The 55,318-nt window shown below is 72.2% G+C and carries 56 protein-coding genes and 1 riboswitch (1 of these 57 cut by a window edge); of the genes, 28 read left to right on the top strand and 28 right to left on the bottom strand.

The features are described 5' to 3' along the window. Window positions 1-41: 41 nt before the first annotated feature. Window positions 42-1,694, top strand: a complete 1,653-nt coding sequence (gene cdgB / locus ACZ42A_RS12555) for a diguanylate cyclase CdgB (protein ID WP_468527156.1) — start codon at window positions 42-44, stop codon at window positions 1,692-1,694. Window positions 1,695-1,813: 119 nt separating this feature from the next. After that, complete coding sequence (locus ACZ42A_RS12550; protein ID WP_468527155.1) at window positions 1,814-2,752, top strand: carbohydrate-binding protein; 939 nt, start codon at window positions 1,814-1,816, stop codon at window positions 2,750-2,752. 19 nt (window positions 2,753-2,771) lie between these two features. Here ACZ42A_RS12550 and ACZ42A_RS12545 read toward each other — a convergent pair whose 3' ends face one another. The 3 genes from ACZ42A_RS12545 to ACZ42A_RS12535 form a co-directional block, all read right to left on the bottom strand. Then, complete coding sequence (locus ACZ42A_RS12545) at window positions 2,772-3,701, bottom strand: 1-phosphofructokinase family hexose kinase (protein WP_468527154.1); 930 nt, start codon at window positions 3,699-3,701, stop codon at window positions 2,772-2,774. A 164-nt stretch (window positions 3,702-3,865) separates the two neighbouring features. Next, a complete protein-coding gene (gene nagA, locus ACZ42A_RS12540; protein ID WP_468527153.1) occupies window positions 3,866-4,999 on the bottom strand; it encodes an N-acetylglucosamine-6-phosphate deacetylase in 1,134 nt (377 codons plus the stop codon). A gap of 56 nt (window positions 5,000-5,055) precedes the next feature. Next, complete coding sequence (locus ACZ42A_RS12535) at window positions 5,056-6,000, bottom strand: ROK family protein (RefSeq protein WP_468527152.1); 945 nt, start codon at window positions 5,998-6,000, stop codon at window positions 5,056-5,058. Between the two features lie 172 nt (window positions 6,001-6,172). Between ACZ42A_RS12535 and ACZ42A_RS12530 the strand changes: the two genes are divergently transcribed. Genes ACZ42A_RS12530 through otsB form a run of 3 tightly spaced genes read left to right on the top strand, consistent with a single transcriptional unit; the run spans window position 6,173 to window position 8,574 of the window. After that, on the top strand, window positions 6,173-7,414 hold the full coding sequence (locus ACZ42A_RS12530; protein ID WP_468527151.1) for an ABC transporter substrate-binding protein: 1,242 nt from the start codon (window positions 6,173-6,175) through the stop codon (window positions 7,412-7,414). Between the two features lie 33 nt (window positions 7,415-7,447). Continuing rightward, window positions 7,448-7,681, top strand: a complete 234-nt coding sequence (locus ACZ42A_RS12525; protein ID WP_468527150.1) for a DUF3263 domain-containing protein — start codon at window positions 7,448-7,450, stop codon at window positions 7,679-7,681. A 47-nt stretch (window positions 7,682-7,728) separates the two neighbouring features. After that, window positions 7,729-8,574 (top strand): trehalose-phosphatase, encoded by an 846-nt coding sequence (otsB, locus tag ACZ42A_RS12520; RefSeq protein ID WP_468527149.1) that lies wholly within the window; start codon window positions 7,729-7,731, stop codon window positions 8,572-8,574. Here otsB and ACZ42A_RS12515 read toward each other — a convergent pair. Both ACZ42A_RS12515 and ACZ42A_RS12510 read right to left on the bottom strand, forming a co-directional pair. Beyond that, window positions 8,562-9,974, bottom strand: a complete 1,413-nt coding sequence (locus ACZ42A_RS12515; protein WP_468527148.1) for an alpha,alpha-trehalose-phosphate synthase (UDP-forming) — start codon at window positions 9,972-9,974, stop codon at window positions 8,562-8,564. The two genes, otsB and ACZ42A_RS12515, sit on opposite strands and share 13 nt — an antisense overlap. 99 nt (window positions 9,975-10,073) lie before the next feature. Next, window positions 10,074-11,018, bottom strand: a complete 945-nt coding sequence (locus tag ACZ42A_RS12510; RefSeq protein WP_468527147.1) for a glucosyl-3-phosphoglycerate synthase — start codon at window positions 11,016-11,018, stop codon at window positions 10,074-10,076. A 167-nt stretch (window positions 11,019-11,185) separates the two neighbouring features. Then, window positions 11,186-11,341, top strand: a riboswitch (SAM riboswitch). An 18-nt stretch (window positions 11,342-11,359) separates the two neighbouring features. On the opposite strand from ACZ42A_RS12510, the gene thrC reads away from it, so the two are divergent. The 5 genes from thrC (at window position 11,360) to ACZ42A_RS12485 (ending at window position 16,855) form a co-directional block, all read left to right on the top strand. Then, window positions 11,360-12,649, top strand: coding sequence for a threonine synthase (gene thrC / locus ACZ42A_RS12505; RefSeq protein ID WP_468527146.1), 1,290 nt, complete (start codon window positions 11,360-11,362; stop codon window positions 12,647-12,649). Between the two features lie 83 nt (window positions 12,650-12,732). Beyond that, a complete protein-coding gene (locus ACZ42A_RS12500) occupies window positions 12,733-13,011 on the top strand; it encodes a MoaD/ThiS family protein (protein ID WP_365513242.1) in 279 nt (92 codons plus the stop codon). A 408-nt stretch (window positions 13,012-13,419) separates the two neighbouring features. After that, the gene (locus ACZ42A_RS12495; protein ID WP_004986573.1) at window positions 13,420-13,623 is read left to right on the top strand and encodes a cold-shock protein; all 204 of its coding nucleotides are present in this window, start codon (window positions 13,420-13,422) and stop codon (window positions 13,621-13,623) included. Window positions 13,624-13,925: 302 nt separating this feature from the next. Continuing rightward, entirely contained in the window at window positions 13,926-15,548 is a 1,623-nt protein-coding gene (groL, locus tag ACZ42A_RS12490; RefSeq protein ID WP_073941641.1) for a chaperonin GroEL, read from the top strand. A 176-nt stretch (window positions 15,549-15,724) separates the two neighbouring features. Then, on the top strand, window positions 15,725-16,855 hold the full coding sequence (locus ACZ42A_RS12485) for an NADH:flavin oxidoreductase (RefSeq protein WP_468527145.1): 1,131 nt from the start codon (window positions 15,725-15,727) through the stop codon (window positions 16,853-16,855). 21 nt (window positions 16,856-16,876) lie between these two features. On the opposite strand, the gene ACZ42A_RS12480 is transcribed toward ACZ42A_RS12485, so the two are convergent. The 9 genes from ACZ42A_RS12480 to ACZ42A_RS12440 all read right to left on the bottom strand — a co-directional run bounded on the left by ACZ42A_RS12480 (window position 16,877) and on the right by ACZ42A_RS12440 (window position 23,447). Continuing rightward, window positions 16,877-17,437, bottom strand: a complete 561-nt coding sequence (locus tag ACZ42A_RS12480; protein ID WP_468527144.1) for a hypothetical protein — start codon at window positions 17,435-17,437, stop codon at window positions 16,877-16,879. Beyond that, window positions 17,434-19,488 (bottom strand): DUF6571 family protein, encoded by a 2,055-nt coding sequence (locus ACZ42A_RS12475; RefSeq protein ID WP_468527143.1) that lies wholly within the window; start codon window positions 19,486-19,488, stop codon window positions 17,434-17,436. The genes ACZ42A_RS12480 and ACZ42A_RS12475 overlap by 4 nt, the downstream gene beginning before the upstream one ends. After that, window positions 19,485-19,961: a hypothetical protein gene (locus ACZ42A_RS12470; protein WP_468527142.1), complete on the bottom strand. Its 477-nt coding sequence runs from the start codon at window positions 19,959-19,961 to the stop codon at window positions 19,485-19,487. Before ACZ42A_RS12470 ends, ACZ42A_RS12475 begins: the two co-directional genes overlap by 4 nt. A 332-nt stretch (window positions 19,962-20,293) precedes the next feature. Beyond that, on the bottom strand, window positions 20,294-20,863 hold the full coding sequence (locus tag ACZ42A_RS12465; RefSeq protein WP_468527141.1) for a hypothetical protein: 570 nt from the start codon (window positions 20,861-20,863) through the stop codon (window positions 20,294-20,296). A gap of 31 nt (window positions 20,864-20,894) precedes the next feature. Further along, complete coding sequence (locus ACZ42A_RS12460; RefSeq protein WP_468527140.1) at window positions 20,895-21,041, bottom strand: type II toxin-antitoxin system RelE family toxin; 147 nt, start codon at window positions 21,039-21,041, stop codon at window positions 20,895-20,897. Continuing rightward, a complete protein-coding gene (locus ACZ42A_RS12455; protein WP_468527139.1) occupies window positions 21,038-21,313 on the bottom strand; it encodes a type II toxin-antitoxin system Phd/YefM family antitoxin in 276 nt (91 codons plus the stop codon). The genes ACZ42A_RS12460 and ACZ42A_RS12455 overlap by 4 nt, the downstream gene beginning before the upstream one ends. 38 nt (window positions 21,314-21,351) lie before the next feature. Continuing rightward, window positions 21,352-21,915 carry a hypothetical protein gene (locus ACZ42A_RS12450; protein ID WP_468527138.1) on the bottom strand — a complete coding sequence of 188 codons (564 nt, stop codon included), beginning with the start codon at window positions 21,913-21,915 and terminating at the stop codon, window positions 21,352-21,354. A 502-nt stretch (window positions 21,916-22,417) separates the two neighbouring features. Continuing rightward, on the bottom strand, window positions 22,418-22,624 hold the full coding sequence (locus ACZ42A_RS12445) for a DUF397 domain-containing protein (protein ID WP_468527137.1): 207 nt from the start codon (window positions 22,622-22,624) through the stop codon (window positions 22,418-22,420). Next, window positions 22,608-23,447 (bottom strand): helix-turn-helix domain-containing protein, encoded by an 840-nt coding sequence (locus tag ACZ42A_RS12440; protein ID WP_468527136.1) that lies wholly within the window; start codon window positions 23,445-23,447, stop codon window positions 22,608-22,610. The genes ACZ42A_RS12445 and ACZ42A_RS12440 overlap by 17 nt, the downstream gene beginning before the upstream one ends. A gap of 112 nt (window positions 23,448-23,559) precedes the next feature. Here ACZ42A_RS12440 and ACZ42A_RS12435 point away from each other — a divergent pair, with 112 nt between their 5' ends. From ACZ42A_RS12435 to ACZ42A_RS12420, 4 genes are all read left to right on the top strand, one after another. Continuing rightward, window positions 23,560-23,817, top strand: a complete 258-nt coding sequence (locus ACZ42A_RS12435) for a hypothetical protein (RefSeq protein WP_468527135.1) — start codon at window positions 23,560-23,562, stop codon at window positions 23,815-23,817. Window positions 23,818-23,901: 84 nt separating this feature from the next. After that, complete coding sequence (locus tag ACZ42A_RS12430; RefSeq protein WP_468527134.1) at window positions 23,902-24,435, top strand: DUF6624 domain-containing protein; 534 nt, start codon at window positions 23,902-23,904, stop codon at window positions 24,433-24,435. Window positions 24,436-24,536: 101 nt separating this feature from the next. Next, window positions 24,537-25,595: an alkene reductase gene (locus tag ACZ42A_RS12425; protein ID WP_468527133.1), complete on the top strand. Its 1,059-nt coding sequence runs from the start codon at window positions 24,537-24,539 to the stop codon at window positions 25,593-25,595. Between the two features lie 68 nt (window positions 25,596-25,663). Then, on the top strand, window positions 25,664-26,176 hold the full coding sequence (locus ACZ42A_RS12420) for a MarR family winged helix-turn-helix transcriptional regulator (protein WP_468527132.1): 513 nt from the start codon (window positions 25,664-25,666) through the stop codon (window positions 26,174-26,176). Window positions 26,177-26,191: 15 nt separating this feature from the next. Here ACZ42A_RS12420 and murQ read toward each other — a convergent pair whose 3' ends face one another. Beyond that, window positions 26,192-27,148, bottom strand: coding sequence for an N-acetylmuramic acid 6-phosphate etherase (gene murQ, locus ACZ42A_RS12415; RefSeq protein ID WP_468527131.1), 957 nt, complete (start codon window positions 27,146-27,148; stop codon window positions 26,192-26,194). Window positions 27,149-27,220: 72 nt separating this feature from the next. After that, on the bottom strand, window positions 27,221-28,126 hold the full coding sequence (locus ACZ42A_RS12410; RefSeq protein ID WP_468527130.1) for a MurR/RpiR family transcriptional regulator: 906 nt from the start codon (window positions 28,124-28,126) through the stop codon (window positions 27,221-27,223). Window positions 28,127-28,181: 55 nt separating this feature from the next. Here ACZ42A_RS12410 and ACZ42A_RS12405 point away from each other — a divergent pair, with 55 nt between their 5' ends. After that, on the top strand, window positions 28,182-28,565 hold the full coding sequence (locus ACZ42A_RS12405; protein WP_468527129.1) for a hypothetical protein: 384 nt from the start codon (window positions 28,182-28,184) through the stop codon (window positions 28,563-28,565). Next, on the top strand, window positions 28,562-28,849 hold the full coding sequence (locus ACZ42A_RS12400; protein ID WP_468527128.1) for a DUF4031 domain-containing protein: 288 nt from the start codon (window positions 28,562-28,564) through the stop codon (window positions 28,847-28,849). The genes ACZ42A_RS12405 and ACZ42A_RS12400 overlap by 4 nt, the downstream gene beginning before the upstream one ends. Window positions 28,850-28,853: 4 nt before the next feature. On the opposite strand, the gene ACZ42A_RS12395 is transcribed toward ACZ42A_RS12400, so the two are convergent. Continuing rightward, window positions 28,854-29,939: a GNAT family N-acetyltransferase gene (locus ACZ42A_RS12395; RefSeq protein WP_468527127.1), complete on the bottom strand. Its 1,086-nt coding sequence runs from the start codon at window positions 29,937-29,939 to the stop codon at window positions 28,854-28,856. A gap of 28 nt (window positions 29,940-29,967) precedes the next feature. Next, on the bottom strand, window positions 29,968-30,618 hold the full coding sequence (locus ACZ42A_RS12390; RefSeq protein ID WP_468527126.1) for an HD domain-containing protein: 651 nt from the start codon (window positions 30,616-30,618) through the stop codon (window positions 29,968-29,970). A 279-nt stretch (window positions 30,619-30,897) separates the two neighbouring features. On the opposite strand from ACZ42A_RS12390, the gene ACZ42A_RS12385 reads away from it, so the two are divergent. Together ACZ42A_RS12385 and ACZ42A_RS12380 are read left to right on the top strand one after the other, a co-directional pair. Then, window positions 30,898-31,572: a maleylpyruvate isomerase family mycothiol-dependent enzyme gene (locus tag ACZ42A_RS12385; protein WP_468527125.1), complete on the top strand. Its 675-nt coding sequence runs from the start codon at window positions 30,898-30,900 to the stop codon at window positions 31,570-31,572. 74 nt (window positions 31,573-31,646) lie between these two features. Further along, a complete protein-coding gene (locus ACZ42A_RS12380) occupies window positions 31,647-32,345 on the top strand; it encodes a copper homeostasis protein CutC (protein WP_468527124.1) in 699 nt (232 codons plus the stop codon). On the opposite strand, the gene ACZ42A_RS12375 is transcribed toward ACZ42A_RS12380, so the two are convergent. After that, window positions 32,342-34,306, bottom strand: a complete 1,965-nt coding sequence (locus tag ACZ42A_RS12375; RefSeq protein ID WP_468527294.1) for a HelD family protein — start codon at window positions 34,304-34,306, stop codon at window positions 32,342-32,344. The genes ACZ42A_RS12380 and ACZ42A_RS12375 overlap by 4 nt on opposite strands. A 353-nt stretch (window positions 34,307-34,659) precedes the next feature. Here ACZ42A_RS12375 and ACZ42A_RS12370 point away from each other — a divergent pair, with 353 nt between their 5' ends. Further along, window positions 34,660-34,848 carry a hypothetical protein gene (locus tag ACZ42A_RS12370; protein WP_468527123.1) on the top strand — a complete coding sequence of 63 codons (189 nt, stop codon included), beginning with the start codon at window positions 34,660-34,662 and terminating at the stop codon, window positions 34,846-34,848. Window positions 34,849-34,865: 17 nt separating this feature from the next. Beyond that, window positions 34,866-36,008, top strand: a complete 1,143-nt coding sequence (locus tag ACZ42A_RS12365; RefSeq protein WP_468527122.1) for a glycosyltransferase 87 family protein — start codon at window positions 34,866-34,868, stop codon at window positions 36,006-36,008. Here the strand turns inward: ACZ42A_RS12365 and ACZ42A_RS12360 are convergent. Beyond that, window positions 35,960-37,603, bottom strand: coding sequence for a DNA repair helicase XPB (locus ACZ42A_RS12360; RefSeq protein ID WP_468527121.1), 1,644 nt, complete (start codon window positions 37,601-37,603; stop codon window positions 35,960-35,962). The genes ACZ42A_RS12365 and ACZ42A_RS12360 overlap by 49 nt on opposite strands. 177 nt (window positions 37,604-37,780) lie before the next feature. Here ACZ42A_RS12360 and istB point away from each other — a divergent pair, with 177 nt between their 5' ends. Further along, window positions 37,781-39,025: an IS21-like element helper ATPase IstB gene (gene istB, locus ACZ42A_RS12355; protein ID WP_468527120.1), complete on the top strand. Its 1,245-nt coding sequence runs from the start codon at window positions 37,781-37,783 to the stop codon at window positions 39,023-39,025. On the opposite strand, the gene ACZ42A_RS12350 is transcribed toward istB, so the two are convergent. From ACZ42A_RS12350 to ACZ42A_RS12340, 3 genes are all read right to left on the bottom strand, one after another. Further along, window positions 38,994-39,239, bottom strand: a complete 246-nt coding sequence (locus ACZ42A_RS12350; RefSeq protein WP_468527119.1) for a hypothetical protein — start codon at window positions 39,237-39,239, stop codon at window positions 38,994-38,996. The genes istB and ACZ42A_RS12350 overlap by 32 nt on opposite strands. A 99-nt stretch (window positions 39,240-39,338) precedes the next feature. After that, complete coding sequence (locus ACZ42A_RS12345) at window positions 39,339-39,467, bottom strand: hypothetical protein (RefSeq protein ID WP_468527118.1); 129 nt, start codon at window positions 39,465-39,467, stop codon at window positions 39,339-39,341. A gap of 199 nt (window positions 39,468-39,666) precedes the next feature. Then, complete coding sequence (locus tag ACZ42A_RS12340) at window positions 39,667-42,228, bottom strand: helicase-associated domain-containing protein (RefSeq protein ID WP_468527117.1); 2,562 nt, start codon at window positions 42,226-42,228, stop codon at window positions 39,667-39,669. Window positions 42,229-42,430: 202 nt separating this feature from the next. On the opposite strand from ACZ42A_RS12340, the gene ACZ42A_RS12335 reads away from it, so the two are divergent. From ACZ42A_RS12335 to ACZ42A_RS12325, 3 genes are all read left to right on the top strand, one after another. Beyond that, window positions 42,431-44,032 (top strand): substrate-binding domain-containing protein, encoded by a 1,602-nt coding sequence (locus ACZ42A_RS12335; protein WP_468527116.1) that lies wholly within the window; start codon window positions 42,431-42,433, stop codon window positions 44,030-44,032. A 97-nt stretch (window positions 44,033-44,129) separates the two neighbouring features. Then, a complete protein-coding gene (locus tag ACZ42A_RS12330) occupies window positions 44,130-45,146 on the top strand; it encodes a hypothetical protein (RefSeq protein WP_468527115.1) in 1,017 nt (338 codons plus the stop codon). A gap of 144 nt (window positions 45,147-45,290) precedes the next feature. Then, a complete protein-coding gene (locus ACZ42A_RS12325; RefSeq protein ID WP_468527114.1) occupies window positions 45,291-45,950 on the top strand; it encodes an HAD family hydrolase in 660 nt (219 codons plus the stop codon). Here the strand turns inward: ACZ42A_RS12325 and ACZ42A_RS12320 are convergent. After that, window positions 45,914-46,177 (bottom strand): hypothetical protein, encoded by a 264-nt coding sequence (locus ACZ42A_RS12320; protein WP_468527113.1) that lies wholly within the window; start codon window positions 46,175-46,177, stop codon window positions 45,914-45,916. The genes ACZ42A_RS12325 and ACZ42A_RS12320 overlap by 37 nt on opposite strands. Before the next feature lie 164 nt (window positions 46,178-46,341). Here ACZ42A_RS12320 and ACZ42A_RS12315 point away from each other — a divergent pair, with 164 nt between their 5' ends. After that, window positions 46,342-46,725, top strand: coding sequence for a cold-shock protein (locus ACZ42A_RS12315; RefSeq protein ID WP_468527112.1), 384 nt, complete (start codon window positions 46,342-46,344; stop codon window positions 46,723-46,725). 7 nt (window positions 46,726-46,732) lie between these two features. Here the strand turns inward: ACZ42A_RS12315 and ACZ42A_RS12310 are convergent, their stop codons facing one another. The 4 genes from ACZ42A_RS12310 to ACZ42A_RS12295 are packed head-to-tail and all read right to left on the bottom strand — an operon-like array spanning window position 46,733 to window position 50,269. Then, window positions 46,733-47,581 carry a 1,4-dihydroxy-6-naphthoate synthase gene (locus tag ACZ42A_RS12310; RefSeq protein WP_468527293.1) on the bottom strand — a complete coding sequence of 283 codons (849 nt, stop codon included), beginning with the start codon at window positions 47,579-47,581 and terminating at the stop codon, window positions 46,733-46,735. Further along, window positions 47,571-48,338: a futalosine hydrolase gene (locus tag ACZ42A_RS12305; RefSeq protein ID WP_468527111.1), complete on the bottom strand. Its 768-nt coding sequence runs from the start codon at window positions 48,336-48,338 to the stop codon at window positions 47,571-47,573. The genes ACZ42A_RS12310 and ACZ42A_RS12305 overlap by 11 nt, the downstream gene beginning before the upstream one ends. After that, window positions 48,308-48,784 carry a DUF2771 domain-containing protein gene (locus ACZ42A_RS12300; protein WP_468527110.1) on the bottom strand — a complete coding sequence of 159 codons (477 nt, stop codon included), beginning with the start codon at window positions 48,782-48,784 and terminating at the stop codon, window positions 48,308-48,310. Before ACZ42A_RS12300 ends, ACZ42A_RS12305 begins: the two co-directional genes overlap by 31 nt. A 60-nt stretch (window positions 48,785-48,844) precedes the next feature. Then, window positions 48,845-50,269: an MFS transporter gene (locus ACZ42A_RS12295; RefSeq protein WP_468527109.1), complete on the bottom strand. Its 1,425-nt coding sequence runs from the start codon at window positions 50,267-50,269 to the stop codon at window positions 48,845-48,847. 306 nt (window positions 50,270-50,575) lie between these two features. On the opposite strand from ACZ42A_RS12295, the gene ACZ42A_RS12290 reads away from it, so the two are divergent. From ACZ42A_RS12290 to ACZ42A_RS12280, 3 genes are all read left to right on the top strand, one after another. After that, entirely contained in the window at window positions 50,576-51,502 is a 927-nt protein-coding gene (locus ACZ42A_RS12290) for a DUF3027 domain-containing protein (RefSeq protein WP_468527108.1), read from the top strand. A gap of 382 nt (window positions 51,503-51,884) precedes the next feature. Further along, window positions 51,885-55,013: a sacsin N-terminal ATP-binding-like domain-containing protein gene (locus tag ACZ42A_RS12285; RefSeq protein WP_468527107.1), complete on the top strand. Its 3,129-nt coding sequence runs from the start codon at window positions 51,885-51,887 to the stop codon at window positions 55,011-55,013. Between the two features lie 202 nt (window positions 55,014-55,215). Then, window positions 55,216-55,318 carry the beginning of a DUF5707 domain-containing protein gene (locus ACZ42A_RS12280; protein ID WP_468527106.1) on the top strand. 677 nt of this gene lie beyond the right edge of the window, so the window shows 103 of its 780 coding nt (coding positions 1-103); its start codon is at window positions 55,216-55,218; its stop codon lies beyond the right edge, outside the window.

Below are 55,318 nucleotides of genomic sequence, written 5' to 3'. Positions count from 1 at the left end.
GAACCCTTGATTCGCTGCGAGGTCTCGGGGGGAGGGCGAGCATGGAGACCGAGTCGGAGCCGTATGTCCGTCTTGCGTCCCTGCGACAGCTGCACCAGGTCATGGCGGACATGAACACCGCCCGCAGCCTGGCCGACACACTGCAGACCGTCGCGGACGGCGTCGTCACCGCCCTCGGGTACGAGCTGGCGTGCGTGAACCTCGTCCGGCCCGACGGCGACCTGGTCGTCGCCGCCTTCTCCGGGAACCCCGCCGCCGAGGCGCTGATCACCGGCCGGGTCGGCTCCCGCACCTCCTGGGAACGCCGCCTGAACATGGGCGAACAGTGGGGCGACCTGGTCTTCATACCGCACACCGAGGGCTGGGTCCTCGACGACGACGACGTCCCGCAGTGGTACACCGAGGGCCCCGCCCCCCGCTTCGAGGACGAGTGGCACCCCTCCGACCGGCTCTTCGCGCCGATGTACGCCCCCGGCGCCCAGGGCGGCCCCGCCTCCGGTGAACTCATCGGCGTTCTCTCCGTGGACCGCCCGCGCAACGGCCGGCGGCCCGGCGCCTGGGGCCGCGAGGCCCTCCAGATGTACGCCTTCCAGGCCGCCATCGCGATCAGCAACGCCCGCCTCAGGGCCAACATGCAGCGCGCCCTCGTCCGGCTCGAACGCGAACAGCAGGCCCTGCGCGCCAGCGAGGAAAGCTTCCGCCAGGCCTTCGAGTACGCCCCTTCCGGCATGGCCATCGCCGAGATGGGCGGCGACCAGCACGGCCGCATCCTGCGCACCAACGACGCCCTGTGCCGCCTCCTCGGCCGCCCCGCCTCCGCGATGCGCCGCTACGCCTTCTCCGACCTCGTCCACCCCGAGGACATAGGCACCCTCCTGAGGACCTCCGCCGAGGGCGGACGCGCGGAACTCCGGCTCGGCCGCCGGGACGGCAGCTACGTCTGGGTCAGCTTGCGCAACTCCGTCGTCGCCGACGCCGCCGACGGCCCCCGCTTCCTGCTCACCCACGTCGAGGACATCGAGGAACGCAAGCGCCGCGAGCTCCAGCTCGCCCACCGCGCCTCCCACGACTCGCTGACCGGACTGCCCAACTCCGCCGAGCTGCGCTCCCGGCTCTCCGCCCGCCTCTGCCAGCGCCCGCAGTCCGGGCCGTACGACTCCCACGACGCGGCCTACGGCCACCCCGGCCACGAGCCCGGCCACGCCTTCGACTTCCCGCCCGGCGACAGCTACGAGATCGACGTCTACGACCACCACGTCCACACGATCGCCCCCGTGGGCGACCACGACGACGGCACCAAGGGCCTCGCGGTGCTCTTCTGCGACCTCGACGGCTTCAAGTCGATCAACGACCGGTTCGGGCACAACGCGGGCGACGCCGTCCTCATCGAGGTGGCCCGCCGGCTCAGCAACGGTGTCCGGGACGGTGACACCGTGGCCCGGCTCGGCGGCGACGAGTTCGTGATCCTCGCGGACGGGCTCGGCCGCGCCGACGCCCAGGACCTCGCCGTCCGGCTGCGCAACGAGATCATCCAGCCGATCCGGGCCGAGGGCCGGGCGGTCCGGGTGGGCGCCAGCTTCGGCATCGGCTGGGCACACTGCGGGATGACCGCGGACGAAGTGCTCAAGTCCGCCGACGAGCGTATGTACGTCGAGAAACGATCTCGTCCCAAACAGCACCGCCGTGCCGGATGAACCGCAGGTCAGCGCGGTGCTGCGATCCGGGTCACCCGTTTGGGTGCGTCAGAGCGGGTAGGCTCGCCCTCTCACCACCGCATCGCACCCGTTCCGCACCTGCTTGAGGAGTACGAGGGATGACGCCCGGCAACAACGGCGCGAGCACGCCCGAGGACGACGACCCGTTCGGTTACCTCTACGCCGACGGTCAGGCCAACGGCGCCCAGCCGCCGTCCGGCGGTTACGGCTACCCGAACTCGGTCAGCAGGGTGCGCACGGTCGGTGACCGCCCGCGCGGGCAGCAGCACGCCACCTACGGGCAGGGCGTCCCGCCGCAGCAGGGCGCGTACGGCAGGCCCAGCGCGCACTACGCCGCCCCCGAGAACTATCCCGGCGGCGCGCCGACCACCCAGCAGCCGCTGCCCGGCCAGGGCAGCGGCGGCCGGGGCCGCGGGCCCAACACCAAGGGGCTGCTGATCGGCGCGATCGCGGTCGTCGCGGCCGTCGTCATCGGCATCGGCATCGCCATGGTCAGCAGCGACTCGAAGGACGACGACTCCGCGGGCGGTGACGCCTCGCCGACCCCGACCGCGACGCAGAGCGCCGAGCCGAGCCCGTCGGGCAGCAGCAGCGCGGCGAGCGAGGAGGAGCTGCCGGCCATCGACGCCAAGACGCTGCTCCTCGGCGGCGGCGCCCACACCGCCTCCGACATCAAGGGCGCCAAGGCGGACGGCGGCTTCTACGTGACCGGCTTCAACGCCGTCGGCGCCTCCGTCACCTGGAAGGTCGACGGCATCCCGGAGACCGGCAAGTACACCCTGTACGTCGGCTACGGCGTGCCCGGCAAGGACGCCACCGCCACCCTCAGCGTCAACGGCACCCCCGCGTCGACGCCCGTCGACATGAAGAACTGGGCCAACGCCCCCGAGGGCGCCTACGACAAGGGCTGGACGAAGACGTACAACTACGTCCAGCTCAACAAGGGCACCAACACCATCAAGATCTCCTGCGAGCAGGGCAACCAGTGCGACGCCAACCTCGACCAGCTGTGGCTGGTCAAGGGCTGGGTGAAGTAGCCGCCCCGCGCGGGGCGGTTCACGCCGCGGTGGCCTCCGCGGTCACCGCGACCCGCCCCAGCAGCTCCTCGTAGGCCCGCCGGTCGAACTCCCCGGCCACCGGGGAGAGGACCGTCGCCGCCGACAGCGCGCTCGCCCGGGCCAGCCGGTCCGGCCAGGACAGGTGCTCCACCAGCCCCGACAGCAACCCCGCGACCGCCGAGTCCCCGGCGCCCGTGGGGTTGCCGTGTATCCGGGCGGGCGGGGCGGCGCGCCAGCGGCCCTCCGGGGTCACCGCGAGCAGCCCGTCCCGGCCCAGCGAGGCCACCACGGCACGCGCCCCGCGCCGGCGCGTGTCCTGGGTGGCGCGCAGCGGCTCGTGGGCGCCGGTCAGCTCGGCCAGCTCGTCGGCGTTCGGCTTGACGATGTCGGGGCGGGCGGCGACCGCGCGGCGCAGCGGCTCGCCGCTGGTGTCGAGCAGTACCGGGACGCCGGCCGCGCGGGCGGTGCGGACGAGTCCCGCGTAGGCGCCCACCGGGACGCCCGGCGGGAGGCTGCCGCACAGGGCCACCGCGTCGGCGTCGGCGAGCAGATCGACGTAGGCCTCCTGGAAGGCGGACCACTCGGCCGGGGTGATCAGCGGGCCGGGCTCGTTGAGCTGGGTGGTGTCGCCGGTCCGCTCGTCGACGACGGCGACGGTGCGCCGGGTGGCGCCGCCGATCGGGACGAGTGCGTCGATCACGCCGGGTGTGGCGGCGAGACGGTCCTGCACGCCGCGTCCGGTGCCGCCGCCCGCGAAGCCGGTGACGGTCACCTCGTGGCCGAGGGCCGCGAGGACCCGGGCCACGTTGACGCCCTTGCCGCCGGGGCGTTCGGTGACGTCGGTGACCCGGTGGGTGGTGTGGGGCCGCAGGGACCGGACGCGATACGTGATGTCGAGAGCGGTGTTCAGCGTGACCGTGAGGATCACCTGGGCCGACCTCCCCCGAGTGAAATGCGCTTGCCGAGACGTTCTCCGGAGTCCCGAGACGTTCCTCGTGGTCCCGAGACCTCTCCGGAGGGTCGATCATGCCAAAGAGACGGCGGCCGGCCCAGCCCTGGAACCGGCCGCCGTCTCGTCGACTCGGGGACGGATCACCCCAGTTGGGGATCCACCACCCATTCACCCCGGCGCATCACGCCCTTCACCTCGAAGGCGGCGTCCAGCAGCACCAGGTCGGCGTCCTTGCCGGGCTCCAGGGAGCCGATGCGGTCGGACAGGCCGAGCAGCCGGGCCGGGTTGGCGGACAGGGCCGCCACCGCGTCCTCGACGGACAGCCGGTCGATCGTCACCGCCCGCTTGAAGGCGCGGTCCAGGGTGAGGGTGGAGCCCGCGATCGAGCCGCCCTCCACCAGGCGGGCCACGCCGTCCGCGACCTCGACCTCCAGCGGGCCGAGCATGTAGCGGCCGTCGCCGAAGCCGGCCGCGTCCATCGCGTCGGTGATGAACGCGACCCGGTCCGCGCCCGCGTGATGGAACGCCAGCTCCAGGGCGGCCGGGTGCAGATGGACGCCGTCGTTGATCAGCTCGACGGTGACCCGCTCGTCCTCCAGGAGCGCCGCGATCGGGCCGGGGGCGCGGTGGCCGAGGGCGGGCATCGCGTTGAAGAGATGCGTGGCGACGGTGGCGCCCGCGTCGATGGCCTCGACGGTCTGCTCGTACGTCGCGTCGGTGTGGCCGATCGCCGCGATCACGCCGTGCTCGGCGAGGAGGCGTACGGAGTCGATGCCGCCGGGCAGTTCGGTGGCGAGGGTGACCATCTTGGCGTGGCCGCGGGCCGCGTCGATCAGCTTGCGGACCTCCGCCGGGTCCGGGTCGCGCAGCAGCGCCTCGGAGTGGGCGCCCTTGCGGCAGGGGGAGATGAACGGGCCCTCGAAGTGGATGCCGGCGATGTCGCCCTGCTCGGCGAGTTCGCTGAGCAGCCCGGCGCGCTGGGCGAGGAAGTGCATGTCGCCGGTGACGGTGGAGGCGACGAGGGTGGTGGTGCCGTGGGTGCGGTGGGTGTGGATGCCGGTGAGTACGTCGTCGACGGTGCCTGAAGTGAACGAGGCTCCGCCGCCGCCGTGGTTGTGGATGTCGACGAAGCCGGGGACCAGCCAGTGGCCGGATACGTCGATGACGTGGGCGTTCTCGTGTGCGCTCGCGATGATCCGGTTGCCCTCGACGACCACCTCACCTGCGTCGACAACTCCCGTCGGGAGTACTACGCGGGCTCCCTTGAGGACCATCTGCGGGCCGGTGGGGGCTTGTCGCGCAGTTCCCCGCGCCCCTGGGTGGGCTGCCATCAGGGCGTTACCTCCGTACGGTCGGTGTTGTCTAGGAGATCCCAGGCCAGCAGTCCAGCGCCCAGACATCCGGCGGTGTCCCCCAGTGCGGCGGGGACGAGCGACGGCAGCTTCTGGAAGGTGACCCGCCGCCGGACGGCGTCCCGCAGCGGTGTGAACAAGGTTTCCCCCGCCTCGGCGAGCCCGCCACCGATGACGATCGTGCGCGGGTCCAGCAGGGTGAGGGCGGTGACCAGGCCGTCGGCGAGGGCCTCCACGGCCTCCTGCCAGATCCGGACGGCGTTCGGGTCGCCGGACATGACGGCCTTGGCGCAGTCCGCCGCGTCCGCGTCCGGGTCGCCGGCCGCCTCCGCCCAGGCCTGGCTGACCGCCGAGGCCGAGGCGTAGCGCTCCAGGCAGCCCCGCTGGCCGCAGGGGCAGGGGGTGCCGCCGGGGCGTACGACGATGTGGCCGATCTCGCCCGCGAAGCCGTGCGCGCCCGCCTCCACCCGGCCGTCGATGCCGATGGCGCCCGCGATGCCGGTGCCCAGGGGGACGAAGAGGAAACGGTCGGCGCCCTGGCCCGCGCCGATCCGGCCCTCGGCGAGGCCGCCGGTGCGGACGTCGTGGCCGAGGGCGACGGGGAGGCCGGCGAGCCGGTCGCCGAGCAGGGCGCGCAGGGGGACGTCGCGCCAGCCGAGGTTGGCGGCGTAGGTGGCGATGCCGTGCCGCTCGTCGACGATGCCGGGGACGGCGACTCCGGCGGCGGAGGCCGGTTCGCCGAGGTGTTTCTCGCCGTACGCGTACAGGTCGGCGGCGAAGCCGAGGATCGTCTCCACGACCGCCTCGGGTCCGCGCTCGCGGCCGGTGGCCCGGCGTGCCTGGTGCAGCAGGTCGCCGTCCGCCCCGACCAGGGCGGCCTTCATCCCGGTGCCGCCCACATCGAGGGCGATGACGTGTCTCACGGGGGACAGTGTGGCCCGAGGACCCGGAAGAGGTCTAGTCCACTTACGTGGTGTAGACCTTGTTTTCCACGGAAGGTGTAGACCTCCTTCCGGAATTCGGACAACAGGACAACGCGAGTCGACAGGGGTTGGGGAAGCAGTGCAGCGGCGCAAGGCAGGAATGGTCGCGGTGATGTCCGCACTGGGCATGACGGCGGTCCTCGGCGGCTGCGGCCTCACCGGAGGCTCCGACGACGTGACCCTGCGGCTGGTCGCCGCGGACTACGGCGACAGCGCGGCCAACAGCTCCGAGAAGTACTGGGCGAAGCTGGTCGAGGAGTACGAGGCCGAGCACCCCGGGGTGAAGATCGAGGTCAGCGTCTACTCCTGGAACGACGTCGACGCCAAGGTCAAGGAGATGGTCGACGCCGGCAAGGCGCCCGACATGGCGCAGATCGGCGCCTACGCCGACTACGCGGACGCCGGGCTGCTCTACCCGGCCGACGAACTGCTCTCCATACCGGTCCAGGCCGACTTCGCCGCCCAGCTCGCCGCGGCCGGCCAGATCGACGGCACGCAGTACGGCATGCCGTTCGCGGCCTCCACCCGCCTGCTCTTCTACAACAAGACCCTCTTCGCCAAGGCCGGCCTCACCCCGCCCACCACCTGGGACGAGCTGGCCGCCGACGCCGAGGCGCTCAAGGCGAAGGGCGTGAAGTACCCGTACGCGCTGCCGCTCGGCCCGGAGGAGGCGCAGGCCGAGACCATGCAGTGGCTGCTCAGCGGAGGCGGCGGCTACACCGACACCTCCGGCGGCTACGGCATCGACTCCCCGGAGAACGTCGAGACCTTCACCTGGCTGCGCGACGAACTCGTCGGCAAGGACCTGACCGGACCGGTCGCCCCCGGCAGGCTCAATCGCGCGGACGCCTTCGCCGCGTTCGCGAACGGGCAGGTCGGCATGCTCAACGGCCACCCCTCGCTGATGAAGATCGCCGAGAAGAAGGGCGTGAAGTTCGGCATGGTGCCGATGCCCGGCGCCGACGGCGAGTCCCCGGCGACCATGGGCGTCGCCGACTGGATGATGGCGTTCGAGCAGAACGGGCACAAGGAGCAGGTCGGCGAGTTCCTCGACTTCGTCTACGCCGAGAAGAACGTGCTCGACTTCTCCCGCGAGTACGACCTGCTGCCCGTCACCAACTCCGCGTCCGAGGTCATGAGCGCCGCCGCCGAGGACAAGGACCTCCAGCCCTTCCTGGAGGAGCTGCCGCTCGCCGAGCTGTACCCGGTGGGCAAGACGTCCTGGGCGCAGGTCAGCGCCGAGGTGAAGAAGCAGATCGGCAAGGCGGTCGCGCCCGGCGGCAGCCCGTCGGCCGTGCTCGGCGCACTGGAGAACACCGCCCTGACCGCGGAGAGCGCGGCGGCCGCCGAGTAGGCGCTGTCAGTGGCGGCGGTTAGCGTTCCGGGTATGGAGCGTGAGCCGCTGAACCGACGGGAACAGGACATCCTCGCGCTGGAGCGCCGGGGCTTTCCGGGCCCCGGCGCGAAGGAGCGCGCGATCCGGGAGGAGCTGGGCCTCGCCCCGGTCCGCTACTACCAGCTCCTGAACGCCCTGCTCGACGACCGGCGAGCACTGGAGCACGACCCGGTGACGGTGAACCGGCTGCGCCGGGTGCGGGAGCGCAGACGCGCGCAGCGGTGAGGCCGGGTTCACGGTTCGGTATGGCCCCGGGCGGATAGGTTCGCCGTATGGGCAGCCCTGACACGCACTCGACGGACCTTCCCGAGCCGGTGACCGCGCAGGGGCGCGACGGTCTGCGCGCCCTGCTCGCCCGGCCGGGCGACGCGGTGATCGCGCTCGACTTCGACGGCACCCTCGCCCCGATCGTCGCCGACCCGGAGCGGGCCCGCGCCCACCCCGAAGCGGTGCCCGCGCTGACCGCGCTCGCCCCGAAGGTGGCCGCCGTCGCGGTGATCACCGGACGCCCGGCCGAGGTCGCCGTGCGCTTCGGCGGCTTCGCGGACGCCCCGGGCCTGGAGCACCTCGTCGTCCTCGGCCACTACGGCGCCGAACGCTGGGACGCCGTCAGCGGCCGGATCACCGCGCCCGACCCGCACCCGGGTGTCGCCGAGGTCCGCGCCGCGCTGCCGCGGGTCCTCACGGGAGTCGACGGTGCCCGGATCGAGGACAAGGGCTTCGCGGTCGCCGTGCACACCCGCCGCGCCGCCGACCCGCAGGCCGCGTTCGAGGCGCTGCGCGCCCCGCTCACCGAGCTGGCCGGCCGCCACGGCCTGGTCGTCGAGCCCGGCCGCATGGTCCTGGAACTGCGCCCGCCCGGCATGGACAAGGGCGTGGCGCTGGAGCGGTACGTCCGGGAGACCGGCGCCGGCGCGGTCCTCTACGCCGGCGACGACCTCGGCGACCTCCCCGCCTACGCCGCCGTCGAGAAGCTCCGCACCGACGGCACCCCGGGTCTCCTCGTCTGCAGCGGCAGCGACGAGGTGACGGAGCTGCGGGAGCGGGCGGACGTGGTGGTCGACGGACCGGAAGGGGTCGTGGGGCTGCTGCGGGCGCTGGCGGCTCAGCTGCCCTGACCGGTTCCGTCCTGACCGGTCAGCGCGGTCAGCTGGTCCAGGAACCACTGGGCCGGCGGCAGCGCGGTGGCCGCCGCGGCGAGGCGCTTGGTCCGCTCCGCCCGCTCGTCGAGGGGCATGGTGAGCGCCCGGTGCAGGGCGTCGGCCGTGGCCCCGATGTCGTACGGGTTCACCCCGACCGCGTCCTCGCCCAGCTCCTCGTAGGCGCCCGCCTCCCGGGACAGCACCAGCGCGCAGCCCTGGTCCGACACCACCGGCACCTCCTTGGCGACCAGGTTCATGCCGTCCCGGATGGGGTTGACCAGGGCCACGTCGGCCAGCCGGTAGGCGGCCAGGGAGCGCGCGAAGTCGTCCTCGACGTGCATCAGGACGGGGGTCCAGCCCGGGGTGCCGTACTGCTCGTTGATCTCCCGGGCCAGCCGCCGCACCTCGGCCGTGTAGTCGCGGTAGACGGCGAGATCCTGGCGGGAGGGGTAGGCGAAGGCGACGTGCACGACCCGTTCGCGCCACTCGGGGCGGTCGGCGAGGAGCTGCCGGTAGGCCAGCAGGCCGCGGACGATGTTCTTCGACAGCTCGGTGCGGTCCACCCGCACGATCGCCTTCCGGCCCGCGCCGATCTCCGCCCGCAGCCCGGTGATCCGCTCCTCGACGTCCGCCTCGCGCGAGCGGCCGCGCAGGAAGTCCGCGTCCGCGCCGAGCCCGTGCACCCCGATCCGGGTGGAGCCGAGCCCGCCCGCGAACGCCTCGCAGCACGCGGTGAACGCGTCCGCCCAGCGGTGGGTGAGGAAGCCGAGCCGGTCCGCGCCGAGCATGCCGCGCAGGACGGCCTGCGCGATGTCGTCGGGCAGCATCCGGAAGTACTCCGGGGGCGCCCACGGGGTGTGGGAGAAGTGGCCGATCCGCAGGTCGGGACGGAGTGCGCGGAGCATGCCGGGGACCAGCACCAGGTGGTAGTCCTGCACGACCACCGCCGCGCCCTCGGCCGCCTCGGCCGCCAGCGCCTCGGCGAACGCCCGGTTGTACGTCTCGTACGACGCCCACTGCCGGCGGAACTCCGCGTCGAACACCGGCTCCAGCGGCGTCTGGTACAGCATGTGGTGGACGAACCACAGCACCGAGTTCGCGATGCCGTTGTAGGCGTCCGCGTGCACGTCGGCCGGGATGTCCAGCATCCGCACGCCGCTCTCACCGACCCCGCGGCGCACCGCCTCGCGGTCGCCGTCGCCGAGCGCCGAGCACACCCACAGCGCGCCCGCGTCCGGCCCGATCGCCGACAGACCCGACACCAGTCCGCCGCCGCCCCGCTTGGCGTGCAGCGAGCCGTCGTCGCGGACCTGGTAGGAGACCGGGCCACGGTTGGAGGCCACCAGTACCTGTGCAGCACCTGACGTCGAAGCCATGGTCCTCAACCTAGCCCGCCCCCCAACCGCTCAAACGTACGGTTCGGCCGTATACGGCCCGTGGCGCGTGTTACGTCAGGTGCCGCCGCAGGTCAGCGTTCAGGCGACCTTGCGGGCCGCGTACTCCGCGATCTCCACCATCGGCGGACGCTCCTCCGTGTCCACCGAGTACGTCCGCGGCTCGAAACCGTCCTCCACCCGCTCGAACTGGGTGAGCGACGGCCGGATCAGATGCCCGCGGGCCAGCCGCAGCTGGGCCGTGCGGTAGATCGCGGCGGACATCCGGCCCAGGGCCTGCCCGTCCTGGTGGCGGTGCTTGCGCACCCCGACGTCGACCTGGGCGAGGGCGTCGAGGCCGACCAGGTGCAGCGCGTCGACCAGCATGCCCAGCTCCACGCCGTACCCGACGGGGAACGGCAGCTGCTCCAGCAGGGACCGGCGGGCCGCGTACTCGCCGCCGAGCGGCTGGACGAACCCGGCCAGCTGCGGCCAGTGCATGTTCAGCAGCGGGCGGGCCATCAGCTCGGTGACCCGGCCGCCCTGCCCGGCCGCGGCGCCCAGCGGACGGTCGTACATCGCCTTGACGAGGTCCACGTCCGGGTCGGTCAGCAGCGGGCCGACGATCCCGGAGACGAAGTCGGACGAGAAGTCCTTCAGGTCCGCGTCGACGAAGCAGACGATGTCACCGCTCGTCACGAGCAGGGACCGCCACAGCACCTCACCCTTTCCGGGGACGGCGGGGATGCGCGGCAGGATCTCGTCGCGGTGCACCACCCGGGCGCCCGCGGCGGCGGCCACCTCGGAGGTGCGGTCGGTGGAGCCCGAGTCGACGACGACGATCTCGTCGACCAGCGGGACCTGCCGCACCAGATCGTGGCGGATGGCGGCGACGATGTCGCCGACCGTCTCCTCCTCGTTGAGCGCGGGCAGCACGACACTGACCGTCTGGCCCGTGGCGCGTTTGGCGGCCAGGATCTTGTGGAGCGGGCGATCGGTCACGGACCAGGAGCGGGTGCTCAGCCAGCGCTCGACTTCTTCCAGCACAGTGCGCGGCTCCTCTGCGTTCTCTCGGCGAGTGGTGATCGGTCTGCGTTGTGATCCATCTCGCGGTTCGGACGACTATCTCAACTGTCCTGGCCTTCGGTTACAGTCTTGAACAACGCTGATGACCATCGCATGTCGGGGGTCGCTCGCGTTTTACAACCGCATACAGCTCATCCAGAGGGGCAGAGGGACACGGCCCGATGAAGCCCCGGCAACCCTCCAGCCGGTCTCGTAGATCACCGCTGATCATTTCGCGAGGCTCCCCGGCTAGGGAAGGTGCCAAATCCGTCTCACGGCGAAGTGCGTCGTGAGGAAGATGAGGAGAAAGGGCCTCGCCTCACATGGCTGTGCAGACTGTTGCAAGCACCACTGATTCCGCTTCCATTGTGGACCTCGGCCCCGCCGCGGCGCTCTCCTGTCGCGAGTGCGGCCACCGCGTCCCGCTCGGCCCGGTCTTCGCCTGCGAAGAGTGTTTCGGCCCGCTGGAGATCGCCTACGACTTCTCGGCGTACGACGCCGAGGAACTGCGTAAGCGCATCGAGGCGGGCCCCGCGAACATCTGGCGTTACGCGCCGCTGCTCCCCGTCCCGGCCGACGTGGCCGACAAGCCGAACCTGAACCCCGGCTGGACCAAGCTCGTCAAGGCCGACAACCTGGCGCGCGAACTCGGCGTCACCGGCGGCCTGTACGTGAAGGACGACTCCGGCAACCCGACCCACTCTTTCAAGGACCGCGTGGTCGCCCAGGCCCTGGAGGCCGCCCGCGCCTTCGGCTTCACCACCCTCTCCTGCTCCTCCACCGGCAACCTGGCGGGCGCGGTGGGTGCCGCCGCCGCCCGCGCCGGCTTCCGCTCCTGCGTGTTCATCCCGCACGACCTGGAGCAGGGCAAGGTCGTCATGGCCGCGGTCTACGGCGGCGAGCTGGTCGGCATCGAGGGCAACTACGACGATGTGAACCGCTTCTGCTCCGAGCTGATCGGCGACCCGGCGGGCGAGGGCTGGGGCTTCGTCAACGTCAACCTGCGGCCGTACTACGCGGAGGGCTCCAAGACCCTGGCGTACGAGATCTGCGAGCAGCTCGGCTGGCGGCTGCCGGACCAGATCGTCGTGCCCATCGCCTCCGGTTCCCAGCTCACGAAGATCGACAAGGGTCTCCAGGAGCTGATCAAGCTCGGGCTCGTCGAGGACAAGCCGTACAAGATCTTCGGCGCGCAGGCGGAGGGTTGCTCGCCGGTGTCGGCGGCGTTCAAGGCCGGCCACGATGTCGTCCGCCCGCAGAAGCCGAACACCATCGCCAAGTCGCTGGCGATCGGGAACCCGGCGGATGGTCCCTACGTGCTCGACATTGCGCGGCGCACGGGAGGTGCGGTGGAGGACGTCACGGACGAGCAGGTGGTCGACGCGATCAAGCTGCTCGCCCGGACCGAGGGGATCTTTGCGGAGACCGCCGGCGGGGTGACCGTCGGCGTCACGCGGAAGCTCATCGAGAACGGTGTCCTCGACCCCGCCAAGACCACCGTCGTCCTCAACACCGGCGACGGCCTCAAGACCCTCGACGCGGTGGCCGGTACGGGGCTGACGGCGACCATTCGGCCCAGCCTGGATTCGTTCCGTGAGGCCGGGCTCGTCTAGATCGTTGTTCGCTGCGGGCCGGTGGGGGCTGGTCGCGCAGTTCCCCGCGCCCCTTAGTCCCTCACCCTGACCGGAGGTTTCACGTGAGCGTCACTGTCCGCATCCCCACCATCCTGCGCACCTACACCGGTGGCCAGGCCGAGGTCGCCGCCGAAGGTGCCACCCTCGCCGAGGTCATCGCCGACCTGGAGAAGAACCACACCGGCATCGCCGCCCGGGTTCTGGACGACCAGGGCAAGCTGCGGCGGTTCGTCAACGTGTACGTCAACGACGACGACGTCCGGTTCGAGCAGGGGCTGGAGACGGCCACGCCGGACGGCGCGGGCGTGTCGATCATTCCGGCGGTGGCCGGCGGCTGCTGAGCCACACCTGTCACAGACCGTTCGTCGAATTGCCCCCTCCGTGAGAGAAGCGGAGGGGGCAATTCCATGTGATTGAGCGCGGTACAGTTGGGGAACCCGCTCCTCTTTCCGCGGAGAATCCGTGCTGAAGCTGCGTCGAGAAGCAGCCAAAATCAGCGGTGTTTTTGCGCCTTTCGCTCCTTTTGCCTGGCCCGAATTGCCCGGAAATCAGGTGAATTCTCCGTAAACAAGCGATCGATGCTGCCCGGATTTCTCGTCCGATTGACCTGTTGCAGACGGCAGTTGGACAGATACATTCAGCCGCGGTCGACGCGTTCCGGCGCACGCCCCCAACGACTGGGGGGTGAGGTCTGACCCGGATCCGCGAAGTGTGGATCTGTGCAAGGGCCAGTAATAGGGGAGTTAGGCATGGCTCAGGGCACCGTCAAGTGGTTCAACGCGGAGAAGGGGTACGGCTTCATCGCGGTCGACGGTGGTGCGGACGTCTTCGTCCACTACAGCGCGATCCAGATGGACGGGTACCGCACCCTGGAAGAGGGCCAGCGGGTCGAGTTCGAGATCTCGCAGGGCCAGAAGGGCCCGCAGGCCGACATGGTTCGCGTCACCGCCTGAACGTTCCATTGCGAAGGGCTCGCACCGCACGCCGGTGCGAGCCCTTCGGCGTGTCCGCCCGCCGTAGTCCTCTGTTCGCCCACCGCTGACTACCTGCCGGTCTCCGAGAGCCGCTTGCACTCGATGGGGGCGAGTGCTAATCATTGGCGTTAGCACTCTGAAGGTGAGAGTGACAAAGATGGACCGGGTCGGTGAGGCCGCAGGCCAGGTGGGGCAAGGAACCACGAGGCAGGCGAGCCGTCCGTCGCGGGCGCGGGCGCGGTCCGAAGTAATCACCCCCAGTCCTGGGAGGACCACTTCACATGGCCAAGATCATCGCGTTCGACGAGGAGGCGCGGCGCGGCCTCGAGCGCGGCATGAACCAGCTCGCGGACGCCGTCAAGGTGACCCTCGGCCCCAAGGGCCGTAACGTCGTCCTCGAGAAGAAGTGGGGCGCCCCCACGATCACCAACGACGGTGTCTCCATCGCCAAGGAGATCGAGCTCGAGGACCCGTACGAGAAGATCGGCGCCGAGCTGGTCAAGGAAGTCGCCAAGAAGACGGACGACGTCGCCGGTGACGGTACGACCACGGCCACCGTCCTCGCCCAGGCGCTGGTCCGCGAGGGTCTGCGCAACGTGGCCGCCGGTGCCAACCCGATGGCCCTGAAGCGCGGTATCGAGAAGGCCGTCGAGGCCGTCTCCGGCGCGCTGCTCGACCAGGCCAAGGAGGTCGAGACCAAGGAGCAGATCGCCTCCACGGCCTCCATCTCCGCCGCCGACACCCAGATCGGCGAGCTGATCGCCGAGGCCATGGACAAGGTCGGCAAGGAAGGCGTCATCACCGTCGAGGAGTCGCAGACCTTCGGTCTGGAGCTCGAGCTCACCGAGGGCATGCGCTTCGACAAGGGCTACATCTCCGCCTACTTCGCCACCGACATGGAGCGCATGGAGGCGGTGCTCGAGGACCCGTACATCCTCATCGCCAACTCCAAGGTCTCCAACGTCAAGGACCTGCTCCCGCTCCTGGAGAAGGTCATGCAGTCGGGCAAGCCGCTGCTGATCATCGCCGAGGACGTCGAGGGCGAGGCCCTGTCGACCCTGGTCGTCAACAAGATCCGCGGCACCTTCAAGTCCGTCGCCGTCAAGGCCCCGGGCTTCGGCGACCGCCGCAAGGCCATGCTCGGCGACATCGCCATCCTCACGGGCGGCGAGGTCATCTCCGAGGAGGTCGGCCTCAAGCTGGAGAACGCGACCCTGGACCTCCTGGGCCGCGCCCGCAAGGTCGTCATCACCAAGGACGAGACCACCATCGTCGACGGTGCCGGCTCCGCCGACCAGGTCGCGGGCCGTGTGAACCAGATCCGCGCCGAGATCGAGAACAGCGACTCGGACTACGACCGCGAGAAGCTCCAGGAGCGTCTGGCGAAGCTGGCCGGCGGCGTGGCCGTCATCAAGGCCGGTGCCGCCACCGAGGTGGAGCTCAAGGAGCGCAAGCACCGCATCGAGGACGCCGTCCGCAACGCGAAGGCGGCCGTCGAGGAGGGCATCGTCGCCGGTGGTGGCGTGGCCCTGCTGCAGGCCTCCCAGGTCTTCGAGAAGCTGGAGCTCGAGGGTGACGAGGCGACCGGCGCCCAGGCCGTGAAGCTCGCGCTCGAGGCCCCGCTGAAGCAGATCGCCGTCAACGCCGGCCTCGAGGGCGGCGTCGTGGTGGAGAAGGTGCGCAACCTGACCCCGGGCCACGGCCTGAACGCCGCGACCGGCGAGTACGTCGACCTGGTCAAGGAAGGCATCATCGACCCGGCCAAGGTGACGCGCTCCGCGCTGCAGAACGCCGCGTCGATCGCCGCGCTGTTCCTCACCACCGAGGCCGTCATCGCCGACAAGCCGGAGAAGGCCGCTGCCCCGGCCGGCGGCGGCATGCCGGGCGGTGACATGGACTTCTGATCGACCTGACGGTTGATCCGGTCCTTTTCCGAGGGCGGTGTCCCTGCCGAGAGGCGGGGGCGCCGCCCTCGGGCGTGTCCGGAGTCACAGACTCCGGGCGGAATGACGGCCAGGGCGGCCCAGTTGGTGTTCGTTGCATACGCACATACCGCCTGGTACCGCTAGGAGCCCCCCGAGTGACCGTCACCGCAGACTCCCCCTCCGCCCGTGCCGCGCAGATCCTCTCCCGCCCCGTCTCGATCAACGGCCTCACCGTCCGCAACCGGATCGCGATGGCGCCGATGACCCGTCAGTTCTCGCCGGGCGGCGTTCCCGGCGCGGACGTCGCCTCGTACTACGCCCGCCGCGCCGCCGCGGGCGTCGGCCTGATCGTCACCGAGGGCACCTACGTCGGCCACGACTCGGCCGGTGAGAGCGACCGTGTGCCGCGCTTCCACGGCGAGGAGCAGCTGGCCGGCTGGGCGAAGGTCGCCGAGGAGGTCCACGCGGCGGGCGGGAAGATCGTTCCGCAGCTGTGGCACATCGGCATGGTCCGCAAGGCCGGCCGGCCCCCGTTCCCCGAGGCCCCCGCCGTCGGCCCGTCCGGCCTGGGCCTCGACGGCTCGGAGGGCGCCGGCCAGGAGATGACCCAGCGGGACATCGACGACGTCATCGGCGCCTTCGCCGAGGCCGCCGCGGCGGCGGAGCGCATCGGCTTCGACGGCGTGGAGCTGCACGGCGCCCACGGCTATCTCCTCGACCAGTTCCTGTGGGCGGGCACCAACCGCCGTACCGACGTCTACGGGGGCGACCCCGTGGCCCGGGCCAGGTTCGCGGCCGAGATCGTCGCGGCGGTCCGCGAGACCGTTTCCCCGGACTTCCCGGTCCTCTTCCGCTACTCCCAGTGGAAGCAGGGCGCCTACGACGCCCGGCTCGCCGAGACCCCGGAGGAGCTGGAGGCCATCCTGACCCCGCTCGCCGCGGCCGGTGTGGACGCCTTCCACGCCTCCACCCGCCGCTACTGGCTGCCCGAGTTCGAGGGCTCCGACCTCAACCTGGCCGGCTGGACGAAGAAGCTCACCGGCAAGCAGACCATCACCGTCGGCTCGGTCGGCCTCGACGGCGACTTCATCCACGCCTTCGCGGGCCAGGGTGCCCCGGTCGGCAGCCTGGACAACCTCCTGGACCGCCTGGAGCGCGACGAGTTCGACCTGGTCGCCGTCGGCCGCGCGCTGCTCCAGGACCCGGAGTGGGCGGAGAAGGTGCTGGCGGGCCGGTTCGACGAGCTGAAGCCGTACGACGCCGCCGCGCTGAAGACGCTCAGCTGACGCCGGGACCCGGCCGGGGGTTCAGGGCGCGCAGCCCTGAGCCTTTTCCGCCGCCGGGAACCAGGACTTGAGGAACGCCAGGAGGGCATCCCGGCGTTCCTCGGTCTCCGAGGGGACCGGCTCCTCGCCCTCCAGCTGGACGAGCCCCACGAAGTCCCGGGGTTCTCCCTCGGCTGTGCACTCCACCGTGGCCTTGGCCCCCGCGTCCGCCACCGCGGCCGCGTCCCCGACCCCCTCGACGAGGGACGGGTCGCCGAGCCGCCGCAGGCCCCGGTCCTCCAGGGACACCGCGTCCCTGCCGGTACCCCGGTCCGTGACGTCTCCCGCCAGGTAGAGCACGAGCGCGTCGTCCACGCTCACCCGGCAGGACACGCTGCCCCGGCCCTTGTCGGTGCGGCTCTCGGTGAGCTTCTCGCCGTCGGGCAGCAGCGGCGCGAGCGCGTCGGCGTCCACGGGGACGCCGCACACCCGGTCGGGCACGGCGTAGTCCCCGGACCCGCCGCAGCCGACCGCCGCGGCGGCCAGCGCCACGGCCGCCGCGAGCGCACGCGTGCCGCGGCGCCGGGCTCGTCGCGCCGTCACTTGCCCACCAGCTTCTGCGCTCGGTCGTTCCCTCTGAACGCGGCGTCGTTGATCTCCTCGGTGATCGTGTAGCGGTTGCCGCCGTCCAGGTTGTTCTGGTTGGCGGCGATCCACTCGTCCGCCAGTGCCTGGAGCTGGCCCTCGCGCGCGGTGAAGGTGTCGCCCTTGATCCGCTGGTTCTCCTCGTTGATGCGCTGCTGCTCGTCCTGCTTCCAGGCCTCCACGACGACGCCGACACCCTTGTCGACGACAGGCCCGGCCACGGGGATGTAGCTCACCGCGGCGCCCACACCGCTCTCGACGAACTTCGCGGCCCAGGTCGGGTCCTCCTTGTCGACCTCCAGCGCCTGGTACCGCGCCTCCTCCAGGAAGCCCATCGTGCCGCCGGCCCGCATCAGGGTCTCGCGCGGGTCGCCGGGCTTGTCGTGGTGGAAGTCCCGGATGATCTCGTGGGTCAGGCCCTCGTTGAGCATGTTGTAGCAGCTCTGGTCGCGGGAGATCTGCTTGGTGACCTCCAGCAGCTGCCTGCGGTCCAGCTGGCGCGGGTCCTTGTTGTCGTCCGCCTGCGAACTCATCGTGTGGTGGACGGAGTCGCCGTGGTTGACCAGGACCTTGGCCATGTCATCGCGGAGGTGGGTCGGGAAGTCGTCCTTGGTCTCGGCCAGGATCGCCAGGGACCGGTCGAGGACGGCGCGGTGGCCGTCGTTGTGCTCGACGAAGCGGGCGCCGGGGTCGTTCGGGTTCATGCCCGTGGCGGCGGCGACGAGCGCCCGCCCGGCCGCCTCCTGGGCCTCGATGGGGCCGTCCTTGAACGGGCTGTCGTCGAAGTACGGCCGGTCCTTGAGCACCCAGCGGGCGTTGTCCTGCGGCTGGTCGTCGCGGAAGAACTCCGTCGCCGCGTCGGGGTTGTTGGACAGGGCGGTCAGGAGGCCGGACATCGGGTCCATGCCGCGCTCGTCACCGATGAAGTTCGTCGGGAACGTCGGCTCCATCTGCCAGTAGCGGTCCGGGATCTTCATCTCCTTCTCCATCGCCACGAGCTTGTCGCCGTAGCGGTTGAGGAAGGTGTCGTCGTAGTTCCCGGTCCGCATCAGATTGCTCATGATCTGGAAGCCGTAGACGTCGCCGCCGCGCTGCTGGAAGCGCTGCTCGCCCATCTGGATCATCTGGTCGGTCCAGTTCCGCATGGCGGGCGAGTCGGACTGGGTGGCGCCGGCCAGCGTCATGCCGAGGTTGCGCTGGAGGTCGTCGAGCTGTTCGCGGCGGGCCCGCTGGAGGCCGCTGGCGTCGGTGCCGTCGGACATGTCCGCCCAGAAGTCCAGGGTGCCGCGCGGGCCCAGGGTCGTCGCGAACTTCTCCTGGAACAGCGGGTCGCTCTGGTGGGCCGCCAGGATGCGGTTGACCTCGTCGAACTCCTCGGGCGACATGTCGTCGCCCTTCTTCATCAGGTCCGCGACGCGCTGCGCGTCCTTGAGGGACTGCGCCGCCGCGTCCCGGTCCTTGAACGAGGCGTCGGAGAATCCCAGCTCGGACTGGGCGACGATTGTCTTGAGGATCTCCGCGGCGGTGTTGTCGCTGGTGGTGGCGTCGCTGAGGATCTTCTGCACCTCGTCGCGCAGCGCGGTCACGTCCGCCGGCGTGTGCTCGGGCGGCTTGTGGCCCTGGGCCGCGCGGTCCGGGTGGACGTTCATGGTGACCGTGAAGGAGCCGTTGCCGGTGTCCATGACGGTCAGGTTCTTCTTGAGGCCGTTGTCGATGGCCGTCTTCAGCTTGTCGCGGTAGCCGACGAGTTCGTCGTGGGTGTCCTGGAGGATGTTCCGGATCGTCTTGGCCTGGTTGTACGCGTCGGAGAACTCGCCGGCCGTCTTGGTGATGAACTGCCGCGACACCTGCGAGTTCACGCCGCTCCAGTTCGCCTTGTCGGCGAAGCCCTTGAGGCCCTCCGAGGCTTCCCGCTGGAGGGTCTCCAGGTTGGTGACGAGGGTGTTCCAGTCGGCGATGGCCGTGGAGAGCTTGCCGAACTCGCCGAAGCGCAGAGCGTTGAGGTTCATCGGTTCTCCGGGTTGTTCGGGTTCTCGTCGAAGCCCTTGTCGAGCTGCGCGATCGAGCTGACCATTCCGACGACGTGGTACTCGTCGCCCTGGTGCACCTTGCCCGAGAACTCCATGTGGTTGGAGATGTGCGCACACGCCTCGATCAGCGACCTGAGCTGCTTCTCCCACTGCTGTTCGACGCGTTCGAGGGCGTCGCCGAGTGCGTAGCCCTGGGTCTTGAGGTCGGCCGCGGCGCTCCCGGTGCTCGCGTCCGCGACCTTGCCCTGGGTGCTCAGCTTGTCGAACAGTGTGAACGCCCGGTCGCCGATCGCCGCCAGATCGTCCTGACCCACCTTCAGGTCACCGTGCGAGGCCTTGCTGTTGCCGCCGCTGCCGCTGCCCCCGTCGGGCGGGAGCTGGTTGAGCTGCATCCCGGTGGACTGCCGCTGCGCCGCCTCGGCCTTGAGCTGATCCCACTCTTCCCACGCCATGGCCCCCGTCGCTCCTCGCTCGGTTCGTCCAGTCCGTCAGGCTCGGTCCGCTAGTCGTACCTTCGCTCACAGGAACGCTCGGGGACGACGGGTCGGATGCGGGCGCGGCCGCATCTCCACACGGTTTTTTCAAATCTGTGAGGGAGCTGTCCCGGATCGCGTTGCTTAAGGCACCGGTGTCTGCGGCGGTCTCCCGGGCTCGCGGCCCGAAGGTGACCCTGATGATCGGCACGCTGATCGTGGCGGCGTTCATTCCGCGGCAGCGGGTGGCGGATGCTCCGCAGGCGTCGGCGGCGGAGCCCGAGATGAGCGGAGCGAAGGCGTAGCCGCCGCTACAGGTTGCCCATCGGTTCGATGTCGACCCGCACCGGGGTGCCCCAGACCCGCAGCACCTCGTAGTCGGTGAACTCGTGCACGAGCCGGTACGCCATCGCCGGCCGCGACCCACGCCGCTGAGCGGCCAGATACAGCTCCGCCTCCCGCCGATCACGCCGCGGGGTCCCGCACAACTGCCACTCCTGTCCGTTCCACAGCTCCGGCAGCCACCGCTGCTGGGGCTGCGGCCGGTCACCGCGCGTGCCGTAGCGCGAGGGCGCGGTGGGGGTGGGCGCCGGGGCTGGGCCGGGACTGTTGAACTCGGCGCGGCGGGCGGCCCGGCGCCGGGTCTCGCAGAGCAGGCAGAGGTCGGGGGCGGCCTCGTCAACGGGCCCGTTCGGATGCTCGGCGCACCGGGTAGTGGGCGCGGCGGTGGTGACGCTCTCCTCCAGCAGGTCCAGCGCCCGCCGCAGGTCCGCCTTCACCTCGTGCAGCCTGGCGTCCGGGGTGTCGGCGGTGAGCGCCTCCCCGTGCTCCCCGAGGAGACGGAGGGCACGGCCTAGGGCGGTGAGCTGGGCGTGGTTCATGGGGTGGCTCCGGTTCTTGCTGGGCCTCGTTTCAGCTGCTGCGACCGACCTTGATCACGTAAATGGTGACGGTGTCGTCGTCGGGCCGATACAGCACGCGCCAGCTTCCGACGCGCAGCCGGTAGTAACCGGAGGCGCCCAGGGCGCGGGCTTCCTGAGGGCAGGCCGCGTACGTCACGAAGCGGCCTCCCGCCGGTCTTCTTCCTCCAGCTGGGCCATGAAGTCGTCGTGGGACATCGACGGGCCACCCGGGGCCGCCTCTCGGGCTCGGGCTTCGGCGATGTCGGCCTCGTCACGGAGCCGCTGAAGCTCCTCCAGCTCGCTTATGGGGATGAGCGCGGCGGCGGGCTTCCCGTACTCCGTGATCAGGATGTGCTCGTGGCCGTGTCGGACCCTGCCGACCAGTTGACCGAGCTGGTTGCGGGCTTCCACGAGCGGATACGCGTCCATGCGGAAACTGTACACACCTGCGTGTGTGTACTGCCCTGTCACGCGGGTGCCTTCTCTCGTCGTCGGGACATCGCGGCGCGGATCTCCGCCGCGCGGGCCTGGACGGTGCGGGCGGGGAGCGGTGCCCTGGAGCGGTCAGGGGCGCGTTCGCCTCGGCACGCGCTGCACCGGCCTCCTGGCAACGCCTCCGGGCGCCCCGGCAGGCCGCAGGTCGCGCACTCCAGGACACGCAGCGGCGGACGTGGGGCGGGCGGCGGAGGGAGCTTCGCGGTCAGGCGGGTGCGGAGCAGGGCGGCCGGGTGGTGGACCGCGCTCGGCAGGCCGGTGGTCAGGGCATGCCGTACGACCTCCTCGTCCGCGCCCCGCGCGAACCACTCCATGACCAGCGGAGCGAGCTGCGCGCAGTCGGTCTCGGAGAGGGAGAGGGCGGGCGTGGCACGTCCCAGGGCCGCGAGGAGGATGTGGGCGCGGGAGCGGGTGGGACGGGTTCTCGGCTCCGGTACGTCTCCTCGCGTGTACGCCGCCCACCACGCGTCGTCGCGGGCCGTACGGGAGAACCACGATCGGGTGATCCAGCGGGAGCAGCCCGAGTCCGAGGTCACGGTCTCGCGCCCCCGCCGCAAGTGGCCCGCCTCCTGAAGCCTGTTGAGCGCCGTACGGAGCGCGCACTGCCCGTACGGCAGGTGCTTGGCCAGTGTCTTGACGGAGATGTCGGCGCCGTCGGGGAGGCGGTCGATGTACGCGGCGATGGCGGCTTCGCGGGGCGGGAGGTGCGCGAAGTCGTGGTTCGTACGCGGGAGTTGTTCTGGGGCGGAGCGCTTGCCGTATCCGGGGTTGGACGTCGGGTGCGCGGGCAGAGGGGCAGCACTAGAGTGGGCGTCAGCCACGTGATCGGTCCTTGCGATCTCGTTGGTCAGGCCCCCGCAGGTGTTGGCGCACCGGGCGGGGGCTGTTGCTTGCTGCGGGGAACGCTAGACCCTCGTCACGGTGCGTGGCAAGCCGAATGCGTCACGTCAACTCGCAGGGTGGGAGGGTGGGTTGAGGCCCACCGACCATTCCTTGAAAAGACGGCTCGGAGCGCGGGACTTGAGCTTCGGGGTCCCGTCAGTCCTGCTTGAGCCCGCTCACGAACGCCCTCCAGGCCGACGCTCGGAACACGAGCTTCGGGCCGGTGGGGTTCTTGGAGTCGCGGACGGGGACGACGGTGGGGAAGTCGTGGGTGGCTTCCAGGCAGTCGCCGCCGCTGCCGCCGCTGTAGCTGGACTTGCGCCAGGTGGCGGTGTCCAGGTCGTACTCAGGGATGGTCCTCATGGGCGTAATCCTGCGCCATCCCTTCGAGCAGAGCCAGGGACTTCTCAGGTGAGAGCGCGCACGCCGCGAGAAGGTCGAAGGTGTGCCGCTGGTGGCGGACGGTGGCGGGATCGTCTTCCAGGCGGCCGGTGCCGATGCCCTCGAAGTAGACCAGCGGCGGTGCCTCCTTGAACTCCATCAACTTGATCGCGCCCTCCATCGCTGAATGAGCGCCGGCCGCGAACGGCAGCACCTGCACGATGACTCGATTGCGACGCACGAGGGCCGCGATGTGGCTCAGGCTCTCCGCCATCACCTCCGGCCCGCCGGTCACGCGGCGCAGCGCAGCCTCGTCAAGCACCGTCCACAACATCGGTTCTGTTGGATCGTCGAGGATGCGCACCCGTTCCATGCGCGCCGCCACCAGCGCGTCGATCACATCCTGCGGTGCCGTCGGCTGGTAGGCGCGGCAGACGGCCCGCGTGTACGCGGCAGTCTGGAGCAGCCCAGGGATCAGCAGAGGCGCGTACTGCCTGATCTCGGTGGCCGTGGCCTCGGCCTCCGCAGCCTCCGCGAAGTGCTCCGGATACTTCGACTTGGCAAGCGCCGCACAGTTCCGCTGGAAGAAATCGTCCGTCCCCAGAACCTCATCCAGCATCCGCGCCAACTCCGGCTGCATCCTCCGCGTCCCCGCCTCCAGCTGCCCGATGAACGACCCGCTCACGAACAGCCGCTGCCCCAGCTCCTCCTGGCTGAGCCCCGCCTTCTCCCGCGCGTGGCGCAACTCCGCGCCCAGCAGTGCGCGGGGGGATGACGACGGGTCGAGGTCCTTCGGTCCCGGCATGGCAACTCCCTGTCGTACACCTCGGATTGTTGGGGCGCCCCGTCTGGCCAGGTTAGAGACGCTCGCGCCACGCTGTGTGGCGAATCGGAAACTCAGCGTGGAGGTACGGAGCGTGCGGACAACCGAAGAGATCGTGGAATCGCTGCGGGCGGCGCTGGAGGGCGTGGGGGTGGTGCTGCCGTCGTTGTGCGTCGATCCGGTGACCGCCGCGAGTGACGAGCCGTTCGCCCTGGTCGACCTGGGGCGCTGCAACGTGCGGACCGCCGAGCATCTGACGGAGGTGCTGCGGATGGTGCCGTCGGGCGACGCGCTGCGGGCCCGGGTGCGGAAGGTGAACCGGGAGCGGCAGCGGCTTCGGCAGGAGGGGTAGATCCAGTATCCCGGTGATCGACAGCGCCTGTCACCATCCGGCGGAATGATCTTTTTGCGCGCTATGCGGATTTAGGGTCGGGGCATGAGTCAGGACAGCCACGACAGTCGAGACATCCACTCCGCACTCGCCGCCGAACTTCTCCGTATGGCGCAGGCCGATCACCGCGCCGCCGCCCAGGCCAACTCCGGCGACCCCGCCGAGCAGTTGCGGTGGCGGCGGATCACCGCGGAGCACGGGGACCGGCTGAACGAGATCATGGACGAGGTGGGGTGGCCCGCGGCTGATCTCGTCGGGGAGGAGGCCGCGCAAGCCGCGTGGCTGATCGCTCAGCATGCCGATCGGCAGCTCGATGTGCAGCGGCGGGCCCTGCGGCTGCTGGAGTCGGCGGTCGGTGACGGGCGGGCGCAGGCGCGGGAGTTGGCGTTCCTGGCGGATCGCACGCTCGTCAACGAGGGGCGGGAGCAGATCTACGGCACGCAGATCGCCGGTGTGCGGGAGGACGGTTCGCCGGTGCCGTGGCCGTGTGCCGAGCCCGACCGGGTGGACGAGCTGCGCGCCGGGGTCGGGATCGAGCCCTTCGACGCGTACGTCGCCCGGTTCCGGCCCGCCTCCTGAGCGCCCGCGCGTACGCCACGCCACCTCGTTTATGTTGCCAGCCACGTAATTCCGGCGTAGGTTTATGTGGTCGGCAACCTATTGCGAGGAGCTGGACAATCATGGACAAGCTGTTCACCCCCGTCACCGTCGGACGCCTCAAGCTGGAGCACCGTCTGGCGATGGCCCCCATGACCCGCGACCGGGCCGGGTTCGACGGGACGCCCACGGACCTGATGGCCACGTACTACACGCAGCGCGCCTCCCTGGGCCTGCTGATCACGGAGGGCACCCAGCCGTCGGAGGACGGGCAGGGGTATCTGCTCACACCCGGTCTCCATGCCCCCGCCCACGTGGCCGGCTGGCGCAAGGTCGCCGACGCCGTGCACGAGGCGGGCGGGCATCTGTTCATCCAGCTCATGCACGTCGGGCGGATGTCGCACCCGGACAACACCCCGCACCACCGCCGCCCGGTCGCCCCCTCGGAGATCGCGCCCGGGGAGCAGATGTTCACCGCCACCGGTATGCAGGACATCCCCGTGCCCCGCGCGCTGACCACGGAGGAGGTCCGCGCCACCGTGGACGACTTCCGCCGGGCCGCCGCCCTGGCCGTCGAGGCCGGTGCCGACGGGGTGGAGATCCACGGGGCCAACGGTTACCTGGTGCACCAGTTCATCGCCGAGAACGGCAACCAGCGCACCGACGAGTACGGCGGTTCGATCGAGAACCGCGCCCGGTTCGCCATCGAGGTCGCCGCCGCCGTGGCCGCGGAGATCGGCGCCGACCGCACCGGCATCCGGCTGTCCCCGGGCCTCCCCGTCGGCGGCCTGGTCGAGGGCGAGAGCGGGCCGGGCCTCTACCGCCACCTCGTCGGCGAACTCGCCAAGCTGGACCTGGCCTATCTCCACCTGCTCCACATCGGCGACGAGGAGCTGCTGCGCGACATCCGGGCCGCCTGGCCCACCGCGCTGCTGGTCAACCGGCCCGGGCGGCCGCGCGAGACGCTCGCCGCCGATGTCGAGGCCGGTCTGGCGGACGTCGTGACGGTCGGTGCCTGGGCGCTGGCCAACCCCGACCTCGTCGAGCGCGTCCGCACCGGCGCTCCCCTCAACGAGCCCGACCGCGCGACCTACTACGGTGGGGACGAGAAGGGTTACACCGACTACCCGACCCTGTCCTGACACCCAGGTGTCCGGGCACCTGGCACCGGCCAGGGACCTGGACACCGAGACCGAGCATCGAGACCGACATGACGGACCCGGCAGCGGCCGCAGCGGCCACCCCACCGGAGACGAACATCCTGGCGGGGGCCATGGAGCGGTTCCCCGTGAGCTTCGCGGTGTTCACCCTGGCCCGCAAGCACCGCGCGCTCGCCGCGGAGCTGCTGCGGGAGCACGGCCTCTACCCGGGGCAGGAGCTGATGCTGATGCAGCTCTGGGAGAAGGACGGCCAGTCGCAGAACAGCCTCGGACGGCTGCTCGGCCTGGATCACTCCACCGTCGCCAAGTCCGTCCGCCGGCTGGAGGACGCCGGTCTGGTCACCCGGGCCCGCTCCCCGCAGGACCGGCGCAGCACCGTCGTGACGCTCACGCGGGCCGGGCGGGAGCTGGAGGAGGGCGTCATGGACGTCTGGGCCCGGCTGGAGTCCCTCGCCACCGGTGAGTTGTCCGAGGCGGACAGCGAGCACTTCGTGGCCCTCGCGCGGCGTATCAGCGACCGGATCGACGCGGACGAGCCGGGTTGTCCGGAGGACGGCTGCTAGGGCCTGTCTTCCGGATCATCCCGGCGTCCCCGTCCCCGTCCCCGTCGCCGCCGCCAGCGCCGCCCGCAGCCGGCCCCGGTTCTCCGCCAGCAGGCGGGCCGCCGTCCGGCCGTCGACGCCCGCCAGGATGCTCAGGATCGCGTCCTTCACCTCGCCGTCCGAGTCGGCGAGGGCCCGGTCGATCTCCTCGTCGCCCGCTCCGGTGGCGAGGGCGACGATGCGGCGGGAGCGGGCGCGCAGCTTGTCGTTGGAGGCGCGGACGTCGACCATGAGGTTTCCGTAGGTCTTGCCCAGGCGGATCATCGTGATCGTCGAGAGCATGTTGAGGACGAGTTTCTGGGCCGTGCCCGCCTTCAGCCGGGTGGAGCCGGTGATCAACTCCGGGCCGACCACGATCTCGATGCCGTGGTCCGCGGCGGCGGCGAGCGCGCTGTCCGGGTTGCAGGCGAGCCCGATGGTCAGTGCTCCGAGCTTGCGGGCGTGTTCGACCGCGCCGATGGCGTACGGGGTGCGGCCGGAGGCGGAGATGCCGACCACCGTGTCGTCCGGCCCGAGGTCCAGCGCGTCCAGGTCCGTACGGGCCAGGTCCGCCGAGTCCTCGGCGCCCTCCACCGAGGTCACCATCGCCTGCGGGCCGCCCGCGATCAGGCCGACGACCTGGGCGGGGTCGGTGTTGAAGGTGGGCGGGCACTCGGAGGCGTCCAGGACGCCAAGGCGCCCGGCGGTCCCGGCACCGGCGTAGATCAGCCGGCCGCCGTCGGCCATGCGGGCGGCGACGGCGTCGATCGCGGCGGCGATCCGCGGCAGCTGCCGGGCGACCGCGCCGGGCACGCCGGCGTCCTCCGCGTTCATCAGCGTGGCGATCTCCAGCGTGGACAGCCGGTCGATCTCGGCGAGTTCGGGCCGGAAGGCCTCGGTGGTCAGGGTCTCCAACTGGGCTTGCAGGGTGCGCGGGTCGGGGGTGGAGGTCATGGGGGGCGGCTCTCTTCGGTACGGACGGCGTCAGTCGGTACGGATCGTGCGGTGTCATCCGCAGTCACCGGTTCATCTGCGGTGGCGGTGCGCCAGCGCCTCGTACGACGCCGACAGGGCCGGTGCCGCCGTCTCGTACGTCCGCTGCGCCACGCCGACGAACAGACAGTCCACGACGAGCAGCTGGCTGGTGCGGGACGACATCGCCGCCGGGCGCAGTTCCGTCTCCCGGGCGATGGACGTGGTCAGCACGTGGTCGGCGTACTGCGTCACGGGGGAGTCCGGCCGTCCGGTGATCGCGACGGTGGTCGCGCCGCGGTCGAAGGCGACGCGCAGCGGCTCGATGACGTCGCCCGTCGACCCGGAGTGGGTGATCGCGAGCGCGACGTCGCCCGGCCGCAGCTGGACCGCGTTGGTGACGGCGAGGTGCGGGTCGCTGTGGGCGTGGGCTATCAGCCCTATGCGCAGCAGCTTCTGGGTGAGGTCCTGGGCGACGAGACCGGACGCCCCGACGCCGTACACGTCGACGCGGCGGGCTGCGGCGAGGGCGCTCACGGCGGCGCCCAGCTGCGCGGTGTCCAGTCCGGCGGCGGTGTCGGCGAGGGTCTGCTGCTCGTCGTACGCCAGCTTCGCCACCACGTCCGCGATCGGGTCGTCCACCGCGATGTCGGTGGTGATGGCGGGCGCGCGGCCGGACTGCTGCTGGGCGGCGAGGCCGGCCAGGGCGAGGCGCAGGTCGCGGTAGCCGGGGTAGCCGAGGAGCCGGGCGGTGCGGACGACGGTGGCCTCGCTGGTGCCGGTGAGTTCGGCGAGGCCGGTGACCGTGAGCGCGGCGCAGCCGGCGGGGTCGCTCGCGACGGCCTCGGCGACGCGCTGCATGGAGCGGGTCATGGAGGGGGCGAGGGCGCGCACCTTGGCGGCGAGGGCGCCGGGTGCGGGCGGAGGGCCGCCGAAAGTTTCCTTCACATCCCTGGTCACCCCTGAAAGATATTTTCGGCTCCGACTCTTGGTCAAGAGTGCGCACAATAGGGTCATGGACCCCATCAGCCCCCTGGAGCAGGCACTGCACGCTGCGCGTGCCCTCGTGCTGGCCGATCTCGTCGCGGGCGAGGTCGCCGAAGCGGACGTCGTCTCGCTGGTGGAGGAGTCCGTCGCGCAGCGGCGCTGGTGGGTGGAGCAGTGGCCGGACGGTGCGGACTTCGTGGCCGGGCTGGTCGCCCAGGACGTGCAGGACGCGCTCCTCGACCGGTACGGCCGCTGGCCGCTGTGCCCGGTGTGCGGCTCGGGCGATCCGCACGCGCTGGACGTCGAGCCGGAGCTGGGCCCCGACCCGCACTGGGTGTGCCACAAGGCGGGCGTGAAGGTGGCGTCGATCGGCTCGCTGGGCTCGGCGACGGGCGGGATGTCGTCCTCGTGACGGTGTACATCGACCCGCCGACCTGGCCGGGTCACGGCAGGCTGTGGTCCCACCTGGTCAGCGACGTCTCGTACGACGAGCTGCACACCTTCGCCGCCCGTCTGGGCGTACCCCGGCGGGCCTTCGAACGCGACCACTACGACATCCCGGCGCACCGCTACGCCGACGTGGTGCGCGCCGGAGCCGTGGAGGTCACCAGCCGCGAGGTGGTGCGGCTGCTGCACGGCGCCGGACTGCGCCGCCGCAAGCGGCACTCACCGGCGGGTCACGCCGGCGACGCGTAGGCGATCACGCCCGCAGTTCGTAGGCGATCAGCTCCCCCTCCGCCTCCACCTGCCGGAACCCGGCCCGCGCGACGACCCGTTGCGACGGTACGTTCGCCCGCTCGACGGTGGCGAAGAGCGACCGTACGTCCGTCCTGGCCAGCGCCCACTCGGCGAGCGCGCGCAGCGCCTCGGTGGCGTAGCCGTGGCCGCGGGCGGAGGGCGCGAGGTCGTAGCCGATCTCCGCGCGGCCGTCCTCGTCCGGCGTGCCGTGGAAGCCCATGCCGCCGACCGCGCGGGAGTCCTCCTGCCGGACCAGCACGAAGAGCCCGAACTCGGGCCGGTGCACCCCGGTCTCGTACGCCTTCAGGGTCATCGCGGCGGCGTCGCGCGTGCCCTCGTACGGCCCGCCCTCGACCCAGTCGAACCCGCCGTCGCCGCCCGCGGCGAGGTCGGCGGCGGCTGCCGGGGTGACGCCCTCCAGGGTGAGGCGTCCGGCGGGGATGACGAGGTTGTTGCTCCACATCCAGTCGGTGACCGGGTCGCGGCCGGGCAGATCACCGCGGCCGGTGGCCCACAGCAGGGTCGGCCAGGGGGCGGGCCCGGGGCGGACCTCCGGGAAGATCCGGGTGAGGGCGAACTCGGCGAGCTCGGCGGGCGGTTCGTACGCCAGTCCCAGCCCTTCGGCGATGTCATGCGTGTGCAGCAGGGTCTCCGCGACGCCCATCGCGGCGAAGCCGTCGCGGTTCGCGCTGCGGAAGGGGAACGGGTGGAAGGCGCGGTCGCGGGGCGGGGTGGTGCGCAGGGTGGCCGTGAGCAGGGTGCCCACGGTCTCCACGATGTCGATCAGCCCGGAAGGGTCCGTGCCGTCCGCGACCGCGAGGTGAAACGGCGCGCGGGCGTCCATGTGCCGTCCCCGGCCGGCCAGTTGGGACGAGTAGATGAGCAGCGCACGCGCCAGATGCTCGGCCGCCTCCCGGCAACTCCACTCCAGGCGGCCCGCCTTGGTGCCGTCCCAGTCCTGCCCCGCCCCCGTCCGCAGCACCCGTGCCGCGTCCGCCACCGCTCGCTCGACGGCCTCGGCCGCCCGTTGCCCGCCCACGTCAGTCATGCCCGGCAGGCTAGGGCAGCGGGCGGGGTCAGGACGACAGGATTTCCAGCTCGGCCGTGAGGTTGTAGCGGGCGGTCGCCTCCCACCGTTCGGCCCCGTACGGGGTGTGGAACAGCCGGGGCAGGGCGAGCAGGTCGCGCAGGATCGCGGCGCGGCCCGCGCGGAAGGCGTCGGAGGGGATGAAGCCGTACTCCTCGCGCACGAGGGCCGTGTAGACGGCGTACGCGGACGGCGGAGAGGCGAGGATCGCCAGGTCGGCGTCGCACAGGACGTGCCCGTTGGCGTCGTCGTCGGCGGGGGCGTGCCCGGCGGTGAGCCGCACCAGCCGCGCCACCTCGGCGGTCCTGTCCTCCGGCAGCCCGGCCTCGGGCAGCGCCCGCTCGGCGAGCCGCGCCGACCGCTCCTCGTTCTCGGACCGCTCGGGCAGATACACGGCGTCGTGGAACCAGGCGGCCAGCCGGACCAGGTCGGGGTCGTCGGCGTACTTCTCCAGGGTGTCGATGTGGTCGAGTACGGCCGTGAGATGGGCGAGCGTGTGATAGCGCCGCTGCGGCTCCTCCCAGCGCTCCAGCAGATTGTCCGCGTACGGCAGCGGATCCGGTCCGTCACCCGGATGCCGGGCCCGTTCCAGGGACCGGCTGAAGCGGGCGCGCAGCTCCTCGCGATCGATGTCGACCATGGCGGCATTCTCCCGCGTGGAGGCGCCTGGGCCCTAGGGCCTGTCGTTTGGATCAGGCCGGCTGCACGGAACGGTGCGTCTTGGCCGACCCGAGCGGGGGCGATGGGGGTGCCCCCGCGCGAGCCGAGCGAAGCCGGTTCGAGCGTGGGGGAGCGTGCAGCTGCAAGGCGGAGGAGGGAGTCGACGCGGAGCGTCGGCGAGTGACGACAACGCGGCAGATGTGCGCGCCAGACCCCGCGACGCCGGCGTGATCCAAACGGCAGGCCCTAGCGTGGCCGCATGACTTCTGTGGATGCACACGAGGTACGGGACCCGGAGCTGCCCGGGCGGCTGCTGACGATCGAGCGGGACGCGCTGATTCCGCTGCTGCGGAGCCGGGCGGACGGGGACTTCGCGCTGCCGACGGACGCCTGTCCCGGCTGGACGGTGCGGGATGTGCTCGCGCACTGTTCGGCCGCGCTGACGCGGGTGGTGGAGAGCCGGTTCGAGCAGGGAGTGTTCTCGCCCGAGTCCAACGACCGGGACATCGCCGAGCGGGCCGACTGGACGAACGCGCAGGTCGTGGACGAGCTGGAGCGCGGGATGACGGAGGCCGGGCCGGTGATCGCCAAGTCCGGCGGGGCGCTGGACATGATCGCGCTGGGGGAGTGGGTGCACGCGGGTGACGTCCGGGAGGTGTTCGGGGAGCCCGGGGCGTACGGCGGGCCGGGGCTGCCGCACGCCCTCGACCTGCTCGCCTGGGTCACGCGGGAGAAGGGGCATGTGGGGGTGCACGCCGACCTCGACGACCGGGACGAGCCGCTGCGGCTCGGCGAGACCGGCGGCGCCCGGCCGCCGGCCCGGTTCATCGGGGCCGCGCCGACACTCGTACGGCTGTACTCGGGGCGTCCGACGGCGGGGGCGGAGTACGAGCTGGCCGGGGTGGAGGCGAGGGAGCTGAACATCTTCGGATGAGGCGGCCCCATACAGGCGTAGTCTTTGATTGGACTAGACCTCTAGCCTGACGAACGCCGACGAATTGGGGTGTCATGAGCAAGCGTGCAGTCCTGGAGGTGATCGCCCTCGACGTCGAGGACGCGGTCGCCGCCCAGGCCGGGGGCGCGGACCGACTGGAGCTGGTCACCGACATGGCCGCCGACGGGCTCACCCCGTCGACCGCCGGCTTCACCGCGATCCGCGCCGCCGTCGACATCCCGCTGCGGGTGATGCTGAGGCTCGCCGACGGCTTCGCGGCCGGAGACATCGACCGGCTGCCGGGCATCGCCCACGAGCTGCGCGGCGCCGGGGCCGACCAGTTCGTCCTCGGCTTCCTCGACGCACACGGCGGCGTCGACCTGCACGCCGTGGAGCGGATCGTCGCCGCGCTGGACGGCTGCCCCTGGACCTTCCACCGGGCCATCGACCACGCCGCCGACCGGGACGCCCTGCGCAAGCAGCTCGACGGCATGCCCGGCCTGGACACCTATCTCACCGCCGGCTCGCCCACCGACGTCGACGACGGCCTCCCCACACTCCTCACCGAGGCGGCGCGGCAGGGGGAGCCCGGGTACGAGCAGCAGATCCTGGTGGGCGGCGGCCTGCGGCTCGACCATGTGCCGCACCTGCTCGCCGCCGGAATCTCCGGCTTCCACATCGGCGGCGCGGCCCGCCCACACGGCTGGGACGGGCCGGTGTCCGCCGACGCGGTGGGGGTGTGGCGGAGGGTGCTGGACGAGGGGTGGGCCTAGGCGAGTTGCGGCGGCAGCGGTGCCGCGTGGGCCACGACGAGGCCTGACACCGCTCGGGTCAGGGCCACGTACAGGCGGCGCAGGCCGGTGCGTTCGTCGGGTTCGCCGTCGACGACCGCCTGCGGCTCGTCCAGGACCACGTAGTCGTACTCCAGACCCTTCGCGAGGGACGCCGGGACCAGGGTCAGCCGGGTCTCCCGGGTGGTCTCCTCGCCGGGTGCCAGATACGGCAGGCCCGCCTCCGTCAGGGCCTCCGCGAGCGCCGGGACGCGGGCGTCGGCGGCGATCAGGCCGATCGAGCCCTCGTTGCGCAGCATCTCCGCGCAGGCCGCGACGACCTCCGGAGTCCCGGTCACCGGGCGCAGTTCGAAGAAGCCCGGGTTCTCGCGGATCGAGGCGACCGGGGTGAGGCCCGGCGCGATGTGCGGGAGCAGCCGGGAGGCGTACGTGATGACGTCCGTCGGCACGCGGAAACCGGCCGTCAGCTCCTCGATCACCGCGTCCGCCTTGCCCAGGTGCCCCAGCGCCTCCTGCCAGCTGCGCGTCGCCCACGGTGTGGTGCCCTGCGCCAGGTCGCCGAGGACCGTCGCGCTGCCGGTGGTGCAGCGGCGGCCCACCGCCCGGTACTGCATCGGCGACAGGTCCTGCGCCTCGTCCAGCACCACATGCCCGAGCGAGTGGGTGCGTTCCACGAGGTCCGTCGCCTCGTCGATCAGGACGGCGTCCGCGGGCGACCACCTGGCCGACTTCACGCTCCTGACCGGCTTCGCCCACAGGATCGTCTTCTGCTCGTCGGTGCTGAGGATCCCGTCGGCGTGTACGGCCAGGAAGTCCGCGTCCGTCAGCAGCCGCAGCACCAGCTTCGCCGGGTCCACCGCCGGCCAGATCGCCTTCACCGCCGCCTTCACCGCGCTGTTGCGGGCCACCGCGTCCTGCACCCGGTCGTCCGGCGCCTCGCCCGCGCGCTCCATCTGCACCAGCACCGCGTGCGCGATCCGCTGCGGCAGGGCCTCGCGGGCGGCGCCGTAGCGGATGCCCCGGTCCAGCAACTCGCGGACGATGTCCTCCAGTTCGTACGCCGGGACCCGCCAGCGGCGCGAACCGCGGACCACGACGACCGGCTCGGCCGGCATCGTCACATGCGAGTAGACGGCCCGGCGCAGCACCTCCGCCATCCGCGCGTCGCCCTTCACGACCGCCGCTGCCGCCTCGTCCGTGCCGCGCACCTCGACGTGCGCCACGAGGTCGTCCACGGTGGCCTGGTGAACGGTCAACTCGCCCAGGGCCGGGAGCACTTGCTCGATGTAGTGCAGGAAGGACCTGTTCGGCCCGATGACGAGCGTGCCGGTGCGGGCCAGCCGCTCGCGGTGGGCGTAGAGGAGATAGGCGACCCGGTGCAGGCCGACAGCCGTCTTCCCGGTGCCAGGACCGCCCTGCACACACACCGTCCCGCCGAGCCCCGAGCGGACGATCTCGTCCTGCTCCGGCTGGATGGTGGCCACGATGTCCCGCATCGGGCCGACACGCGGCTTCTCGATCTCCTGCTGGAGCAGCTTGCTGGCCTGTGCCGCCTCCGCCGGGTCCGACAGGTGCTCGTCCTCGTACGCGGTCAGCTCGCCGCCCGTGTAGCCGAAGCGGCGGCGCAACCCGACGTCCATCGGGTCCTTCTTCGACGCCCGGTAGAACGGCTGCGACACCGGCGCCCGCCAGTCGATCACCATCGGATCACCGTCGGCGTCGTGCACATGCCGCCGCCCGATGTAGAAGCGTTCGCCCTCCGCGCCCTCCGCCTGATCGGCGCCCGGGGCGTGCAGGTAGTCCAGGCGGCCGAAGAAGAGCGGGGTGTCGCTGAGGTCGGCGAGGGCCTTGATCCGCTCGCCGATCTGGCGCTCCAGGATCTGGGCGTTCACCCAGTTCGCGGTGACGTCACGGATGTCCAGCGACTCCACGTCCTCGCGCATGGCGCGCAGCGCGGCACGGGACGCGGCGAGATGAGAGCGCTCGCGGGAGAGCGGGTCGGCGGGGTCGACGGTGGACAAGGGGGTGCCTCCGAAGGGACCTGCGGGGTGGGTGTGACTCCGAGATGCCGGCCGGTTTCCGTCCGGGCGGCGGCACTCCGTAAGGAGGCGGGCAAGAAGCGGAGATTTTAGATGAGCCCGGAAGCGGGAGCGAACGATTTTCGCGCGCCGCCCTTCGCGCCCCCCGCCGCGCACTGCTTCCCCCTCACGGTGTACGGCCGCCCCCGGGCCCCCTAGGGGGCGAAGACGACCGGAGGCCGATGCGGCGGTTATGTCCGTAAATCCACCATGGAGACATGAGTGCAGCAGCCATCACCCCAGCTCCGGCCCCCGCCGGGCCCCGGCCCGCCGTGGGTGCCGTCGCCGGCGACCACCGGCACCGCCTCGGCGACGCGCTCCGCGCCGTGAAGGCCTTCGCGGGCGCCGCATTCGACGTGATCATCCTCGGGGAGTACGGCGAGGAGGCGGGCGTGCGCCGCAAGTGACGGTCTAGGGTCACCGAGTGACCCGCCGTGCACGCAGCGCAACACCCTGGCTCCTCCTAGTGATCTCCCTCACGGCGTTCGCCGTGCTGTGCGTGGCCCAGCGCGTCCCGATGGCCGACGCGCTGGTCTACCAGGCGGAGGGCGAGGCGGTCCTCGACGGCCGTGACCTGTACGGCTTCACGGTCACCGAGTGGCATCTCCCGGCCACCTACCCGCCCTTCGCCGCCCTTCTCTTCACCCCCACGGCCTGGCTCCCCCCGACCGTCCTCAAGACGGCCTTCCTCACGGGCAACACGCTGCTGCTGGCCTGCCTGGTCCACCTCTCCGCCCGCCTGGCGGGCCTGCCCGCGAGACTCCCGGTGGCGTGCGCGGCAACAGCCCTCGCGCTGTGGCTCGAACCGGTCTTCCAGACCCTGCTCTACGGCCAGATCAACCTCGCCCTGGCCTGCCTGGTCCTGTGGGACCTGACCCGCCCGGCCGGCGCCCGCGGCAAGGGCGCGGCGGTGGGCATCGCGGCCGGGATCAAACTGACCCCCGCCATCTTCATCGCGTACCTGTTGCTCACAGGCCGCCGAAGGGAGGCGGCGACGGCGGCGGGGGCGCTGGCCGGGACCATCCTCCTCGGCACCCTGTTCCTCCCCGCCGCCAGCGCCGACTTCTGGCTGCGCCGCCTTTACGCGACCGAGCGCGTCGGCAAGCCCTGGATCGTCGACAACCAGTCCCTCCAGGGGCTGATCGCCCGAGCGCTGGGCGACCCGACCCCGGGCCCGGCGTGGTGGCTCCCGGCCCTACTGACGGCGGCGGCCGGCCTCCGGCTGGCGACCCGCACGCCCGACGACCGCCACGGCATCCTCCTCACCGCGATCACCGCCCTCCTCATCTCCCCGATCAGCTGGTCCCACCACTGGGTGTGGTGCGTCCCGCTGATCGCGGTACTCATCGCTGACGGCCACCCCCGCCTGGCGGCGCTGGTGACGGCGGTCTTCACCAGCCGCACCCTGTGGCTGGTCCCCCACAAGGGCCCCCTGGACCTCCACCTCCCGTGGTGGCATCAGCCCCTGGCGTCGCCGTATCCGCTGCTGGGGCTGGCGGTGCTGGTGCTGCTCCGGCCTCAGCTCTCCGCCAGCAGCTCGTCCGCGTCCACGATCCGGTACGCGTAGCCCTGTTCCGCGAGGAAGCGCTGGCGGTGGGCGGCGAAGTCCTGGTCGATGGTGTCGCGGGCGACGACGGAGTAGAAGTGGGCCTGGTGGCCGTCGGACTTGGGGCGCAGGACGCGGCCGAGGCGCTGGGCCTCCTCCTGGCGGGAGCCGAAGGTGCCGGAGACCTGGATGGCGACCGTGGCCTCGGGCAGGTCGATGGAGAAGTTCGCGACCTTGGACACCACCAGCACGCTGATCTCGCCCTGTCGGAACGCGTCGAACAGCTTCTCCCGCTGGGCGTTCGACGTCTCGCCCTTGATGACCGGCGCGTCCAGGTGTTCGCCCAGCTCGTCGAGCTGGTCGATGTACTGCCCGATGACGAGGATCTGCTGCCCGGCGAACCGGCGCACGATCGCCTCCGTCACCTTCCGCTTGGTGTCGGTCGTCGCGCAGAACCGGTACTTCTCCTCCGCCTCGGCGGTCGCGTACGCCAGCCGCTCGGAGTCGGTCAGGTTCACCCGCACCTCGACGCAGTCGGCCGGGGCGATATAGCCCTGCGCCTCGATCTCCTTCCAGGGCGCGTCGAACCGCTTCGGCCCGATCAGCGAGAACACGTCCGACTCGCGGCCGTCCTCACGGACCAGGGTGGCCGTGAGGCCGAGGCGGCGGCGTGCCTGGAGGTCGGCGGTGAACTTGAAGACGGGCGCCGGGAGCAGGTGCACCTCGTCGTAGAGGATCAGACCCCAGTCCCGGGAGTCGAACAGCTCCAGGTGCGGGTAGACGCCCTTCCGCTTGGTCGTCAGCACCTGGTAGGTGGCGATCGTGACCGGGCGGATCTCCTTCTTCGTCCCGCTGTACTCGCCGATCTCGTCCTCGGTCAGCGAGGTCCGCTTCACCAGCTCGTGCTTCCACTGCCGGGCGGAGACGGTGTTGGTGACGAGGATCAGCGTGGTCGACTTGGCCTGGGACATCGCCCCGGCCCCGACCAGCGTCTTGCCCGCGCCGCACGGCAGCACGACGACGCCGCTCCCGCCGTGCCAGAAGTTCTCCACCGCCTGCTTCTGGTACGGCCGCAGCGCCCAGCCGTCCTCGCGCAGCTCGATGGGGTGCGCCTCGCCGTCGACGTACCCGGCGAGATCCTCCGCGGGCCAGCCCAGCTTCAGCAGCACCTGCTTGATCTGCCCGCGCTCCGAGGGGTGCACGGCGACCGTGTCCGGGTCGATCCGCTCGCCGACCAGCGGCTTGATCCGCTTGGAGCGCAGCACCTCCTCCAGCACCGGCCGGTCGGTGCTGGTCAGCACCAGCCCGTGCGCCGGGTGCTTGACCAGGCTGAGCCGCCCGTAGCGGTCCATCGTCTCGGCGATGTCGACGAGCAGCGCGTGCGGCACGGGGTAGCGGCTGTACTCGACCAGCGCGTCCACCACCTGCTCGGCGTCGTGCCCGGCGGCCCGCGCGTTCCACAGCCCGAGCGGCGTCACCCGGTAGGTGTGGATGTGCTCGGGCGCCCGCTCCAGCTCCGCGAACGGCGCGATGGCCCGACGACAGTCGTCGGCCTGCTCGTGGTCGACCTCCAGGAGCAGGGTCTTGTCGGACTGGACGATCAGCGGTCCGTTCACGTGCGTACATCCTTCCGCGCGGCCAAACGTCCAGTGTGCCTGATCCACCGCGTGGGCGGCCGGTCCAGTCGACGACCTGGCGACGACTCCCGACGTCTGGTCCTACAGGATGTCTATTCAGTCGTGCGGGTGGCGCGATAGGGCCGTACGGCGGAGTTCTGCGAAGAATGGCGCAGTGTGCAGACCCTGACACGTACGCCGCCCCCGCCGACCGCCACGCTCGGGTACGCCCTCTTCGCCACGCGCTGGCTCCAGGCTCCGCTGTACTTCGGTCTGGTCGCCGTGCAGGGGGTCTATGTCTACAAGTTCTTCAACGAGCTGTGGACGTTAATCGTCCGGTGCGTGAGCGGGCGGGCCGACGAGACGTACGTCATGCTCGCGGTGCTGAAGCTGGTCGACGTGGTGATGATCGCCAACCTGCTGATCATGGTGATCGTCGGCGGCTACGAGACCTTCGTCTCCCGCATCGACCTTCAGGGCCACCGGGACCAGCCGGAATGGCTCTCGCACGTCAATCCCAACGTGCTCAAGGTCAAGCTGGCCACCGCCATCGTGGGCATCTCGTCCGTGCATCTGCTGCAGATGTTCGTGGACGTGGACCACACCGCCCACCACTCCCTGCTGTGGGGCACGGTGATCCACATGGCGTTCATCGTCTCCGCCGCGATCCTGGCGTACATGTCGGGGCCGATGCTGGCGCGCACCGAGCACCCTCTCAGGGAGCACGGCCACCGGCGCGGCACACCCGAGCCCGAGCCCGAGCCCGAGCCGACGGCCGGGCCCGAGACCCTGCCCCTGCCCGCCCAGGCCGGCCCGCCCGCGCGGGAGGCGCATGCCGAGGAGCGGATCCGGGCCGCCGGGTTCCCCGTCCGCAAGCAGCTGGAGGACTTCGACACCGGCCACCCCCGCGCCTTCGACCGGGACACCGTGGCCCGGCTCGGCAAGCTGGACTTCGTCGCCGCCCGCCGCAACGTGCTGTTCACCGGCGCCCCCGGCACCGGCAAGACGCATCTCGCGATCGGGCTCGGGCTGCGGGCCTGCCAGGCCGGGCACCGGGTGCTGTTCGCGACCGCCGAGGTGTGGGCGGCCCGGCTGGCGGAGGCCGAGGCCGCGGGGCGGCTCACCGAGGAACTGGCCGGCCTCGACGACGTCCCCCTCATCGTCGTCGACGAGGTCGGTTACCTCCCCTTCGACGCGGACGCCACGCGCCTGCTGTTCCGCCTGGTCGCGCACCGATACGAGCGCGGCTCGGTGATCGTGACCAGCGACCGTCCGCTGGAGCGCTGGCACGAGGTGTTCGACGGCCCGTCCGTCCCGGCGATGGTGGACCGCCTCGCCCACCACGCCGAGACCGTACGGCTCGAAGGGGACAGCTACCGCACGCGCCGGGCTACTTCAGCGTGGGCAGAGCGATCGTATTGATCAGCGGTCCTTCGACGTTCACCGCCTCGCTGAGCAGCGGCTCGCCCCCGGCGGCCGGTCCGGCCGGCAGCGGCAGCGGCAGTGCGGCCTGGGCGGCGGAGGCCTGCGAGGTCAGGGCGCCGACCAGCGCGGCGGCCGAGATCAGCGCGGCGAGGGAGACGGCGACCGCGGCGGAGCGGGTGGAGCGGGTGCGCGGGGGGAGTTTGGGACGCATGAGGGCGTAAGGCCTTTCAGCGGATGTGAGAGGGACGCGGGGTCGGCGGGCCGGTCCCGGGGACTGACGGAACCGGCCCGGGGTGCGCGGGACGGTGGATCAGACCTGCGGCGTCTCGACGACGAGTCCGGCGACGTCGATGCTGATGGCGGCGGCCTGGGTGGTCATGGCACCGAACATCAGAGCGACGGCGGACAGAACGGCGGCCACACGACGGGCTGCGCGCATGGAGGGACTTCCTTTCGGCTGTGCCGGCCCGAGCCGCTGGTCGGGCGGCTCGGGGCGCTGTCAGGACAACCGGTGGCTGCCCGCCGCCTCCCCCCGGAATGCGACAGGCCCGGCAAGCTCCCTCATGGGTGGGAAAAGCCCGGCGTGGCGTGCATGAACCGGGGCGTACACCCGTACGGGTGATTCCCCCGCCCCCGGCTCAGACCTCGTCCTCCGCCAGCTCCGCCACCCCCGTGATCCGGTGCAGTGGATACGTGCGGACCTCGTCCGCGGTGTGGTCGTACGCGGTCACGAAGCCGCCCTCCACCCGCACCGGCGCGATGACCCGCTGGCTCGCGGCGCCCTCCGCGTTCACGTAGCCGATCCACAGGGACTGCCCGGTGAGGACGGCGGCCTGCATGGTGGCGAGGGTCTCGGCGGAGCTGGTGCGGGGCAGGGCGCCGGGCGTGGCCGGGGAGGAGGCGCCGCCCTCGCTCGGCTTGCGCGGCGTGGTGGCCGCCAGGTCGCCCGCCTTGATCGCGCGGATCGCGGCGGCGAGGAGCGTCGCGTCGGGCGTCGGCGGCCCCTCCGGCACCGGCTCGGGGGCGGCGCGCGGCGGGGTGCGGTGGGCGTGCGCGCGGGTGATCAGTACGTCGCCCTCGGCGGACTCGGCGGCCGGGGCGAAGCCCAGCGCGCGCAGCCCCTCCAGCAGCGTCGCGGGGTCGGCCTCGGCCGCCAGCACGGTCGGCGCGAGCCGGCGCAGCCGCAGCCCCGCCGACCGCTTGTCGGCCAGGATCTCGCTGAGCAGCGCGTCGTCGTCGCAGCGGACGTACGCCGAGGCCGCGCCGACCCGGAGGTGGCCGTGCCTGCGGGCCACGTCGTCGATCAGATACGCGAGCGGCTGCGGCACCGGCGTGCGGGAGTGCTCGGCGAGGAAGGCGTGCAGGTCGGCGGCGGTCCGGCCGGCGTCCAGGGCGCGGCGTACCGAGGCGGGCGTGAAGCGGTAGACGGTCGCCCCGCCCTTGGACTCCACCTCCGCGAGCACGCCCAGCGTCTCGGCCAGCGGACGCTGGAGCGGGCCCGGTGCCACGGCCGTGAGGTCGGCCTGGAGGAGGACGTGATCCAGCGGCTCGGGCAGCAGCGGGGCGAGCAGGCGCGTGGCGGCAGCCGTGGCCGTGGCCTGTTCGGCGGGGGAGAGGGGTTCGAGGGTGGGCACTGGGTGACGGTGGTGGTGCACGGGGAGCTTGTCGCCGGGCCCTTCCGGCTCGGGCGCCGGGGCGCGCTCCGGCGCGTGCGCGGGCGCCCCCAGCAGGGCCCGCCCGTGTCCGGACAGCGCCCCGCGTCCCGTCACGCCCAGCAGCTCCGCCTCCGACAGCGCCCACTGCGCGAGCCGGGCCCGCAGGTCGTCCTCGGTGTCCCGGCCGCCGCGCGAGGGCCGTTCCCAGCGCAGCCGGGCGAGCACCGACTCGGCGTCGGGCGCCGCGCCCTCGGGCAGCCCGGCGAGCAGACCGAGCACCCGGTGCCGTACCTCCGGCGCGGCCGAGCGGTCGAGGCCCGGGCCCAGCGCCGACAGCGTGCGGTCCTTGGCGTCCCGCCCGCCGATCAGTCCGGCCGTGCGGGTGGCCGCCAGCCAGGCCTCGGCGAGCCGGCCCCAGCGCTCGGCGGCGGGCCGCTCCCGCCACTCGTCGTAGGCGGGGGTGGCCGCGTACCGCTCGTCGGCCTCCCCGTCGGAGGCGATCAGCCCGGCGGCGTAGGCCAGCTCCACCCAGAACGCGGCGACCGGCTCGGAGACGTCCAGGGCGACAGCGGTGCGCTTGAGGTCGCGCACGCTCAGCCCGCCGGCCCGCAGCACCGCGGGGCCGCCCTCGTCCCACTCCTTCAGCAGCTCCTCGACGGTGGCCAGCGCGGTCAGCGCCTGCCCGGCCGCCGTCGCGTCCACAACCTGTGGACGGTGGACGGCCGCGGCCTCGACGGCGGGCGGCACCGGCTCGGGCCGCCGGTGGGCGCGGCCGGCCCGCAGATGCAGAGCGACCTCGCGAGGGAGGACAACGGTCCCGGGCGCCGTCGGCAGCAGCAGTCCCCGGTCCAGCAGCCAGCGCAGATGGGGCGCCGGATCGGCCGTGACCTGGCCGTACGGCGGGCCCCACACCAGCCGCTCCAGCACGTGCAGCGACTCCTCGGGGGCGCCGTCGAGCAGCGCCCGCATCCGGGAGCGGTCGGTGAACAGCGCGGTGAGCGCCGCCACGGCGGAGACCGAGTCGTGCGTGGAGGGCAGCCCCGCCGCGGTCACGATCTCCTGGATCCGGCCCGGCGACATACCCGCCGTCGCCTCCTGGACCGTGGGCCCGAGGCCGGTCGGCGAGGGGTGCTGGGGGGAGGGCGCGAGCAGCTCCCGGGCGGTGCGCACCAGCCGCAGCCGGTCGTCGTCGCCCCAGACCAGCGCCTGCTCGCGCAGTACGCCCAGGGCGCGCGGCAGCGCGGCGGCCACGGCCGGATCGCCCTCGTCGCCCGCCATCAGGCCGAGCAGCTCCGGGTACGACGCCGGATCCGCGGCCACGGCCAGCGCCTGCGCCGTCTGGAGGGTGAACCGGTCCAGCCGCTCCAGCGCGCGGACCACCGAGGCACGGGTGCCCGCACGGGTGGCCAGCTGGGTCAGGTCCGTGGGCACGGGCGTGATGAGGTCGGGACGGCTGCGCAGGAGCGCGGCCAGCGAGGCGTCGTCCCGGGCGCGGAGCGCTTCCGCGAGGGACCGGGGGGCCGCGGGCTTCTCCTCGGTGCTCATCCGGTCAACGGTAGCGGGTGGCGGGCCACGACAGCAGGCGCTGTGCGCGGGCCGGCGAGCGCCCGCCGGGCGAACGGAACGTGTCACAGATGGCCCCGCGATGAATTCCGCACGGACGATTCCGGCACCACTGGCAACACTCCGCCCGCACTCGTCACCCTGAGGCTCCCTCGTCAACCTCCCGCTGCCGCAAGGGGTTTCGATGGTGAGCCTGGGCATCGAATGGGATCTCGACACGATCATCGCGATCCTCAGCATCGTGGTGCCGCTCGTCGCGTTCGGGTGGGAGTTCGGTGTCGTCGGGCGCAAGCGGCTCGGCTACCGCGTCCAGATGGACACGCTGGCCACCGACACCGCCCACTCGCCGTACGCCGGAGTCCTCCGCGAGCTGCACGACGACCACCGCAGCACCCTCACCAACCCGTCGTTCATCCTGCTGCGCATCGAGAACGCGGGCTGGCAGCCGATCGTCGAGAGCGACTACCTCACCTCCGAGTCCGACAAGACCGGCATCCGCGTCACCTTCCCCTGCCGCCGGGTCGCGGGCGCGGTCGTCACCGAGCCCAGCCAGCCCGAGCTGCGTGACTTCTTCACCGAGGAGGTCGGCGGCTTCGGATACGGCGAGGAGAACGGCGCCGGGCTCATCCGGCTGCCCAAGGTCAAGCTCAACCGCCGCGCCCACTACAAGGTGCTCGCCGTCCTGGAGAGCACCTCGGGCGACCAGCGGGAGGACTTCCCCGACCCGGTGTTCCGCGCCGACGTCAGCGGCGGCGGCAACGGACGCGGCCTGTTCGCCCGGTTCGTCAAGTTCAAGATGGCCAAGACCGAGAGCCACCGGTTCGCCTCCCGGCCGGGCTGGGTCTTCATCACGCTGCTGGCCCTGGGCGTCCTGATCCAGGCGGGCACGCTCACCTTCGCCCCCGAACCACCGCCGAAGGACTGCGTGGGCGGCACCCTGTACCTGCACGGCTCAACCGCCTTCGAACCCGCCGTACGCAAGGCCGCCGACGCCTACACGGCCCGCTGCGAGCGGGCCGGCGTCAGCATCCCGATCACCGAGGACACCTTCCGCGGCAGCACCGAGGGCCTGACCGACCTCGACCGGGCCGGCCGGGACGCCGGGATCAAGCCGGGCGACGGGCTCGCCGACCACATCGCCTTCTCCGACGGCAAGGCCCTCGGCAACCACCCCCGGCTGCTCAGCCGCCCGCTCGCCTACCTGCCGTACACCCTGGTGGTGAACGAGGACGCGGGCGTGGAGAACCTGAAGGCCGAGGAGATCCGGGCCATCTACGCCGGAGAGGTGAAGCGCTGGTCCGAGGTCGGCGGCGCCGACATCCCCATCCACCTGGTCAGCCGGCACCGCGGCTCCGGCACCCGCACCGCCCTCGTCGAACGGGTCCTCGACGGCGAGGAGCCGGTCGAGCCCACCGTCTCCGACTGCACCGCCCTCACCCCGGCCGCCTGGGGCGCCTGCGAGGTCGGCAGGACCGGCACCCTGCTGGACATGACGGCCGACATCCCCGGCGCCCTCGGCCACAGCGAGGTGAGCAGCGCGGAGCAGCAGGACGGCGTGGTCATGCTCCGCATCGACGACCAGGAGCCGACCCTCACCGGAGTCGAGGAGGGCGACTACCCCTACTGGCAGACCGAGTACGCCTACACCTACGGCCGCGCCCCCGACGGCTCCATCGCCCAGGCGTTCCTCAGCTTCCTCACCGTGGAGGCCGGCCGCGAGACCCTCGGCTCGTCCGCCCGGCTCTGCTCGGAGGTGGCCAAGCCGGGCCTGTGCGAACCCACCTGACGTGGCATCGGCTGCCCGCCCCTGCGCTAACGTCGTCCCCCGGGGATGGATTTCGGCGGAAATCGGAAAGCGGCACACCCGCCCCGGAGGGGACAGCGTGGGCATCGAGAGCGACAAGGTCGTCTACGAGTATCTGAGCCGCGTCGGCGACGTGGCGCAGCAGCGGCAGCTGCCCTCCGCCGCCCGGATGCGGCTGGTCAACCAGCTGCGCGACGAGATCGACCGGCGGCGGGCGAAGGCACCGGTGGACAGCCCCGCCGCGGTCCGCCGGATCATCGCCCGCCTGGGCAGCCCCGACGACGTGGTCACGGCCGCGGGCGACACCGGCGCGCGGACCGCCCCGGAGCCGCCGCGAGCCGCCGTCCCGGTCCAGCGGGAGGAGACCGCGGCCCCCCGGGAGCGCCGCCCGAAGAAGCCGGCCAAGCAGTCCCGGGGCCTCCCGAAGAGCCTGCGCCGGGTCGTCCCCCGCCCCCGCCCCGCCGAACCGCACCCCCGGGTGGAGGACGACGTCCCGTCCCCGCCCCATCTCGCGAGCGTGCACGAACTCGGGGACGGCGCGATCGAGCCGGACTGGTGGCGGGTGGAGGGCACACCCTTCGGCGCCGGGGAGGCGGTGCCGGGGTTCGTCGGCGGGGTGGAGATCCCCGACCTGCTGAAGCCGCCGCCGAAGGACGAACCGGCGGTGGAGAAGAGGACGGCGGTGCGGGAGACCGAGGCCGAGGAGGAGACCGAGGCCGAGGAGGAAGCCCCCCGCCGCCGGTTCCTGCCGTCCCCCGGCACGTGGAGCAACCCGCTGCTCCTGTTCGCCGCGGCCCTGCTGGTGGCCGGCGCGGTCCTCGGCAACCTCCTGGTCCTCGCCTTCGGCTGGCTCATCGTCTACGTCTCCCGCCGCCTCACCCAGACCGAGATCAAGTGGGCGGTCATGTTCCTCCCCGGCCTCGCGGTCGCGGCCGGCTTCACCTGGCTGTGGGGCCGCACGGAGGGCCGCTGGGGCGACCCGATCCCCGAGGGCGCGATGAGCACGGCGATCAGCGAGACGTGGCCGTGGGTGGTACGGGGGGCGGCGCTCGCGTCGGCGGCGTTCCTGGTCTGGCGCTCGCAGAAGGAGCGGTGACCTTACGTACGTAGCTGCGGGCAGTCGTGCCGCTGGGGCGGCACGGGTGGGCGCTGGGGGTACCCCCTGCTCGAAGAGCTTGGGGGAGGCACCCCGTCACGCCGGGCTGCGCACCCCACCCCGCGCCGACCCCACCCCGGCACAATGACCCACATGGCCTACAGCACCCCGCGCCCCACGCCCACCGTCGGCTTTGACCTGGACATGACCCTGATCGACTCCCGCCCCGGCATCCGCGCCTGCTACCAGGCCCTGGCGGAGCGCACCGGCACGTTCATCGACGCCGACCTCGCGGTCACCCGCCTGGGCCCGCCCCTGGCGGAGGAGCTGCGGAACTGGTTCCCGGAGGACGAGGTCCCGGCCATGGCCGACCTGTACCGCGCGATGTACCCCACGATCGCGATCACCGCGACCCCCGCCCTCCCCGGCGCGGCGGAGGCGATCGCCGCCGTACAGGCGTCCGGCGGCCGCGCGGTCGTGGTCACGGCGAAGTACGAGCCGAACGCCAAGCTGCACCTGGAGCACCTCGGCATCGAGCCCGACGCGGTGGTCGGCGACCTGTGGGCGGAGGCCAAGGCGGAGGCCCTGCGCGAGCACGCCGCGAGCGTCTACGTCGGCGACCACATGGGCGACATCCGCGCCGCCCGCGCCGCCGGCACCCTGTCGGTGACGGTGGCGACCGGCCCGTTCGGCGCGGCGGAGCTGCACGCGGCCGGCCCGGACGTGGTCCTCGCCGACCTCACCGCGTTCCCGGAGTGGCTGGCCGGCTACCTGGACGACGCCCCGGAGGCGGCCCGCGCCTGACGCCGCCCCGCGGCGACGGACCGCAGCACCCCGGCAGCGGCGATCAGGAATCCGACGCCCATGAGCATGCTCAGTGCGAACATGTACGTCGGAAACGGCGTGGTGCCGAGGAACAGCGGGGCCACTGTGACCAGCGTGGCCACGGCACCGATGAAGAACACGACGGCACCGGCACGGATCAGCCGGTCACCGGGCGCGGCGGAATTCGGTTGGGTTTTGTCACGCACCGGACCAGGGTAGTTCCCAGCGCGAGGGAACAACCGGGCGACGTCTTGTCAGCGGCCCCGGGACCATTAGCCTTGGTACCGGCGGGTCAGTGGCGACCCGCTCTAGTGCTATCAAGAGCCGTTTCCGAAGCAGTTTTCCGACGAGTACGAGGACGAGGACAGACGTGCCTACCGGCAAGGTCAAGTGGTTCAACAGCGAGAAGGGCTTCGGCTTTCTCTCCCGCGACGACGGCGGTGACGTCTTCGTCCATTCCTCGGTTCTCCCCGCCGGAGTGGAGACGCTCAAGCCGGGCCAGCGCGTGGAATTCGGCGTCGTGGCCGGTCAGCGCGGCGACCAGGCCCTGTCGGTGACGGTGCTGGAGCCGACCCCGTCGGTGGCCGCCGCGCAGCGCAAGAAGCCGGACGAGCTGGCCTCCATCGTCCAGGATCTGACGACCCTCCTGGAGAACATCACCCCGATGCTGGAGAAGGGCCGCTACCCCGACAAGGCCTCCGGCAAGAAGATCGCCGGCCTGCTCCGCGCGGTCGCCGACCAGCTCGACGTATAAGAACCCGCTACGGGAAATCCAGCGCATCCGGGCCGAGGGGCGGCAGCAGTCCCTCGGCCGCCGCACGGGTGAGCAGCCCGCGGACCGCCGCGTAGCCGTCCTCGCCGAGGTCGGCGGTGAACTCGTTGACGTACAGCCCGATGTGCTGGTCGGCGACGGCCGGGTCCATCTCCTGGGCGTGCTCCATGACGTACGGGCGGGAGGCTTCCGGGTCATCCCACGCGGCGCGAACTGACGTACGAATCGAGTCGGCGAGCAGCCGCAGCGTGTCCGCGCCCAGCGACCGCTTGGCGATGATCGCGCCGAGCGGGATCGGCAGCCCGGTGGTGTTCTCCCAGTGCTCGCCCATGTCGGCGAGCTTGTGCAGCCCGTAGTTCTGGTAGGTGAACCGGGCCTCGTGGATCACGAGCCCCGCGTCGACCTTGCCGTCCCGCACGGCGGGCATGATCTCGTGGAACGGCATCACCACGATCTCCCCGACCCCGCCGGGCACGGTGTCCGCGGCCCACAGCCGGAACAGCAGATACGCGGTCGACTTCTCACTGGGCACCGCGACCGTGCGGCCCGTGAGGTCGACGTCGGCCTCCCGCGTGAGCACCAGCGGCCCGCAGCCCCGCCCCAGCGCCCCGCCGCACGGCAGCAGGGCGTACTCGTCGAGGACGTACGGCAGCACCGCGTACGACACCTTCAGTACGTCGAACTCGCCGCGCTCGGCCATGCCGTTGGTGACGTCGATGTCGGCGAAGGTCACGTCGAGGGCGGGGGCGCCGGGGACGCGGCCGTGGGCCAGGGCGTCGAAGACGAAGGTGTCGTTCGGGCAGGGGGAGTACGCGATCCGCAGCTTCTCACCGGTCATGTCGGTCATGTGGGGTCCAACCTTCCAGTACGGGTGCCAGCTTCCCGAAGCCCTCCGCGAGCGCGTCGAGCGCCTCGCCGATCCGCCAGGCGGCCCGGTCGCGCGGGCCCACCGGGTTGGAGACGGCCCGCAGCTCCAGCACGGGCACCCCGTGCGCGGCGGCGGCCTCGGCGACGCCGAAGCCCTCCATGGCCTCGGCGAGGGCGCGCGGATGGCGGGCGCGCAGGGCGGCGGCGCGCTCGGCGGTGCCGGTGACCGTGGAGACGGTGAGGATCGCACCGGCGCGGGCCCCGGTGGCGGCCGTGACGTCCCGTACGAGTGCATCGGGGGGACGGTGGGTGACGGTGCCGAAGCCCAGCTCGGTGACCGGCAGGAAGCCGTCGGCGGTCTCGGCGCCCAGGTCGGCCGCGGTGATCTCGTCGGCGACGACCAGCGAGCCGACGGGCGCCTCGGGGGCGAAGCCGCCGCCGATGCCGGCGGAGACGACCAGCCGGAAGGGGCGGCCGTCGCGGGCGGCCTCGGTGAGGGCGGTCGCGACGACGGCGGCGGCGCGGGCGGGGCCCACACCGGCGGCGACGACCTGCCCGGTGAACCCCGTGAACCCTGTGAGCCCCGTGGACCCATTAGACCCAGTGAGCCCGTCGGGCCCGGGGAACGCCCTGGCCACCGCGTCCCGCTCGGCGGGGACCGCGGTGGCCACCAGGATCCGTGTGACCGGGGACGTGGTCAGGACTCCTTCTTCAGCTTGAAGGACCACAGACCGGTGGCCTCGCGCTCGCCCTCGCGGATGGAGACCAGCGTGGAGTCGCCCTGCGCGCCGTACTGGGCGTTGAAGAACACGCTGCCCGGGATCGTCATGTACGTCTTCTTGCTGGGCTCGACGAGGAGCGGCTGACCGTTCATGAGGACGGTCCAGCCCTTGTCCGCGACCTCCGGGTCGACGCCGAAGCGTACGGTCTCCTCCGGGTCGACCGAGATGGACTCGATGTCCTTCTCCTTGAGGCACTCGGCCAGCGCCTTGGCGTCCAGGGCCTTGCCGTCCCCGTAGCAGGTCGCCTCGGAGCTGACCGAGTTCGAACCGACCGTGATCGTCGACATCGGCGTCGGCTTGTCGCAGGCCGACAGTACGAGCAGTCCGGCGGAAACGGCGCCGGCGGCGGCGACGGCGCGGCGGCGTCGCCCAACGGATTGCAGCGTGTTCATGGCCGAAGGCTATCGCGCACAAGGAGCACTGCCCGGGTGGGGTACGAGCCGGGACGTGGGTTACGCCACTCGCGTGCCCGGCCGGCCGCCCCGCCGGGCGGAGGTCAGCAGCCCGCGTACGGTCGTCAGCCAGCCCGTGGCCAGCACGGCGGCGCCGACCGTGAGGCCCAGCGTGCCGTTCAGCGGCAGCGCGATACCGATGGCGCCGCCCACCACCCAGGACATCTGCAGCAGCGTCTCCGAGCGGGCGAACGCCGAGGTGCGCACCTGTTCCGGCACGTCCCGCTGGATCAGCGCGTCCAGCGACAGCTTGGCCAGCGCCTGCGCGAACCCGGCGACCGCGGCGAGACAGGCCACCAGGAACGCGCCGAAGAAGAGGGCCGCGGTGATCGCCACGCCCAGCTCCACCGCGACGACCGTGACGATGATGATCTCCGGCGCGCGGGCCCTCAGGGCCGCCCCCACCGCCGTACCGCAGGCGTTCCCGACGCCCGCCGCGACCGCCACCATGCCCAGCGAGACCGCGGCGCTCTGTCCGGTCAGCGGGTGCTCGCGCAGCAGGAACGCCAGGAAGAAGATCAGGAACCCGGCGAGGCAGCGGATCGCGGCGTTCACGACCAGGGCATGGGTGACGGCGATGCCGACCGTCCTGAGCCCCGGCCGCTTCACCGGCTTGCGGTGCGGGCCGTGCAGATGCTCCGCGTCCGCCGCGAGCAGCGCGGTGTCCTCGCCCTTGGCCGAGTCGACCTTCGGCGGCAGTGAGAAGGACAGCAGCGTCCCGGCGACGAAGATCACAAAGGCGCCGTAGAGCGGCCAGCGCGGGCCGAGGGCCTGGAGCCCCGCCCCCACCGGGGCGGCCACCCCCGTGGCCAGCAGCCCGCCCAGGGTGACCCGGGAGTTCGCCTTCACGAGCGAGAAGCGCGGCGGAAGCAGCCGGGGCACGACGGCGCTGCGCACCACGCCGTACGCCTTGGACGCGACCAGGACGCCGAGCGCGGCCGGATACAGCTGGATGCTGCCGGAGATCACCGCGCCGGACAGCACCAGGGCGAGCAGCGCCCGTGCCAGCATGGCGCAGGCCATCGCGGCCCGGCGCCCGTGCGGCACCCGGTCGAGCAGCGGACCGATGACCGGCGCCAGGAGCGTGAAGGGCGCCATGGTGATCGCGAGATACAGCGCGACCCGCCCCCGCGCCTCATCGGTCGGCACGGAGAAGAACACCGTCGAGGCGAGCGCGATGGTGATCATGACATCCCCGGCGCCGTTCACCGCGTGCAGCTCGATCAGCTTGCCCAGGCCCGACTCGCCGGCGCCGTGCGCGTGCGTCGCCTTGCGGATGCCGCGCGCGGTCCCCGTGACCGGCAGGTGCAGGGCACGCCCGATCCAACGGAACGAGCCGCCACTCCGGCCCGTTCCGTTGCGTCGCCTGCTGCCCCTGACCCCACCGATACCGCTGGTGCCACCGGGTGTCCTCGCGGCTGCCACCCCGTCATAGTGCCCTGCGAACGGCGGGAGTGGTGGTGTTACGGGGCGGATGGCGACGAACTGAGGGGGATCGGGCGGGCGGCGGTGTAGGCCAAGTGCACGGGAGCAGGTAGCGTGCGTAGCGCGCCGTGGCGAACGTTCTCGGCCGCGCGCCTCACCGGCATCCCGCAGAATGGATGACGTAGGTGTGCCCGAGAGCGTGAGGACACGGACGTCGACGCGGCCCCCAGGTCCGCTCCGTCCGTCGCCCCCACCGCCTCAAGGCAAGGCGCACCCGTAAGACGGCGTAGGAGAGAAGCGATACCTGTGAGCGCAGCGACAACGCGAAGCCGCACCCCCGACCGCCTGTGCGCCGAGGCCGTCGACCTCGCCCGCGCCGCCGCCGAGGAGGCCGCCGCGCCCGGCGTCGTCGGGGAGCACGTGGGGCTGGTCTCCGAGGGTGACCGCGTTGTCACGCACTTCTTCGAGTGCAAGGAGCTGGGCTACCGGGGCTGGCGCTGGGCGGTGACGGTGGCCCGCGCGTCCCGCGCGAAGATCGTCACGGTGGACGAGGCGGTGCTGCTCCCCGGCCCGGACGCCGTGCTGGCCCCCGAGTGGGTGCCGTGGAGCGAGCGCCTGCGCCCCGGCGACATGGGCCCCGGCGACCTCCTCCCCACGGACGCCGAGGACCTCCGCTTGGAGCCCGGCTTCTCCGGCGAGGAGGAGCCCCCGCCCAACTCGGCGGTCTCCTCCGACATGGCGGAGCTGGTGGAAGCCGAGGACGCGGAGATGACGGCCGGCACCCCGGCCCACCTCCCGCAGGCCCCGTCACGCGGCTCGATCGCCGCGGTCGCCGAGGAACTCGGCATGCGCCGAGCCCGAGTCCTCTCCCGCTACGGCCTGCACGTCGCCGCCGACCGCTGGGAGGAGGCGTACGGCCCGAAGACCCCCATGGCCCAGGCGGCCCCCGCCTCCTGCGTCAGCTGCGGCTTCCTGGTCCCGATCGGCGGCTCCCTCGGCCAGGCGTTCGGCGTCTGCGCCAACGAGTTCTCCCCCGCGGACGGCCGCGTGGTCTCCCTCTCGTACGGCTGCGGCGGCCACTCCGAGGCCGCGGTCATGCCCAAACCGCCGAGGCCTGCCCCGCCGGTGATCGACGAAACCCGAGTCGACCCGTTCCCGCTGCGCCCGGCGCGGGATTCGGGGTCGGTGCCGGAGGTGCCGGACGAGGAGACGGCGGAGCTGGGGCACTCGTAGGAGTCAGCAGCCCTGGAGCGCCGCCCGCGCTCGAGTGGTATGGCGAAGGTCACATTCGGATGAGGGGTGGCGCTTCGGCGCAGCCCTGACTCCTCCGCGCCGAAGGCGTACTCCCATGTCGAGCTCATGTGCGGACTGCGTGGGACGGGACCCTCGATCACGCCCCAGCGGTGGGACAGCGCGTCGACGTTCGCCGCCGGCTCGGCCACGATCGGCTCCGCCGGGTCCAACGGCAGTCCTCGGGAGCGGAGTTGCTCCGTCGGGCCCCCGCCTCGCCCTCATCCGCGAGGCCTGGACCGAGTTCCCGGCGTCCGCGTCCCGCGGCTGGTCGCGGCCGCCGGTCACGGTACCTTCGTGCTCTCGTCGAGGAGGAGAAGGCAACGTGAGCAAGTACGTGCGGCCGGCGGCCGAGGGGGCCGATCCGTTCGGGACGGGGCGGCTGCGGCGCGGGGTGTTGGACGCGTGGGCGACCAGTCCGGCGAGGTTCCGGGAGGACGCCAACGCCGAGGAGGATCTGGTTCTCGGCGGGTACCGGGACCGGCTCGTCGTCGAGCTCGCGCAGAACGCCGCCGACGCCGCGGCCCGGGCCGGTGTGCCGGGGCGGTTGCGGCTCACGCTCCGTGACGGGGTGCTCGTCGCCGCCAACACCGGCGCTCCTCTCGACGCGGCCGGCGTGGAGTCGCTGTCCACCCTTCGGGCCTCCGCCAAGCGGGACACCCAGGAGAGCGCCGTCGGGCGGTTCGGGGTCGGGTTCGCCGCCGTGCTCGCCGTGACCGATGAGCCTGCCGTCGTAGGGCGGCACGGGGGCGTTCGGTGGTCGCTCGCCGAGGCTCGGGACCTCGCCGCCGATGTCGCCCGGCACAGTCCGGGGCTGGGTGACGAGATCCGGCGCCGGGACGGGCACGTGCCGCTCCTCCGGCTCCCCTTCGCCGCCGAGGGGCGGGCCCCCGAGCCGTACGACACCGCCGTCATCCTGCCCCTCCGCGACACGCCCGCCGCCGATCTCGCCGAGCGGCTCCTCCACGCGGTCGACGACTCCCTGCTGCTCACCCTCCCGGGGCTGGAAGAGGTCGTCATCGAGATCGGGGACGACGCGCCCCGCACCCTGTGGCGGCGGACCGAGGGCGCCCTCACCGTCGTAGAGGACTCGCGGGACGGCACCACCACCTGGCGGACTTCCGCGGCGCACGGGCCGCTCGCCCCCGAGCTGCTCGCCGGGCGGCCCGTCGAGGAGCGGCTGCGGCCGTACTGGTCCGTCACCTGGGCTGTCCCGGTGGACCAGGAGAGCGGTGCTCCCGCGCGGCCCCGGACCAGTCCCGTCGTGCACGCGCCCACCCCCAGCGACGAACCCCTCGGCGTGCCCGCCCTCCTCATCGCCTCCTTCCCGCTCGACACCACCCGGCGGCATGCCGCCCCCGGGCCGCTCACCGACTTCCTGGTGGAGAAGGCCGCGGACGCCTACGCCGAGCTGCTGGCCGACTGGCGGCCGGTGACGGACGGGATCATCGACCTGGTGCCCGGTCCGCTGGGCAAGGGGGAGTTGGACGGGGCGCTGCGGCAGGCCATTCTCGCGCGGCTTCCCCGCACGTCCTTCCTGCCGCCCGCCGCGCCGCCCGCCGAGGGCGACAGCGAGATGCCCGAGTCGCTGCGGCCCCGGGACGCCGAGGTCGTCGAGGGGGCCGGGGCCGACACCGTGCGGGTGCTCGCCGAGGTGCTGCCCACGCTGCTGCCGGCCGGGTTGGAGCGGCGGGTGGAGCTGCGCACGCTGGGTGTCGCGCGGGTGCCGCTGACGGACGCCGTCGACCGGCTCGCCGGGCTGGAGAAGGAGCCTGGTTGGTGGTGGCGGTTGTACGACAGCCTCGCCGGGGTCGACCCCGACCGGCTCTCCGGGCTACCCGTCCCGCTCGCCGACGGTCGGACGACCATCGGGCCGCGCCGCGTGCTGCTGCCGACCGCCGACGCCGCCCGGATCGACGCGGACGTCCTCGCCCGGCTCGGGCTGAAGGTCGCCCACGAGGACGCCGCCCATCCGCTGCTGGAGAAGCTGGGTGCCCTTCCGGCGACCCCCCGCGCCGTACTCACCACTCCCCAGGTGCGGGCCGCCGTCGCCGCCTCCATGGAAGAGGACGGTGGCGTCGGCTGGGAGGAGGACGGCCTCGACGCCGAGGAGCTCGCCGACGCCGTGCTCACCCTCGTCCGTGACGCCGGTCTAGAGCCCGGCGACGAACCCTGGCTGGGCGCCCTCGCCCTGCCTGATGAGGAAGGGGAGCTGACACCCGCGGGTGAACTCGTCTTCCCCGGCAGCCCCTTCGCCCGGGTCATGCGGGAGGGTGAACTCCCCTTCCTCGACGCCGAGCTGGCCGAGCGCTTCGGTGAGGCGCCGCTCGCCGCGTGCGGGGTGCTGGTCAACTTCGCGCTCGTGCGGGCCACGGACGTCGTTCTCGACCCGGACGAGCTGGAGCCGAGGGAGAGCGACTTCGCCGAGCCCGACGACCCCGGGCTGCTGGACGCCGTGGACGTGTGGTGCGAGGACATCCTCGACCGGTTCCCGGACACGCCCGTGCCGCCGGTCGCGACCGAGCTGGTCGCCGTACGGGATCTGGATCTCGTCGACGACGACAAGTGGCCGCAGGCCCTCGCGCTGCTTGCCCAGCCGCCGCTGCGCGACGCGCTCACCCAGCCGGTGCGGATCCTGCTGCCCGACGGCACCCATGAGGTCGTACGGCCCTACACGGCGTGGTGGCTGCGCGGGCACCCGGTGCTCGACGGGCGGCGGCCGGCCGGGCTGCTCGCCGCGGGGGGCGATCCGCTGCTGCGCGGGCTGTACGAGGAGGCGGACGCCACCGGGTTCGACGACGAGCAGGTGCTGCGGGCGCTCGGGGTGCGGACATCGGTGGCCGCGCTGCTCGACGAGCCGGGCGGTGCCGCCGAGCTGCTGGACCGGCTCGCCGATCCGGAACGGCCGGTCAGCGCCGCCCAGCTGCACGGTCTCTACGGGGCGCTGGCCGAGCTGGACCCCGAGCAGGTGACCCTGCCGGACGAGCTGCGGGCCGTCGTGGACGGGCAGGTCGAGGTGGTGGACGCGGCCGACGCGGTCGTCGTCGACTCGCCCGACCTGCTGCCGTTCACCGCCGGGGTGCCGCTGCTGCCGGTCCGCCCGAGCCGGGCCGCCGAGCTGGCCGAGCTGTTCCAGGTGCGGCGGCTGAGCGAGTCGGTCACCGGGGAGGTGACCAGCGAGGGCACCGAGCATGAGGTGCCGGACTCGGTGCGGGTGCTGCTGGGCCCGCGCACGCCACGGTCGTATGTCGAGCACGAGGAGCTGGTCGTCGACGGTGTGGAGATCGACTGGCGGCTCACCGACGACGGGGTGCTGCACGCGGCCACCCTGGAGGGCGTCGCCGCCGGGCTCGCCTGGGCGGCCGGGCAGTGGCCGCGCCGGTTCGAGGTCGCGGCGCTGCTGGAGGATCCGTCGCGGACGGAGGAGCTGGCGCGGGACCGGTGGTTCGACTGAGCCGTGCGGCGGCTTCAGCGGCTCAAACCCCCGTGAAACTCCTCGCACAAATTTCTCACGAGAGCTGTACAACCATTCGCATGCGTCGCGGATCTGATCACGTGAGTCAACAGACTCCGTGATCACCTGGGCCCCGTAGCCCCTCACGACTCGTGAGGTACGACCGGCGGCGGGGCCCCTTTCTTTCCACGGGGAAGACAACATGCGCATGCGTGCCACCCTCGGCGTCATCACCGGCGCCCTCGCGCTGACCGGCGTCGCGGTTCCGGCTGCCCAGGCCGACGAGATCCACGGCGACACGACCA

The organism is Streptomyces sp. NPDC030838 (assembly GCF_055572035.1).
This window is presented reverse-complemented; position numbering and strand designations above follow the sequence as displayed.

Coding starts and splice junctions, on each gene's coding strand:
- cdgB (WP_468527156.1), top strand. CDS start 42: ATGGAGACCGAGTCGGAGCCGTATGTCCGTCTTGCGTCCCTGCGACAG.
- ACZ42A_RS12550 (WP_468527155.1), top strand. CDS start 1,814: ATGACGCCCGGCAACAACGGCGCGAGCACGCCCGAGGACGACGACCCG.
- nagA (WP_468527153.1), bottom strand. CDS start 4,999: ATGGTCCTCAAGGGAGCCCGCGTAGTACTCCCGACGGGAGTTGTCGAC.
- ACZ42A_RS12530 (WP_468527151.1), top strand. CDS start 6,173: ATGTCCGCACTGGGCATGACGGCGGTCCTCGGCGGCTGCGGCCTCACC.
- ACZ42A_RS12525 (WP_468527150.1), top strand. CDS start 7,448: ATGGAGCGTGAGCCGCTGAACCGACGGGAACAGGACATCCTCGCGCTG.
- otsB (WP_468527149.1), top strand. CDS start 7,729: ATGGGCAGCCCTGACACGCACTCGACGGACCTTCCCGAGCCGGTGACC.
- ACZ42A_RS12515 (WP_468527148.1), bottom strand. CDS start 9,974: ATGGCTTCGACGTCAGGTGCTGCACAGGTACTGGTGGCCTCCAACCGT.
- thrC (WP_468527146.1), top strand. CDS start 11,360: ATGGCTGTGCAGACTGTTGCAAGCACCACTGATTCCGCTTCCATTGTG.
- ACZ42A_RS12495 (WP_004986573.1), top strand. CDS start 13,420: ATGGCTCAGGGCACCGTCAAGTGGTTCAACGCGGAGAAGGGGTACGGC.
- groL (WP_073941641.1), top strand. CDS start 13,926: ATGGCCAAGATCATCGCGTTCGACGAGGAGGCGCGGCGCGGCCTCGAG.
- ACZ42A_RS12475 (WP_468527143.1), bottom strand. CDS start 19,488: ATGAACCTCAACGCTCTGCGCTTCGGCGAGTTCGGCAAGCTCTCCACG.
- ACZ42A_RS12470 (WP_468527142.1), bottom strand. CDS start 19,961: ATGGCGTGGGAAGAGTGGGATCAGCTCAAGGCCGAGGCGGCGCAGCGG.
- ACZ42A_RS12465 (WP_468527141.1), bottom strand. CDS start 20,863: ATGAACCACGCCCAGCTCACCGCCCTAGGCCGTGCCCTCCGTCTCCTC.
- ACZ42A_RS12455 (WP_468527139.1), bottom strand. CDS start 21,313: ATGGACGCGTATCCGCTCGTGGAAGCCCGCAACCAGCTCGGTCAACTG.
- ACZ42A_RS12445 (WP_468527137.1), bottom strand. CDS start 22,624: ATGAGGACCATCCCTGAGTACGACCTGGACACCGCCACCTGGCGCAAG.
- ACZ42A_RS12440 (WP_468527136.1), bottom strand. CDS start 23,447: ATGCCGGGACCGAAGGACCTCGACCCGTCGTCATCCCCCCGCGCACTG.
- ACZ42A_RS12430 (WP_468527134.1), top strand. CDS start 23,902: ATGAGTCAGGACAGCCACGACAGTCGAGACATCCACTCCGCACTCGCC.
- ACZ42A_RS12425 (WP_468527133.1), top strand. CDS start 24,537: ATGGACAAGCTGTTCACCCCCGTCACCGTCGGACGCCTCAAGCTGGAG.
- ACZ42A_RS12420 (WP_468527132.1), top strand. CDS start 25,664: ATGACGGACCCGGCAGCGGCCGCAGCGGCCACCCCACCGGAGACGAAC.
- murQ (WP_468527131.1), bottom strand. CDS start 27,148: ATGACCTCCACCCCCGACCCGCGCACCCTGCAAGCCCAGTTGGAGACC.
- ACZ42A_RS12405 (WP_468527129.1), top strand. CDS start 28,182: ATGGACCCCATCAGCCCCCTGGAGCAGGCACTGCACGCTGCGCGTGCC.
- ACZ42A_RS12395 (WP_468527127.1), bottom strand. CDS start 29,939: ATGACTGACGTGGGCGGGCAACGGGCGGCCGAGGCCGTCGAGCGAGCG.
- ACZ42A_RS12390 (WP_468527126.1), bottom strand. CDS start 30,618: ATGGTCGACATCGATCGCGAGGAGCTGCGCGCCCGCTTCAGCCGGTCC.
- ACZ42A_RS12385 (WP_468527125.1), top strand. CDS start 30,898: ATGACTTCTGTGGATGCACACGAGGTACGGGACCCGGAGCTGCCCGGG.
- ACZ42A_RS12380 (WP_468527124.1), top strand. CDS start 31,647: ATGAGCAAGCGTGCAGTCCTGGAGGTGATCGCCCTCGACGTCGAGGAC.
- ACZ42A_RS12375 (WP_468527294.1), bottom strand. CDS start 34,306: ATGCGCGAGGACGTGGAGTCGCTGGACATCCGTGACGTCACCGCGAAC.
- ACZ42A_RS12370 (WP_468527123.1), top strand. CDS start 34,660: ATGAGTGCAGCAGCCATCACCCCAGCTCCGGCCCCCGCCGGGCCCCGG.
- ACZ42A_RS12350 (WP_468527119.1), bottom strand. CDS start 39,239: ATGCGTCCCAAACTCCCCCCGCGCACCCGCTCCACCCGCTCCGCCGCG.
- ACZ42A_RS12345 (WP_468527118.1), bottom strand. CDS start 39,467: ATGCGCGCAGCCCGTCGTGTGGCCGCCGTTCTGTCCGCCGTCGCTCTG.
- ACZ42A_RS12340 (WP_468527117.1), bottom strand. CDS start 42,228: ATGAGCACCGAGGAGAAGCCCGCGGCCCCCCGGTCCCTCGCGGAAGCG.
- ACZ42A_RS12335 (WP_468527116.1), top strand. CDS start 42,431: ATGGTGAGCCTGGGCATCGAATGGGATCTCGACACGATCATCGCGATC.
- ACZ42A_RS12325 (WP_468527114.1), top strand. CDS start 45,291: ATGACCCACATGGCCTACAGCACCCCGCGCCCCACGCCCACCGTCGGC.
- ACZ42A_RS12310 (WP_468527293.1), bottom strand. CDS start 47,581: ATGACCGGTGAGAAGCTGCGGATCGCGTACTCCCCCTGCCCGAACGAC.
- ACZ42A_RS12300 (WP_468527110.1), bottom strand. CDS start 48,784: ATGAACACGCTGCAATCCGTTGGGCGACGCCGCCGCGCCGTCGCCGCC.